Raw genomic sequence first — 56,624 nt, 5'->3', positions numbered from 1 at the left:
CATCCGCCAGATCTGGCAGCGCGCCCCAGCCTGAACGCGGATTGGAACTCTCCTGCGAGCCCCCCGTTGGTTCGCAGGAGATTTGCCATGCCCGATCCAAGACCTGATATCGATCCCGTCTCACCCGACGAGATCGTGCCGCAGCCCGAGCCGGCCCAGCCGCAACCCGCGGACCCCGTCCCGCAGCCACCACGGGAAACCCCGCCCGACCAGCCGGGCGAAGATCCAGCGCCGTCGTTCCCGGAAGAGTTTCCGCACGATCCAGGCTACCAGCCGACACGCGGCCACCGGCCAGAACCGGTACCGCCCATGCCCGCCGGCCTGCCGACATCGGATGCGGAGCATCCACACACCAGTCCGATGCGCAATGATGATGAAGAAGAGCTGGATTACAGCCTGCCCCCGGAGCCCCTCAACGACTGGAACCCGTGACCAAGCTGAATTGGCGGCCTATTCGATGCCGAGCTTGCTCTTCATCAGGTCGTTGAGGGCCTGCGGATTGGCCTTACCGCCAGAAGCCTTCATCGCCTGGCCGACGAACCAGCCGATCATGGTCGGCTTGGCTTTGACCTTTTCCACCTGATCCGGGTTGGCGGCAATGATGTCGTCGACGATCTTCTCGATGGCGCCCAGATCGGTCACCTGCTTGAGGCCGCGACGCTCGACGATCTCTGCCGGTTCACCCTCAGGCTCCTCGGCGATCATGATCTGCAGCACGTCCTTGCCACCCTTGGACGAAATCGTGCCACCTGCGATCAGGTCGACCAGACCGGCAATCTGCGCCGGCTTCAAATGGGTTTCCCAGACAGCCAGGCCCTGGCTATTGGCAAAGGCGGCCACGTCACCATTGAGAATATTGGCTACGGCCTTGCCATCGCGCTTTGTGCCGCCATGGGCAACACAAGCCTCATAATAATCAGCGGTTTCGCGGTCGAGCGTCAGCACCATGGCGTCATAGGCGGTCACACCGTAGTCGCTGATGAAGCGGGCCTGCTTTTCGTCCGGCAGTTCCGGCAGGCCTTCCGCCAACTTCGCCACGAAGGCGTCATCAAATTCGAGCGGCAGCAGGTCCGGGTCAGGGAAATAGCGATAGTCGTGCGCTTCTTCCTTGGAGCGCATCGACCGCGTTTCGCCGGTTTTGGGGTCGTAAAGCCGCGTCTCCTGGTCGATGGAGCCACCATCTTCCAGAATATCGATCTGACGCCGCGCTTCATATTCAATCGCCTGGCCGGCAAACCGGATGGAGTTGACGTTTTTGATCTCGCAGCGCGTGCCGAATTCACCGCCCGGGCGACGCACCGACACATTGACGTCGGCGCGCATGGAGCCCTGCTCCATATTGCCGTCGCAAGTGCCCAGATAGCGCAGAATGGTGCGCAGCTTGCTCAGATAAGTCTTGGCCTCTTCCGACGAGCGCAGGTCTGGCTTGGAGACAATTTCCATCAGCGCCACGCCGGAGCGGTTGAGGTCGACATAGCTCATGTTCGGGTGCTGGTCGTGGATCGACTTGCCGGCGTCCTGCTCCAGATGCAGGCGCTCCACGCCGATCTCGATTCGCTCCCCATCAACATCGAGCAACACCACGCCTTCGCCCACGATGGGGTCCTTGAACTGGCTGATCTGATAGCCCTGCGGCAGGTCGGGGTAGAAGTAGTTCTTCCGGTCGAACACCGAGCGCTTGTTGATTTTCGCCTTGAGCCCCAGGCCGGTGCGCACGGCCTGGCGCACGCATTCTTCGTTGATGGTGGGCAACATGCCGGGCATGGCCGCATCCACAAAGCTCACATTGGCATTGGGCGGGTTGCCGAAGGCGGTGGACGAGCCGGAGAACAGCTTGCTCTCGCTGGTCACCTGCGCATGAACCTCCATGCCGATGATCACTTCCCAATCGCCGGTCGAACCGGAAATCAGGCGCTTCTTGTCGGGGGTGCGGGTATCAACGAGGGTCACTGGGCAGTCCTGAAAACCAAGGCAAATATGGCCTTCTGCTTAGCCGTGTTGACCCGGTGTTGCAACAGCTTCAGCGCGCATCAATCGTCGTCGATTTCACCATCATAGGGGCGCAGGCGCTTCTCCAGATGCACGCTCACAAATGGATCATGGCCATCCCGCCCATCTGGGCGCAAAGCGAGGATGCGATAGCCCTGCCGTTCGTAAAACCGAACCGCGCGCACATGATCGGCCGGGGTTTCCAGATGCACCCGCTCGGCCCCCTGCAACTCGAGTATCGTTTCCATCCGATCGAGCAGCATGGAGCCGATCCGGTGTCCCTGCATTTCGGGAATGACGAAAAGATAGGGAATGTAGCTGCGCCCCGCCACGCGCGAACACCAGCCGACCACTACGCTGTCAATTTCGGCCACGATGGTGTTGCGCCAGCCATGGCCAACCGCATGCGATAGCCGACGGCGCTCGGCGTCGCGCAGTCCGGGTTTGTCGGTCAGGATCGGCAAAATGCCGGTTTCCCACGCGCGAAAAGCAATATCTGCTAATCGTGGGGCATCCGTGATTTCCGCCTTGCGTATCCGAATGCCGGGCATATGCGCCTCCTACCTTGCGCGTTTGCGCGCTGCGATGATGCCCTTCTCGTAGTTGATGTTCCAGCTGATCAGGGTCCGCCAGATAAGTTCGGCCTGATCCTCGTCCAGATCAAGCTCCAAACTGAGCCTCCGCACCTTCGTGATGACAGCCTCGATCCGCACCGGGTCGAAAGCCTCGTGCGGGTCCGTCTTGATCTCAGCCATCCGCGTTACATAGCCATGGCGCTCTGCAAACAGAGTCAGCAGCGCCTGGTCGATCCGATCGATCTCGACCCGCACGTCGTCCTTGCTTTGGCATTCTGCTGGCAGTTTGGCTGCGGTCACGTCTGGCCCCCGGCATGGTCTGTTGGTGTTGCTGGTTTGCACCGGCAGGGCGATGATTTCAACCCGCCATGCACGTGCAATCTGGCACATCCCGAGCCTGGGGCGTATGCAGAAATCATGTCTAGCCAGTCTGAGATTGCCTGAGACCCCGTCCCAAAGCGGCGGGGCATGAATGAACCGGACGTCGCCGCCCTGAGTGGGTCGGCGCGGCCAAGTTTGTTCGCGGGTCGAATTGACCCGCCAATTCAGGCTTCAGACATTTCCATGGATATATCCCGGAACGAACAGCGGGTGCTGCACGCACTCGCGCAGGGCGGCTGTATTGCCGCCATCAAGGACGAGCGCGGGCGCATTGTCGATTTCGAGTTCTTCAGCCGCGACGGCTGGTTGATGAGTGGCCTTACCCCGCTCGTCTTCAACAAGCTCAAGGCCAAGAAAGCCATCCGCTCCCAGGGCGGTCACCCCTACCGGATCACCAGGCGCGGTCTGGAACTGGTCCGCAGTCAGGTCGACAATCGATAGCCCTTCACCTCTCCCTTGGGGGAGAGGTCGACCCTCTTGGGTCGGGTGAGGGAGCCTTTGGTTCGGATGGAGAACAAGGTCCCCTCAACCGTCGGCTACGCCGCCAACCCCTCCCCCGACGGAGAGGTGAACAATCTCAGTGCTTCGTCACTTCACTCAGGGCCGCCGCCATGTGTTCCCACTCCTGGGATACGCTGGCGGTGGCGCGGCGCTTGCCGGCGCGGCGATACCAGTAATCGGCGTTGCCCATGTCGGCTTCAATCCAGTGCATCAGCGCATGCACCCAGTCAAAAGCCTGCACGCCCTCCATGGACTGGACGATGGTGTGGGCGCGCTCCCACTCGGGGCCAATGCGCAATTCACCCTTCTTCAGCCACCACAGTGCCTGAAGCGGCTTGCTCATGTCCTTGGGTGGCTCGGACCAGTCGAGCGTCGTGAAGATATCAACGGCCATCGGCACTATTCCTGTTGGCCCGGACGCGGATAGGGGCCGCGTCTCCACCAGTTTCAACTTCTGCATTGGCCGCAAATAGTGCGGAACGGCGGCGCAATCAAGCACCTGCCGTTGCGTAACAGGTTACGTCTTACCACCATTGCCTGGGTGCAAAGTCCTCACCGGCACTTTTTTCAATGACGCGAGCAGCCGCAAAAAGCGTCTCTTCATCGAATGGCTTGCCGATCAGCTGCAGCCCCAGCGGCAGCCCATTCCCATCCTTGCCGGCCGGCACGGCGATGCCGGGCAGCCCGGCCATGTTGACGGTCACGGTGAAGATGTCATTGAGATACATCGCAACCGGATCGCTGGCCAAGGCCTCGTCGCCGATACCGAACGCGGCCGACGGCGTGGCCGGCGTCAGGATCGCGTCAACGCCGGCGTGGAACGCGTCTTCGAAGTCCTTCTTGATCAGCGTCCGCACTTTCTGCGCCTTGACGTAATAGGCGTCGAAATAGCCTGCGGACAGCACATAAGTGCCAATCATGATGCGGCGCTTCACTTCGCGGCCAAAGCCGGCAGCGCGCGTCAATTCATACTGGTCGGTGATGTCCTTGCCCGAAATGCGCAGGCCGTATTTCACGCCGTCATAGCGCGCCAGGTTCGAGGACGCCTCGGCGGGGGCCACAATGTAATAGGCCGGCAGGGCATATTTGGTGTGTGGCAGCGAGATGTCCTTGACCGTCGCGCCCTCGGCCTTGAGCCACTCAAGACCCTGCGACCACAGCTTTTCGATCTCGGCGGGCATACCGTCCATGCGGTATTCCTTGGGCACGCCAATGGTGAGCCCTTTGACGCCGCGTTCCACCGCCGCAGCAAAATCCGGCACTGGCAGATCAACGCTGGTCGAATCCTTTGGATCGAACCCGGCCATCGAGGTCATCATGATCGCCGCGTCTTCCACGGTGCGGGCAATCGGCCCGGCCTGGTCGAGCGAGGAGGCGAACGCCACCACGCCCCAGCGCGAGCAGCGGCCATAGGTCGGCTTGATGCCAACCGTGCCGGTGAATGCTGCCGGCTGGCGGATCGAGCCACCGGTATCGGTCGCCGTCGCCGCGGCGCAGAGCCAGGCCGAAACCGCCGCCGCCGAGCCACCGGAAGAGCCACCCGGCACCAGATTGGCATTGCTGCCCTCGGCCCGGAACGGGCTGACGACCGGACCATAATAGCTGGTCTCGTTGGACGACCCCATGGCGAACTCGTCCATGTTGAGCTTGCCCAGCATCACGGCGCCATCGCGCCAGAGATTGCTGGTCACGGTCGATTCGTATTCTGGCTTGAAGCCATCCAGAATATGGCTGGCGGCCTGCGTGTGCACACCCTTGGTGCCAAACAGGTCCTTGATGCCTAGCGGTATGCCCTCGAGCGTGCCGCCCTGCCCCTGCGCCAGCTTTGCGTCGCTGGACTTGGCCATATCGCGCGCCTGTTCAGGCGTCGTCGCAACATAGGCGTTAAGGCTCGGATTGGCCTTTTCGATGGCGCCGATATAGGCGTCCGTCAGCTCAAGCGCGGTAAAGCTCTTGTCCTTGAGGCCCTTGCGGGCGTCGGCGAGGCTCAGCTTGGTCAGGTCAGTCAAAGCAATTCTCTTTCATTCGTCACGTCAGCCGTCGCAACTAATGCAGGCGACGTCAAATCCATTTCAAAAAAGGCCGACCATTCACTGTCAGGATAGTCGAGAAACGGCCCGCGCGGCACAAACCCGTAACGGGTATAGAGCCGATGCGCCTCGGCCATACCGTCACCCGTGCCGGTTTCCAGCATCACCACCGGCAAACCGCGTTCCCGCGCCAGATCAACGATGCGCTCCAGCAATTGCCGGCCAACCCGCTGCCCCCGCACCTCGGGCACGGTATACATGCGCTTGACCTCGCCAAGATCCGGGCCGTGCATTTTGAGTGCGCCCATGCCAATGGCCCGGCCGGCGGCATCACGCGCCACGAACAGCGTCGTGGCACTATCCGCCATCTGCTCGACCGTCATCTTGAACTGATATTCCAGCGGCGACAGCGGTAGCAGATGGTCGTTCAGCCGGACAACCAGCGCCCGCACGTCATCCTGAAGAGGCGTTTCGACAGCAATCGAAACGCTCATCTATTCGACCACCTTGGGGACCATGAAGAAATTGTCTTCGGTGAGCGGCGCATTGCTGACGATCTTTTCGGCATAACCGCCATCGCTCACCACGTCGTCGCGGCGGCGCAAGGTCATCGGCGTCACCGAGGTCATCGCCTCGACGCCGTCAACATTGATCTCGGCCAATTGCTCCACAAAACCCAGAATCGCATTGAGCTCGTTCTGATAGCCAGCAACTTCGTCTTCTTCGATGCGAATACGGGCGAGGCGCCCGATGCGCTTGACGGTGGCGGCGTCGACAGACATGCAAAACTCCTGCAGCAAAGGCGTGTTGCCGCGTTATTAGCAATGCCCCGCAGCAAATGACAATGAAAATGCCTTATGCGGCGGATCAGACTTCCACGGCCAGGCCCGGCTCCAGCGCGACGAGCCCCGTGCCATCGAGCTTATCCCTTACAATCGCAAGCGCTGCGTCGATCTCACTCTCGTTTCCCGCAAGGCCGATCAACCGCGGCAAAGCCTCCCCGACCAGCCCCTCGGCCCGCGCCGCCAGGTCCGGCCCGGCCAGCACCACCACGGCCCGCTCGACCCACCGGCCCAGAGCCGGCACTGCACCACCGAGCACCAGCAACGGCATGTCGTCATCAGCATCAATCAACAGCGCGCCCGCACCCAGTGACCAGATATCGGCAGCCCTGCCCGTGTCGCCGGCATCGAGGAGCCGTTGCGCAGATCGCGGGCGCCATGTCCGGCCATCGGCAAGCGGGAGTTTGCCAGCCAGGGACACGACATAGTCCGCTCCACTCACCAATTCATTGCGATCCACTCCCTCGGCAGCCGCGTCGGCGTCGATCACCAAGATCTGCCCGCCGATGTGAACTCGCAGGGCTGTATTCTCGAACCAGGTCATCTTCATGCAGGATCTCTTGGCTTGAACATCAGATGGATTTCGCTGGCCCCTTCTATGAAGCGTCTCGTCGAGGGCCGGTTGAGCATCCACCGTCCCGCCAAGCCGATCAGTCCGCTCGGGACCAGACGGATAAACGGCGCCATGCGCTGCATCCGCAGCAGTTGCGCGCCCGACTGATTCTGCTCGGACTGAATTTTTTCCACTTCGCGGCGACGCTCGGCCTCGAAGTCCACGGCAGCAGCATCGAGTGCCGCACCATCCGCATGCTCCAAAAGCAGCGGCCCGAGGTGATTGGCCAGCACGACTGCGTCGCGCAACGCGATATTGATGCCCTGCGCCCCCACCGGGGACATCGCATGAGCCGCATCACCCATCAAAACCAGCCCCGGAACCGACCATTTCGGCGCCATTCCACAGACCACATCGAGTAGCGTCGGATCGCTTGCCGCATCGCGCCCGGTGGCGAAGGCCTTGGCGAGCGGCGGCGGCAATACACTTGCCAGATGGTCCTTCCAGTCCTCCGCGTCGTCACCCCGGAACGCTCGATAACTGCCCTTGGCGATAATCCGTCCAATCTGGACATGGTCATTCTCTGCCGGAAAGGCGAGCCCGAAGAAATCATCCAGCAGGAACCCATAGGCTTCCCCCGGCAAGACCGGATCGCTGCGCGGCACGCGGCACCAGACCACGTCGAACTCCTGCCGATTGCCCTCGAGCTCGATCCTCAGCCGCTTGCGGGCCAGCGAATAGCGCCCATCGGCAGCGATGACATAGTCGCAGGCCAGGCTGCGCTCGCCGCCCTCGCCACCCAAGTGCAGCCCGCCTACCCGTCCATCCCCGATCACCAGGTCGCGAACGACTGTGCCGCGCAACAAGGTGAAATTGGAAAAGGTCGCGCATTTCGCGGCAAGCATCTCAAGCAAATGCGGTTGCGCCAACAGGCGAATGAAATCGACGCCCTCTGGCAGGATTGTCTCCATGTCGATGCGCAGAAAGCGCCGTCCGCGGGCAAAAAGCTGCATGGTGCGGATCGGCTCGGACGGCAAAGCCAGAAACGCATCCCAGAGCCCTGCCTCGCGAATGGCCGCCATGCCGCCCGGCGTCATGCCCTCACCCCGGAATTCGCGAGCAAAATCGCTATGCCGCTCAACGAGGGTTACCTTGATCCCCATGCGCACCAGCAGCCACGCCGTCAGCGCCCCCGCCGGCCCGGCCCCGATGATCGCGACATGCGCAGCCTGCTGCCCTTTGCTCGACATCGATGACTCCTGCGCCTATTGAGACGAGCAACAGCTACACCCCGGACCTGCCCATGCCAACCGACCTCCCCGAAGACCCGCTTGCCAGCATCCCTGACCGGGGCAAGATTCTCGGGCTGGATCTGGGCACCAAGACCATTGGCATCGCCATATCCGATGGCATGCGCTATTCGGCCAGCCCGCTCGAAACCATCAAGCGTACCAAATTCACCCAGGATGCCGAGCGCATCATTCAGCTGATCGCCGAGAACCAGGTGGTCGCAATACTCCTCGGCCTGCCCCTCAACATGGATGGCTCCGAAGGCCCGCGCGTGCAGTCCACCCGCGCTTTCGCCCGCAGCCTCGCCCCCAAGGTCAACTTGCCCATCGCCTTCTGGGACGAGCGCCTGTCGACCTCCGCGGTTACCCGGATGATGATCGAGGCCGACCTGCGCCGCGACCGGCGTGCCGAGGTCGTCGACAAGCTGGCCGCCAGCTACATTTTGCAAGGCGCCCTCGACCGCCTGCGCAATCGCTAGCCTTCAAACGCGACCTGCCTCGACGCGGATAAATGCGCGAAACCGGACGGGGCACCTTGCCCCGACCACTTCACTCGGCTAGACCGCAGCAAATCGCAAGGGATGCGACATGCCGCAGCACAGCTCCAGCGCCGCCGGGTCTTCCGGTGACTTCCCCCCGTTCCGACAGCGTCACCTGATTTCCATTGCTGATCTCAAGCAGCATGAAATCATCGACCTGCTCGATCGCGCCGAACGGATGATCGATATTTCCCGGCAGGAGCGGAAATCTCACCCGACCCTGGCCGGCAAGACCCAGATCAATCTCTTCTTCGAGCCTTCCACCCGCACGCAATCGTCCTTCGAAATTGCGGGCAAGCGGCTCGGCGCGCTGGTGGTCAATATGTCGGTCAAGACCTCCTCGGTCTCCAAGGGCGAAACCCTGGTCGATACCGCCGCCACGCTCAACGCCATGCGCCCCGATGTGCTGGTGGTCCGCCACGGTGCTGCAGGTGCGGTCGAACTGCTCAGCCAGAAGGTGGGCTGCTCGGTGGTCAATGCCGGTGACGGCGCCCATGAGCACCCCACCCAGGCCCTCCTCGATGCGCTGACCATCCGTAACCACAAGGGCATGCTTGCTGGGCTGACCGTCGCCATCTGCGGCGACATTGCCAATTCCCGCGTCGCCCGCTCCAACTTGCTGCTCCTCGGCGCTCTCAATGTCCGCACGCGCGTCATTGCCCCACGCACTCTGCTGCCCGCCGGCATCGAGAATCTCGCCACCGAGGTGTTCACCGACATGGAAGAAGGCCTCAAGGGCGCCGATGTGGTGATGATGCTGCGCCTTCAGCACGAGCGCGCCAGCGGCAAGATGATCCCATCGGTGCGCGAATATTATCGCTTCTACGGCCTCGACGCGCAAAAGCTCGGCTGGGCCAAGCCCGACGCCATCGTCATGCACCCTGGCCCGATGAACCGCGGCGTCGAAATCGACCCCGCTATTGCCGACAGCGAACGCAGCGTCATCACCGACCAGGTGGAAATGGGCGTGGCCGTCCGCATGGCTGTTCTCGATGCCCTGCTTCCGGCGAGGAACCAAGCATGACCAGCCCTCTGATCATCGATAACGCCCGCATTGTCGACCCCGCCTCCAATACCGACCAGCTCGGCGCCGTCCTTATTGAAAATGGCCTGATCACCGATCTCGCCATTGGTGGCCCGGCAGGCGTCCCAGATGGGGCAGAAGTCATCAACGCCGGCGGTCAGCTATTGGCCCCAGGCCTTATCGACATGCGCGTTTTTGTCGGCGAACCTGGCAAGGAATATCGCGAGACCCTCGCCTCCGCTGGCGCAGCCGCCGTGGCCGGTGGCATCACCAGTTTCGTCATGATGCCCGACACCACCCCGACAGTGGACGATGGTGCCCTGGTCGATTTCCTGATCCGCCGCGCGGAGGCACAGTCTCTGGCTCGCATCCTGCCTGCGGCCGCCATCACCAAGGGCCTCCTCGGCAAGGACATCACCGAATTCGGCCTTCTCAAGGAAGCCGGGGCCGTCTGCCTCACCGATGGCGCCCAATCGATCCAGTCGAGCGCCCTCCTCCGTAGCGCCATGGGCTATGCCGCCAATTTCGATATGCCTTTCGTTCATCACGTGTTCGACGCCGAGCTGGTTGGCGATGGAGTCATGACCGAGGGCCTTTTTGCCACCGTTCTTGGCTTGAAAGGCATGCCCCGCGAGGCCGAAACCATTCCGCTGGCCCGCGACCTGCAATTGGCTGCACTGACCAAAGTCCGCTACCACGCCGCACAGCTCTCCACCGCCGGCTCTGTCACTCTTCTCGAAGCGGCCAAGTCAGGTAACACCAAGGTTACCGCAGGCCTCTCGATCAACAATCTCTGCCTCAACGAAAACGACATCGGGCGCTACCGCACCTACTTCAAGCTCAATCCACCGTTGCGCAGCGAGGATGACCGGCAAGCGATGATCGAGGGCCTTCGCTCAGGCGCCATCGACACCATCCATTCCGACCATGACCCGCAGGATTCGGAGGTCAAGCGCCAGCCCTTTGCCGAGGCTTCCAACGGTGCCATCGGCCTTGAAACGCTGCTTTCGGCCGCCTTGCGCCTGGTCCATTCGGGTGATCTGAACGTGATGACCATTCTGCGCGCCATGACCGCGCGACCCGCCGAAATCCTCGGCCTCGACACGGGTCGCATCGCGCGCGGTGCGCCTGCCGACCTGATCCTGGTCGATCTCGACTACCCCTGGCAGGTCACCGAGAAGAATTTCCGCTCCCGCTCGCGCAACACCAGCTTCGAGAACGCCCGCATGCAGGGCAAGGTCATGCGCACCCTCGTAGGCGGCAAGACCGTATTCATGAACGAGGTTCAGGAGTGACCATTCCCTTCTTCGATGGTCACAACGACACCCTGCTGCGCCTCCTCGACCACGACCGCCGTGACAAGCTTGCCATGTTTATTGATGGCACCCAGGAGGGTCATATAGACCTCCCTCGCGCCCGCTCGTCCGGGATGGCTGGCGGTTTCTTTGCCATGTTCCCGCCCCCGGTGAAGACCAAGCTGGCTGCCGTCGCCGCGAGCCCTTTGGGCGATGGCAACCTGCCGCCGGACCTCGACATTGCCGAGGCTTTGCGCACCACGCACGGCATGGCAGCCCTGCTGCTTCAGCTCGAACGCGCAAATGCCCTCGCCATCTGCCGCTCGGGTAGCGACATCCGCGCGGCCATGGCCGGCGACAGGCTCGCCGCCATTTTCCATATCGAAGGCGCCGAAGCCATCGATACCGATTTCAACTCTTTTGAAGTGCTTTACGCCGCGGGCCTGCGCTCCATCGGCATCACCTGGAGCCGCGCCAACGCCTTCGGCACCGGTGTGCCCTTCAGGCACAATGCTGATCCCGATATCGGCCCCGGCCTTTCCGACGCTGGCAAGGAACTCGTGCGCCTCTGCGACCAGCGCGGCGTCATGATAGACCTGAGCCATCTCAATGCCGCTGGTTTCCGCGACGTGGCGGCGATTTCCACCAAGCCTCTGGTCGCCACCCATTCCAATGTCCACGCCATCTGCCCGCACGCACGCAACCTCGTGGATTGGCAGCTGGCGGCAATCCGCGACTCTGGCGGCGTCGTAGGGCTCAATTACGCAACGGGGTTCCTCCGCCCCGACGGACGTTTTGACGCCAACACCCCCATCGATCTGATGATCCGCCATGTCGACGCCCTGCTTGAAACCTTGGGCGAAGACGGCGTCGCACTGGGCAGCGATTTCGACGGCGCCATGATGCCTGCCGACATTGGCGACGTTACCGGCGTCCCAAAATTGCTCCAGGCGATGCTCGACAAGGGCTATGGCGAGCCCCTAGTCCGCAAGATCGCCCTGGAGAACTGGCTTGATCTCGTGGAACGCACCATCGGCTAGCACCGCTACCGCGTCAAACGCGATGCAGTCCCTCCCCCCAATCAGGGGGAGGCCAGGTGGGAGTGCCCCTCAAACAGGGATTGCGGGGGAATCCCCCTAGAACGGCACGTCTTCCGACTTGGCCACCTTCTTAGCCGCCGGCTTCTTGGCCGCAGTCGCCTTGGCTGCAGTCGTCTTGGCTGCAGTCGTCTTGGCGGGTGCCTTCTTCGCAGCGGGCTTCTTTGCTGCGGCCTTTTTCGCCGGCGCCTTCTTCTTGCCACCCGTCGCCTCGGCACGGGCAGCAATCAAGGCAATCGCCTGCTCAAGCGTTACGTCTTCAGGCTTCAAATCCTTGGGCAGCGTTGCGTTGATCTTGCCCTGATTGACATAGGGCCCATAGCGGCCGGCGCGCACGGTAATCGGCCCGCCATCATGCTCGAACGTCTGGATCGCGGCAACGGCAGCGCCCCGCCCGCCCCGGCCACCATTGGCGGCTTTCTGGGCAATCAGGTCCACGGCCCGGTTAAGACCAACGGTAAAGACCTCTTCGACATCGGGCAGATTGGCGTATTTGCCGTCATGCAGCAGGAATGGCCCATAGCGCCCAAGGCCCGCCGAAATCATCGCGCCGGTCTCTGGGTGCAATCCCACTTCGCGTGGCAAAGAAAGCAATTGCAGGGCCTTTTCCAGCGTCAGGCTGGAAGCTTCCCATCCCTTGGGCAGCGACGAGCGCTTGGGCTCCTTGCCGTCACCCAACTGCACATAAGGCCCGAACCGGCCCGTCTTCAGATGCACTTCCTCGCCGCTGGCGGGGTCGGTGCCGAGCACGCCGTCGCCAGCCGCCGCTTCCGATGACTGGCCAGAGGCCGCATCCGAGAGCTGCATCGTATGTTTGCATTCGGGATAATTCGAACAACCAATAAACGCGCCGAACTTGCCCAGTTTGAGCGAGAGCGTACCCGTGCCGCAGGTGGGGCATCGACGACGGTCGCCACCATCTTCCTTCACAGGGAAAATGTGATCCTCGAGCAGATCATTCAGCGCATCGAGAACCTCGGAAACACGCAGATCCTTGATCTCATCGGTGGCCGCGGTGAAATCCTTCCAGAAATCGCGCAGCAGCACCTTGTAGTCGAGTTCACCGGCGGAAACTTGGTCAAGCTGTTCTTCCAGGCCCGCCGTGAAACCGTACTCCACATAGCGCGTGAAAAAGCTCTGCAGGAACGAAGTCACGATGCGCCCGCGATCTTCGGGATGCAGCGCTTTGCCCTCAAGCCGAACATAGTCGCGGTCCTTGAGCGTCGACAGCGTCGCAGCATAGGTAGAAGGCCGGCCGATGCCGATTTCTTCCATCTTCTTGATCAGGCTGGCTTCGGTATATCGCGCCGGCGGCTGGGTGAAATGCTGCTCGATTTCAACCGCTTTGAGGTCCGGCTTGTCGCCAACCTTGAGCGGTGGCAACTCGCGTTCGTCCTCGTCTTCGGTGTCCTCGTCAGATTTGGCCTCGACACCGTAAAGCTTGAGGAACCCGGGGAATGTCACCACCGACCCCGTCGCGCGCAAGGTGACGGCACGACCCGGCACATTGACGGCAATGTCCACACTCGTGCGATCAATCTCGGCCGATTTCATCTGGCTGGCCAGCGTGCGGCGCCAGATCAGGCCATAAAGTTTGGCCTGGTCGGCATCCAGGCTCAACTGCTCTGGCCGCTTGAACATGTCGGTCGGTCGGATCGCCTCGTGCGCTTCCTGCGCGTTCTTGGCCTTGCTCTGGTAGATGCGCGCCTTTTCCGGCAGGAATTCCTCGCCGAAATATTTGCCGATCACCGAGCGGGCCATGGAAATGCCCTCCGGCGCCATCTGCACGGCGTCGGTTCGCATATAGGTGATCAACCCGTCCTCATAGAGGCGCTGGGCGATCTGCATGGTCCGGTTGGGCGACAGGCCAAGGCGCGACGACGCATCCTGCTGCAGGCTCGATGTCGTGAACGGCGCATAAGGATTGCGCTTGGTGGGCTTCTTTTCGACGTTGGAAACGTTGAACTGACCAGCCTCGATCAACTTCTTCAGTTCAGCAGCGTTTTCGCCGGTCTTGATATCGAGCTTGTCGGTCTTCTTGCCATCGACGGCCAGGAGCCGCGCCAGGAAGCTCTTTCCGGCATGCGCCAGTTGCGCCTCGACTGACCAGTATTCGTCCGCTTTGAATTTTTCGATCTCGCTCTCGCGATCCGAAACCAGCCGCAACGTCACCGACTGCACGCGACCGGCAGACCGAGAACCGGGCAATTTGCGCCAGAGAATGGGCGAGAGCGTAAAGCCCACGAGATAATCGAGGGCCCGGCGCGCCAGATAGGCATCGACCAGCGGCATGTCGATATCACGCGGATTGGCCATCGCCGTCGTCACCGCGTCCTTGGTGATGGCGTTGAACACCACACGCTGAACCGGCACGTCCTTTTTCAGCGCCTTCTTGGTGCGCAACACATCCAGAATGTGCCAGGAAATCGCTTCACCTTCGCGATCCGGGTCGGTGGCCAGGATCAGACCGTCAGCGCCCTTGAGGGCCGAAGCAATGTCCGCAATGCGCTTTTTTGCTGCCGTATCAACTTCCCAGGACATGGCAAAATCGTCATCAGGACGGACCGAACCATCCTTTGCCGGAAGGTCGCGGATATGGCCGAAGCTGGCCAGGACCTCATAGTCCTTGCCCAGATATTTGTTGATTGTCTTGGCTTTAGCCGGACTTTCAACGACGACGACCTTCATGCCGGATTCCGTTCCGCAAATGTACCTGAAAGAGCGCGCAACATGGTGAAGCGCAATGCCGGTGTCAACGGGGGGAGGCGAAGCATGGACTTGCCGAACCCGCCCCAACAATGATGTCTAGGCGTCAACATGACCGATTTCACCACCTTGCTGATTCCCGATTTTGACCTTTCGGCCCGCAATACGCTGGCCTTGCGGGCTCGCTCGCGCTTTGGCCTGCTGATCGATAATGCCGCCCTTTTGCCCGCATTGTTCGACCATGCGGCGCGGGAGAACCTGCCCATTCGCATCCTCGGCGGCGGCAGCAATGTGGTGCTCGCCGAATATTTTGATGGTATCACCGCCATCCTCTCGCAGTTCGGCCATCGCGTGATCGAGGAAACCGCCGAGCACGTCCTGATCGAAGCTGACGCGGGCGAGCCCTGGCACAACTTCGTCGCCTGGTCAGTTGACCAGGGTTTTGGCGGGCTCGAAAATCTGGCTCTCATTCCAGGCACGGCCGGCGCGGCCCCCGTACAGAACATCGGCGCTTACGGCGCGGAACTGGCCGATTTCTTCCATTCGCTGACCGCCTACGACCGGACAACCGGCGACACTTTGACCTTTGACCGCGCCGCCTGCGCCTTTGCGTATCGCGACAGCCTCTTCAAGCGGGAGCCGAACCGCTATGTGGTCCTGGCCATCCGCCTTGCCCTGCCCCGGCGCTGGCAACCCAACTTGCGCTTTGCCGGTCTGACCGACCTATCGGACGCCGCCGACCTCTCGCCGCGCCTTGTGATGGATCGCGTTATCGCCCTGCGCACAAGCAAGCTGCCGGACTGGCGGGTCCATCCCAACGCCGGCTCGTTCTTCCAAAATCCCATCGTTTCACTCGATGCCGCAGCGCCCGTTCTGGACGAGTTCACTCAAGCTCCCAATTATCCGCAGGCCGAAGGTCTGACCAAACTCTCCGCCGGCTGGCTGATTGAAAAGAGCGGGTTGAAGGGCTTCCGCATGGGGCCCGTGGGAATGTCTGAGCGCCACGCCCTGGTCGTCGTCAACCACGGTGGCGCTACTCAGGCAGATGTCGCGGCGCTCGCCGCCCACGTCAAGCGCACGGTTCACCACCGCTTCGGCGTGAACCTCCACGAAGAGCCCATCTTTCTGTAATTCCTATTGGTGCCGCAGTGCCACCAATTGCCCGCTCGACCATTCGATCTGCCCGCTAATATCGAGTTCGAGCAACAATACCTGCATCACACCAGGCACTATGCCGGTTTGGGCAATCAACTCGTCCACCTCCACCGGCGTCGAACTGAGCGCTTCAGTGAGCCGCCCGCGGTCATCCGCTGCTGGCTCGGCATCGCCGCTCCCGACCTCGCCAGGCTGCCATTCGGGGTCGAACAGAGCCTGCCGCGCCGGATCCGCACTGCCCAGCACCTCGACAATGTCCTCAGCATTGGTCACCAACCGCGCGCCCTGCTGGATAAGCAGATTGCCGCCCTCGGCTCGCGGATCGAGCGGCGAGCCGGGCACGGCAAAGACGTCCCGGTTCTGCTCCAGCGCCAGTCGCGCCGTGATCAGCGATCCGCTGCGCTTGGCCGCTTCGACAACCACGATGCCCAGCGACAAACCCGAAACCAGCCGGTTACGCCTCGGAAAATCCCGCGCTCGCGGTTCCCAGCCAAGCGGCATTTCTGTCAACAGCGCTCCACCATTGTCGAGAATGTCATGGGCCAGCGGAATGTTTCCGTCTGGATAAATGCGGTCAAAACCCCCGGCCAGCACGGCAATTGTGCCTGTGTCGATACTGGCCCGGTGCGCCGCGGCATCGATGCCCCGCGCCAGTCCCGATACGACCGTATAACCGCGCTCGCCAAGGTCAGCCGCCAGCAGCCTGGTCATCTTAACCCCCGCCGAGGAGGCATTGCGGGCGCCCACAATGCCAACCGTGCGTTGCCAGTCGAGACGCTCACCCCCGGCCATGGTCAACAGCGGCGGCGCGCCCGAGATATGCTGAAGATGCCGCGGATAGTCGGGATCGCATTGTGCCACCAGCCGCGCCCCATAGCGCGCCAGGCCCGCAATTTCATCTTCGGCGCGCGATTGGCTGATCGGCAGCATCGCCCGCCCCGCCTTGCGGCTCAGCTCTGGCAGCGCCTCAAGGGCCGCTTCTGCCGAACCGAAGCGATTGAGCAACTGGCGAAAGGTGACAGGGCCGACGTTCTCGGTGCGGATCAGCCGCAACCAGGCAGTGCGTTGGGCCGGCGTGAGCACCTTGGTCACCCCGGCCCTCTGCATCAGCTTTCTTTCTTGCTGCCGCCGATGGTCGGTTCGGTGCCCTTGAGCAATCGCCCAAGATTTTCGCGATGCTGGAAGAACAGAAGGAGCGAAAGCCCTGCCACCACCAGCGCCAACCGCTCCCCGGAGAACACATAGGCAAAAATTGGCGCCGTGGCCGCAGCGGTCAGCGCCGCCAGCGAAGACATTTTGCGCGAAAAGGCGATCAGCAACCACACGGCACAAAAGATCAGGCCCACCGGCCAGCTGAGCGCCAGGGTCGAACCAATCATCACTGCAACGCCCTTGCCGCCCTTGAAGCCGAGCCACACCGGAAAGCAGTGCCCCAGAAACGCGCCAAGCGCTGCAACCCGCGCGGCGTCTTCCCCCCAGAAGTACCGCGCAACCAGAATCGGCAGCACCGCCTTGAGCGCATCAAGCACCAGCGTTGCGGCTGCGACAGGCCGGTTGCCGGTGCGCAAAACATTGGTCGCCCCGATATTGCCCGAGCCGATGGTGCGGATATCACCCAGCCCGGCCGCCCGGGTCAGGATCAGCCCGAAGGGAATGGAGCCCGAGAGATAACCCAGCACCAGCGCAAAGATCAGTGGCAAAATGTCGGCAGGCATGAACGCAACCCCTCCTTGTGGCGTTGCGCCAAGGTCTAGCCCCTCGGTGGGCGATGTCACAAGAGGGTGCGCCGATTTCCGCACCGCGCAATCGCCGCTCGCGTTTGGCAAAACCGGACCAATCCCCTACATAGGGGCAGTTTTCAGAATAGAATATTCATGGCCAAGTCCCCAGCACCCAAATCCCAAAAGCCGAAAAACACCTCGGGTCCCAAGCGTCCGCGCCAGCCGGTCGCCGACCGGCTCCCCTCGCGCGAGCAATTGCTTGAGGCCCTGGCCCAGCAGGATGACATCAAGGGCAAGCGCGATCTGGCCAAGGTCTTTGGCATCCGCGGCGATTTGCGGAGGCCGTTTAAGGCCATGCTGGCCCAGCTTGAAGGCGACGGGGTCATCACCCGCACCCGCAAGGCGCTGCGCCGCACGGCCGCCCTGCCCCATGTCACCGTGCTTGATATTCCGAGCGACGCCGACCCCGAAAGCCTGCATGCCTTTCCGGCCCAGTGGAACCCGGAGGAAGGCGAAATCCCGCGCGTTCGCGTGCTGACTGGCCCCCATGCTCGTGTCGTTCCTGCCCCCGGCGACCGCATCCTTGCGCGCATTGATGCCGGCGAAGACGTCATCCCCGACTACACGGCGCGACCCATGAAGGTGCTCGACAAGCCCCGTCGCGCCCAGATCGGCATCGTCCGTCGCGACGAGGAAGGCGCTCGGCTTATCCCTGTCGACCGCAAGCAGAAGGAAATGCGCATCGCCCTTGGCGATCTCGGCACCGCCGACGACGGCGACCTCGTTGAAGTTGAGGTCAAGTTCGCCGGCCGCCTGATGATCCCGCAGGCCCGCGTCACCGCGGTCATCGGCAATCCGCACTCCGAAGGCGCGATCTCGCTGATCGCCATCCACAATCTCGAAATCCCCCATGTCTTCCCGGCCAGTGTCATTCGCGAAGCCGAAGAGGCCAAGGAAGCCACGCTCAAGGGTCGCGAGGACTGGCGCGATCTGCCGCTTATCACCATCGACCCTGCCGACGCCAAGGATCATGACGACGCTGTCCATGCCGCGCCCGACGATGACATGGCCAACAAGGGCGGCCATGTCGTTACCGTCGCCATCGCCGACGTGGCCGCCTACGTGCGCCCAGGTACCGCGCTTGACCGCGAGGCCTATATTCGGGGCAATTCAGTCTATTTTCCCGACCGCGTGGTTCCCATGCTGCCCGAGCGCATTTCCAACGAATTGTGCTCATTGAAAGAAGGCGTGCCCCGCGCTGCCCTCGCCGTGCGCATGGTCCTGGGTGCCGATGGCCGCAAAAAGAGCCACAGCTTCCACCGCATTCTCATGCGCTCCGCCGCCAAACTCTCTTATCAGCAGGCTCAGGCCGCCATTGACGGCAATCCCGACGACCAGACCGGCCCGCTGCTCGAACCCATCCTGAGGCCTCTCTGGGATGCCTATGAAGCCATGGCCAGTGCACGCGATCAACGTGGCCCGCTCGATCTCGACCTGCCCGAACGCAAGATCCTCCTCGACGACAACGGGCTGGTCAGGGATATCCATATTCCTGAACGCCTCGACGCCCACAGATTGATCGAGGAAATGATGATTGCCGCCAATGTGGCGGCCGCCGAAACCCTTGAGCAGAAGCGCAGCGAGCTACTCTACCGCGTCCACGACGAACCATCGTCCGAAAAGCTCCAGTCCTTGCGAGAATTCCTCGGCAGCCTCGACATTGCCGTAAAGAAATCTGACAGCGTCCGCGCGTCCGATTTCAACGGCATTCTTGGCCAGGCGCGCAAGGCGGGCAATATCGAGCAAGTCAGCGAAATGGTGCTGCGCAGCCAGGCGCAGGCCGAATATTCCGCCGACAACTATGGCCACTTCGGTCTCAACCTTGACCGCTACGCCCATTTCACCTCGCCCATCCGCCGCTACGCCGACCTCATTGTCCACCGGGCGCTTGTTCGCGCGCTCGGCCTTGGCGACGATGGTCTGTCCGACCAGGAGGCCCTGAAGCTCCCCGGCATCGCTCAGCACATTTCGGCCACCGAGCGCCGCGCCATGCTGGCCGAACGCGAGACCTCTGATCGACTGTTGGCCCAATTCCTGGCCGAGCGCATCGGCGCTCGCTTCATGGGCCGCGTTTCGGGCATCACCCGTTCGGGCCTCTTCATCCGACTGCTTGAAACCGGCGCTGACGGCTTCATCCCGGCCTCGACCCTGGGGCAGGACTATTATCGCTTTGTCGAAGAGCGCCAGGCCATGATTGGGGAGCGGACCGGTGAAACCTTCACTTTGGGCGACCGCGTGGAAGTGCGCCTCCTCGAAGCCGCACCCGTTGCCGGCGCGTTACGCTTCGAACTACTCTCCGAGGGCAAGCGCGGCAATCCGCCATCTGGCAAACGGCTGAGGAAGGGTCCACCTAAGAGTTTCGGCCCCAGGACTTCAAAAGGTTCGGGCCGGAGAAAGAGGTAACTGATGACCAATCAGACCCGGGCACTCGAAGACCGCAGCAAAGCCAGCGCTGTGTGGCGCGGCGCGCTCTGTCGCTGCCCGCACTGCGGCCAGGGCAAGATGTTCCGTGCCTATCTCAAGACTGCCGACCAGTGTGGCGTCTGCGGCGAAGAACTCAGCCACCATCGCGCCGATGACTTCCCGCCCTACATCGCCATCACCATCGTTGGCCATATCCTCATCTTCCTGATGGTGCATATGGAAATGGCGTATCACGTCCAGCCCATGACCCACGTGGTCACCATGATTCCGCTGGCCATCGTGTTGCCTCTGGCCATGTTGCCTTCCATCAAGGGCGCAATCGTCGGCCTTCAATGGGCCAATCGCATGTATGGCTTCGGTCCGTCCCAACGGGCAGATCGGTCTGGTGGACAGATCTGAGACCGAGGGCCATGAGAGCTGTGCTCGAATGGCCGGTGGATCAGGCGGACTGGCCCCCAAATTGCTCGCAATTGCGGCAACCACCCAATTCCGCCAAGGCGTTGTTATCGACTTGACATCCGGCGGCAAATCCTTAGGTTGCGGCCAAATTCCGGCGCTGCCCTGTTCGCGGCGCCTTTCGCTTTGTGAAGGACACAGAAATGGCCAAGGCCGCCACCATCAAGATCAAGCTCGTCTCGACGGCCGATACCGGCTTTTTCTACGTTGCCAAGAAGAACGCTCGCACCCAGACCGAGAAGCTCTCCTTCCGCAAGTACGACCCCGTCGTGCGCAAGCATGTTGAATTCAAGGAAGCCAAGATCAAGTAATCCGGCTGCTCCTGTTTAAAATGAACAAACCCCCGCAAGCGATTGTGGGGGTTTTGTTTTGGCTTACGTTCACTTGAGGCAGAGATGCAGAACGGACGTTCGCCGTCCCCACTCCTCATTCATGGCCCGAGGCCCATGCATAAGGAATGGGGCGTCACTGCGTCCACAGGTGACTAAGCAGAACTATCCCAGGTGAGGAGAGTGGCTGGTCCGGAGCGGCATGTCGAAGAGGCCACTCTGTCCGCGTCCGGACCAACCGCCCTACGGGAACTCAGGAGTTGCGGCGGACCTGAGATGGGCCGTAGGGACCCGATGACCATTGGGATATATCCCAAGGCCGTCTGAAAGGACCCTAGTCCCAACCCGTAAAAAGGCCAAGTGAATCCAGCGACTCGACGCGCTCAACCATTTGTTAATTATAACAAATAACCCTAATAGCCGGGTTTTTACGCAAAACCGCTCAGGCGGCGTCAAAGATGACGCGATTCCGACCTTCGCGCTTGGCCCGATAGAGCGCCACATCGGCCCGCTTGATCATGCTCTCGGGCGTATCGACCTGACCCTCCCGGATCGACACCCCTACCGAGACCGTCACCGACAACGGTCGGGCGGCTCCAACCTCAAAGCTCTTCTCGGCCATCGATTGGCGCACCCGCTCTGCAACCGCCTCGGCCTGGGTGATGTCTGTGTCGGGCATTAGCACCACGAACTCCTCGCCGCCGAACCGGCAGGCCAGGTCCACGCCCCGGATGTTGCGCTTCAGCCGCGCCGAAAACTCGCGCAGCACCGCGTCGCCGATATCGTGGCCATGATTATCATTGACCGCCTTGAAGTGATCCATGTCGATGATCATCAGCGCCATGTCGCGATCCTGCTCCTGCGCCTTACTCAGCATCACATTGAGGTGCCGGTCGAAATAGCGCCGATTGTAGAGCCCGGTGAGCTCGTCCGTAACCGCCAGCGCCATGGTGTTGTTGACGCTTTCGCGCAGTTCCATGGCATAGCGGTGTCGGCGAATCTGGGTGCGTACCCGCGCCATCAGTTCATTGCGCTCCACCGGCCGGCTGATAAAGTCATTGACGCCAAGGTCCAGCGCCCGCACCACGCGCGGCTTGTCGGCGGCATCCGCCATCAGGATGATTGGCAGATTGCGCGAATGATCCACGGTCCTCATTTGCGAGCACACCCGGAGCGGATCGAATCCGTCAAGCCCCATGCTCACCAGTGCCAGCTCATAGCTGGCCCCCGTCACCTGGAACACGGCCTCGGCCGGCTCGGTGAGGATGTCGACCCGGTGTTCCGCGCTCAAATAGCCCTTGATGCGCTCGGCATGGCGTTGGTCGGTATCAATGATCAGGATTGAACCGCCACTGGCCGAAATGCTGTCCATCGCCCGCAGCGCGTCTTCGATGGCGATCTGCTGCCCCGTCAGCGCCCGGGCCCGCAATTCATCGGTCAGCGACTTCAGGCGCACCAGGCTCTTTACGCGCGCCATTAGCTGCGTGTCGTCCACCGGCTTGCTGAGGAAATCGTCGGCGCCTGCATCCAGTCCCTGCACCCGGTCCGAAGTCTGGTCCAGCGCCGTGATCATCAGCACGGGCAAATGATGGGTCTTGGAATTGGCCTTGAGCCGCCGGCAAACCTCGAACCCGTCCATTTCCGGCATCATCACGTCGAGCAGGACGATATCGACATCCTGGGTCTGGCAGATTTCCAGCGCCTGCGCCCCGGAGCTGGCCGTCACTACCTCGTAATATTCCGCGGTCAAACGCGCTTCGAGCAGGCGAACATTGGTTGGAATGTCATCGACGATCAGAACGCGAGCGGTCACAACACTACCCCGGATACTCAGGCGCAATGCGCAGGGACGACACCCCCGGCGGACCACGCGAACAAAACTCTTCGGCTCCTGGCAAACGACGCGCCAGTGTCAGCCCTGCTGTAGCGGCGCGCGCACGCGCCGCCCCTCAGGCAGGCCCAATGTATTGTGCAATGGTTTCCAGAAAGTGAGACACCGAGATGGGCTTGGAAATATAACCCTCGCACCCACCCTGCAGGATGCGCTCCTCGTCCCCCTTCATGGCGAAAGCGGTGACAGCAACAACTGGAATATGCGCCAGTTGCTCGTCATCCTTGAGCCACTTGGTCACCACCAGCCCCGACACTTCGGGCAGTTGAATGTCCATCAGGATCAGGTCGGGCATATGCGCCCTGGCCAGATCCAGCGCTTCCATTCCACTACGGGTCTGGATGACATTATATCCCCGCGATTCCAGCAGATCGTTGAAGAGCTTCATGTTGAGCTCGTTGTCTTCCACGATCATTACACTCTTGGGCATTCTACCTCGCTTGGGCCCCTTGCGGGCGCCCTGCCCGAAAACTGGGATGCGCCAGTCTGCGCACCTTCGCTTTCCGTTCCATCTGGGCTAGCATTGAAACTCTAACAAAACACCAAATGAGGCCGCCACTTGCCCGCTTCCGACCGCACCGCGCCGGACGTTTCCGCCCTTGCCGATTCCTGCCTGGGCTACCTTGCGGAACACCCTGAGGAACTGCTGGCCTTCATGCAGCATGCAGGCATGGACCCACAATCTCTGCGCGCTTCGGTCGGCACGGTGCGTCTTCAGCACGGCCTCATCGACTATTTTGCCTCAAATGAAGCGATTCTACTCGCTCTCTGCGCAAATGCCGGCACGACGCCGGAAACCTTCATGCGGGTCTGGCATCGGCTGAACCGAGTGGAGTGAAATGGCGACCGATTGGTTCTGCCGCGATTGCCTCACCAGCGGGGCCGCCGAGCATCCGCCCGGCCGCTGCCCGAGCTGCGGTTCGCCGCGCCTCAGGAGCCATGACGAACTCTTCTCGCTCTCCATCGCCCATGTCGATTGCGATGCCTTCTACGCCTCGGTCGAAAAGCGCGATGACCCATCCCTCCAGGGCAAGCCACTGATCATCGGCGGCGGCCAGCGCGGTGTCGTCTCCACCTGCTGCTACATCGCCCGCCAGTCGGGTGTCCGCTCGGCCATGCCCATGTTCAAGGCCCGCGAACTCTGCCCCGAGGCGGTCATCATCAAGCCCAACATGGCCAAATATGTCGAGGTCAGCCGCCAGATCAGGCGCCACATGGATGCGCTGACCCCCTTGGTGGAGCCTATATCCATCGACGAGGCCTTCCTCGACATGACCGGCACCGAGCGCGTCCACAAGGCCCCGCCCGCCCTTAGCCTTGCGCGCTTTGCCCGCACCATCGAACAGGACATCGGCGTCACCATCTCCGTGGGCCTCAGCCACAACAAGTTTCTCGCCAAGGTCGCCTCCGACCTCGACAAGCCGCGGGGCTTTGCCGTCATCGGCGTTGCCGAAACCCTCGAATTTCTGGCCCCCAAGCCGATCAGCCTCATCTATGGCGTGGGCAAGGTCTTCTCCGAAACTCTCAAGAAGGATGGCTACCACACCATCGGCCAGCTCCAGCAGGAGGACCCAACCCGGCTCATGCGGCTTTATGGCGAATCAGGCGCCCGCCTCGCCCGCCTCTCGCAAGGGCAGGACAGCCGCCGGGTCTCCATCGACGGTGAAATGAAGACGGTTTCTTCCGAGACCACATTCTTCCGCGATCTCGCATCGCTGGACGAACTCTCCACCGAATTGCTCAAATGCTCCGAACGCCTGTCCGAGCGCCTCAAGGCCAAGGGTCTTGTCGGCGACACGGTGACTTTGAAGCTCAAGACCGCCGGATTTAAGTTGCGCACACGCGCCCGACACCTGATGATGCCGACGCAGCTTGCCAATGTGCTTTACGAAGCGGGTCTGAGCCTCTTGCAGCGCGAGATCGATGGCACGCCTTTTCGCCTTATTGGCATTGGCGTATCTGGTCTCGATGCCGCTGACGGCTCTGATCCAGGCGATCTGCTGGAGCCGCAGGTCGCCCGCAAGGCGGCCGCTGAACGAGCGATGGACAAGGTCCGCACCCGTTTTGGCCGCACCGCTGTGGTGCGCGGCAAGCTCTACACCGCCCGGCCCGACACGCCGTCGGCACCGGTATCCGAAGAAGAAGCAGACGACCTCGAAGGCAAGACCAGATGACCGACCCGATCGAAAAGCTCCGCGAATATGGCTATGAATTGCCCGCGCCCAAGGCGCCCGTGGCCAGCTATGTGCCGGTGAGCCGCAGCGGCAATCTCCTTTATATTTCCGGCCAGCTCTCCAGCAACGACCAGGGCGTCGTGCAGGGCCTGCTCGGCGATAACATGAACGTCGTGCAGGGCGGCAACGCTGCCGAACTGTGCGCCGTCAACATCCTCGCCCAGGTCGTGCACATGGCCGGCGTGCCGCTGCATGAGGTCAAGCGCATTGTCAAACTGACGGTGCTTGTCGCCTCCACCCCCGAATTCTTCGAGCACCATCTGGTCGCCAATGGCGCCTCCAACCTGTTGGTCGGCGTCTTGGGCGACAAGGGCAAGCATGCCCGCGCAGCCTTCGGTGTCGCGGCACTACCCTTCGGCGCAGCGGTCGAAATCGAAGCGGTTGTCGAAGTGTAGCACTGCCGGTCCCGGTTGAACCCGGGACCGCACATCCCCATATCGGCCAGACCCAAGTTCAGGGATTTTCGTCCCAGTGTCTGCAAGCAATTACACCGCCAATATCCACCCCACCACGGCCTCCATCCCGGCAGCGGTGTGGAACAGTCTCGTGCCATCCACCGACGGCCGCGCGGATAACCCTTTCCTTGACCACGCCTTTTTCCTGGCTCTTGAAGAATCAGGCTGCGCCACCGGCCAGACTGGCTGGCAAGCGCAACACATCCTGCTCAAGGACCAGACCGACACACCCATCGGCCTCCTCCCGCTGTTCCTCAAGTCCCATTCCATGGGCGAATATGTCTTTGACCATGGCTGGGCCAATGCGCTGGAACGAGCCGGCGGCCACTACTATCCGAAGCTCCAGGGCTCCGTGCCCTTCACGCCAGCCACCGCGCCAAAGCTTTTGGTGCCATCAGGCAACCTCGAAGCACAGTCCGCCCTGCTCTCCACGGCGCAGCAACTGGCTGGCCGGCACGACGCCTCATCCGTCCACCTGACCTTTGTGCCCGAGGCGGAAGCCAGCCTCGCCGGCTCACTCGACTGGCTCCGCCGGGTCGATACCCAGTTTCACTGGCACAACCACGATTATTCCAGCTTTGAGGAATTTCTCGACACGCTCTCCTCGCGCAAGCGCAAGACCATCCGCCGCGAACGTCGCGACGCCCTGGCTGATGGCATCACCATCCGCTGGCTCACCGGCGCCGAAATCGAAGAACAGCACTGGGATGCCTTTTACGATTTCTACGAGGATACCGGCGCCCGCAAATGGGGCCGCCCCTATCTCAATCGCACGTTCTTTTCCCTGCTCGGGCAATATATGGCCGACCGCGTCGTGCTGATGCTGGCCTATGAGGGCGACACGCCCATCGCGGGCGCCATCAATTTCCGCGGCAAAGACCGCCTTTTCGGCCGCAACTGGGGCGCCACCCGCGATGTGCCCTTCCTTCACTTTGAAGTCTGCTACTACCAGGCCATCGACTACGCCATTGCCCACAAGCTGACGGTGGTCGAAGCCGGCGCCCAGGGCGAACACAAGCTGGCACGCGGCTACGAGCCGGTCCTGACGCACTCCGTCCACTGGATAGCGCACCCCGGCCTTCGCCGCGCCGTCGCCGATTACCTCGAAGACGAACGTCCTGCCGTCGAACAGCAGCAGGAGATGCTGGAAAGTTTCACCCCGTTTCGCAAGGGCGAACGGCAGGAGCGCTAGACCAACACCCCGGCAATTACCCTTTCCCGCAACGGGGAGGGCAGCGACCGTCCACCGGCGTGCCTCCCAACGGCACAATCTGGCGCACAACGCCCGGCGGGACTTCCGGGCCTGAAATTGCTCGGCTACGGTGGCCGAAAATGCACGAGGCCCGCATGACCTACGATCCCACCAATATCTTCGCGAAAATCCTCAACGGCGACCTGCCCTGCCACAAGGTGCACGAGGATGACATTGCATTGGTGATGATGGACATCTTCCCCCAATCAAAAGGCCATACGCTCGTCGTGCCCAAGGCTGCGTCCCGCAACCTTCTGGATGCCAATCCTGCCGACCTGTCAGCGGTGATGCCGCTGGTGCAGCGGGTGGCGCAGGCGGTCAAGGCTGCCACAAGGGCCGATGGCTTACGGGTCATGCAGTTCAACGAAGCGCCGGCGGGACAGACGGTGTTCCACCTCCATTTCCACATCATCCCCATTTATGAAGGGGTCGCACTGGGCGCCCATTCGGGCGGCAAGGCCGACGATGCCGAATTGGCGGCATTGGCTCGCGATATCGCCTCCGAACTATAGGCGCGCCATGACCCCAACTCGCCATCTCGCACTTGGTACGGTCCTGACGGCCTCGGCCGGTCTGATCGACGCGGTCGGCTTTATCGAACTGGGCGGCTATTTCACCTCGTTCATGAGTGGCAATACCACTCAGGGTGGCGCCGCCCTTGTCGATGGTGCCTGGCCGGTGGTGCTGCTGACAGCATCGCTCATCGTGCTCTTCTTCATCGGCAGCGTGTTGGGCGCTCTCGCTGCCTTTTCCAGCACCCGCTGGGGCCCCGCCGCCGTAAGCGCCGCCGTATCAGCCGGCGTGGCACTCACCCTTGCCCTGACGATGAACGGCTTCCCGCCCAACAAGACCATGCTGGTCTTGGCGGCGAGCGCCGGTGCACAAAACGCCATCCTGCCCATGCGCGGCGCCGTGCGCCTGGGCGCTACATTTGTCACCGGCACGCTGTACACCGCTGGCCAGGATCTGGCACTGGCACTGCGCGGAGCCGCGCCACCGCAGCGCTGGCTCCAGCATCTCGCGGTGTGGTCAGGCCTATACGCCGGGGCCGCCATAGGCGCCCTGCTCTACCGGTTCGTCGGCATCTACACACTTTGTCTGCCAGCGGCGGTCTATGTGGCTTTTACCTTTGGCCACCTCTGGGCCGGCCGTCGTTCGGCCATTTGACAGGCCCGGCCATGGCCGGGCCCCGCCGCACGATCAATGCCCGACCAGCAGGTCCCCATTGGCTTTGTGATGGACGCCCAGATTATCGACGATAGTGGCGCTGGCCTTGTTCAGACCTGAGAGCGAGACATCGACCCCGGCCTTTCTGAACTTGATGACGGCCTTGTCGACCCCGGCAACGCTGGAAATATCCCAGATATGCGCATGGGTGAGGTCGATCACCACCCGTTCGACTTTTTCGTCAAAGTCGAACGCCGCCATGAACTGCTCCGCCGAGGCAAAGAACAACTGCCCCTGCACGTGATAGACCCGGGTCTTGCCGTCCTCGCTCATTTCCTTGCGCACTTCAAATATCTGCGAAATCTTCCAGGCAAAGAACACGCCGGACAGCAACACGCCCACCAGAACGCCAATCGCCAGATTGTGGGTGAACACCACAAAGGCGACAGTGGACAGCATCACCATCGAGGACGATCGCGGGTGATCGCGCAGATTGCGTAGCGAACGCCAGTCGAACGTGCCGATGGAAACCATGATCATGATCGCCACCAGCGCTGGCATGGGAATATTGCGCAGCAGGTCGCCCAGCACCACCAGCAGCACCAGCAGATAAGCCCCCGCCAGGAAGGTCGACAGCCGCCCGCGCCCGCCGGAGCGGACATTGATCCCAGACTGGCCAATCATGGCGCAACCCGCCATGCCACCGAAGAAGCCCGAGACAATATTGGCGATGCCCTGCCCCACGCTTTCCTGCTGCTTGTCGCTGCCCGTGTCGGTGAACTCGTCGATGATCTGTGCCGTCATCAGCGATTCCAGCAGCCCCACGGCGGCCACGCCCACTGAGTAGGGCAGGATGATCCAGAGCATGTCCAGCGTCAGCGGCACATTGGGAATGAAGAAGAACGGCAAGGTCGTGGGCAATTCGCCCATGTCACCAACCAGATGCACATCCAGCCCCCCAAAGAACACAATGAGGCCGACCACGATGATCGCCACCAAAGGCGAAGGCACCAAGGTCGTCAGGCGCGGAAACAGGTAGATGATCGCCAATGCCAGGGCCAGCATGGGATACGTCATCCAAGGAACCCCGATCAACTCGGGCAACTGCGCCATGAAAATCAGGATGGCGAGTGCATTGACGAAGCCGGTCATCACCGAACGCGACACAAACCGCATCACCGTATGAAGCTTCAGATAGCCCGCGGCCACTTGCAGCAACCCCGCCAGAATGGTGGCCGCAAGCAAGTAATCCAGCCCATGCTCACGCACCAAGGAACCCATCAGCACTGCTGTCGCCGCGGTCGCCGCCGAAATCATCGCCGGTCGCCCGCCAAAGATCGAAATGACGATGGCGATCACCACGGAGGCATAAAGACCCACCTTGGGGTCCACTCCCGCAATAATCGAGAAGGCAATGGCCTCCGGCACCAACGCCAGAGCCACGACGAGACCGGAGAGCAGGTCTCCCCGCACGTTCCGCACCCATTCGGCGCGGTAGTTATCGAAATTGAACATGAACAAGACCTAGGGCGCGGTGGGCACGGGCGTGCCGATGTTTAAAGCGCGATGATACTTGTGACCGGGGGATCGGCGCCCGGAGAAGCCACCCGGGAAGAAATCCCGAGTCCGACGAATGCAACGCTTATAGGTGTCGCCGCCCTATCGGGCAACTGCAGCCACAAACGAAAAGGCCGGGATCGCTCCCGGCCTCTGTCATTCTCGCTCGAACTGGTTCTCAGCTCTTGTCAGCCGTCGCCTTTGGCTTCTTGGGCTTGGGCAACGCCTTGGGCTTTGCCGGGCGCGGTGGCACGGCCACCAGTTCCAGCTTGGCCTCGTTGCCCTCGCCCACCACGGCAACCGTCACGGAGCCGCCATTTACCAGTTCACCGAACAGCACCTGATCAGCCAGTGGCTTCTTGATGTGCTCCTGGATCACGCGTCCAAGCGGACGCGCGCCCATGCGTTCGTCATAGCCACGTTCCGCCAACCAGTCGGCCGCCTCGGGCGTCAGGTTGATGGTAACGCCGCGCTCGGCCAATTGGCCTTCGAGCTGCAGCACGAACTTCTCGACCACCCGGCGCACCACTTCGCGCGGCAGGGGCGCGAACGAGATGATCGCGTCGAGCCGGTTGCGGAACTCGGGGCTGAAGGTGCGATTGATCGCATCCTCGTCGTCCCCCTGCTCGCGCTTGCGCCCAAAGCCGATGGGTGCCCGCGCCAGGTCGGCTGCGCCGACATTGGAGGTCATGATCAGGATGACATTGCGGAAATCGACCGCCTTGCCGTTGTGATCGGTCAGCTTGCCGTGGTCCATCACCTGCAGCAGCACATTGTACAGGTCCGGGTGGGCCTTTTCGATTTCGTCCAGCAACACCACGCAATGCGGATGTTGATCGACGCCATCGGTCAACAGACCACCCTGATCGAACCCGACATAGCCCGGAGGGGCGCCGAGCAAGCGGCTGATCGTGTGGCGCTCCATATATTCGGACATGTCGAAGCGCAGCAGTTCGACGCCGAGCGTATCGGCCAGCTGCTTGGCGACTTCGGTCTTGCCCACGCCGGTCGGACCCGTAAACAGATACGAGCCAATCGGCTTTTCCGGCTCGCGAAGGCCGGCGCGTGCCAGCTTGATCGCCGACGACAGCGCCGTGATCGCCGAATCCTGGCCGAACACCACCGTCTGGAGGCTCTGCTGCAGCCCGGAGAGCAGTTCGGCATCCGACTTGGACACCGACTTGGGCGGGATGCGGGCAATGGTCGCGACGGTCGCTTCGATGTCCTCGACGTCGATCACCTTCTTGCGCTGATCTTCGGGCAGCAGCTTCTGGCTGGCGCCGGTCTCATCGATCACATCGATTGCCTTGTCCGGCAACTTGCGGTCGGTGATATAGCGCGCGCTCAGCTCCACGGCAGCCTTGAGAGCGTCATCCGTGTAGGTGATCTTGTGAAATTCCTCGAAATAGGGCCGCAGTCCCTTCACGATCTCGATGGCGTCAGGAACCGTCGGCTCATTGACGTCGATCTTCTGGAAACGACGCACTAGCGCCCGATCCTTTTCGAAGAACTGGCGATATTCCTTGTACGTGGTCGAGCCGATGCAGCGGATCGCCCCGCTTGCCAAAGCGGGCTTGAGGAGGTTCGAAGCATCGAGCGCCCCGCCCGACGTCGCGCCGGCACCGATCATGGTGTGGATTTCGTCGATGAAGAGCACCGCATTGGGCATCTTCTCGAGTTCCTTCATCACCGCCTTCAGGCGCTCTTCGAAGTCACCGCGATAGCGCGTACCGGCCAGCAGCGCACCCATGTCGAGCGCATAGATGACCGCTTCCTGAAGCACCTCAGGCACATCATTCTCGATGATCTTGCGCGCGAGGCCTTCGGCGATGGCGGTCTTGCCGACGCCAGCGTCACCCACATAGAGCGGATTGTTCTTCGAGCGGCGGCACAGCACCTGGATGGTGCGGCGCAATTCGGCATCGCGCCCGATCAGCGGGTCGATCTTGCCCAGCCGGGCTTTCTCATTGAGATTGACGCAGAAATCCGCCAGCGCCGAGCTTTTCTTGCTTTCGGCGCCACCCTCGGCCGCACCTTCACCATCCTCGGCGCCGCGCACCTTGCGCTCCTCGCTGGGGCCGGACTTGGTAATGCCGTGGGAAATGAAATTGACCGCGTCGAGCCGGCTCATGTCCTGCTGCTCGAGGAAATAGGCGGCATGGCTTTCGCGTTCGGCAAAGATCGCGACCAGCACATTGGCGCCGGTCACTTCCTCGCGACCCGACGATTGCACATGGATTACCGCGCGCTGGATCACGCGCTGGAACGCCGCGGTCGGCCGCGCATCCTGGCCGTTCTGCACGACGAGGCTGTCCAGCTCTTCATTGATAAAATCTTCAAGGTCGCTTTTGAGCGCGTCGATATCGACATCGCATCCGGTCAGCACCGCGACAGTATCGCGATCATCCGTCAGTGCCAGAAGCAGGTGCTCGAGGGTGGCAAACTCGTGGTTGCGCTCACGCGCCAGGTTCATCGCCTGATGCAGGGCCTTCTCGAGTCCGCGCGAAAATGAGGGCATATGATGTTCCTACTGTTTTTCCATCACGCATTGCAGCGGATGCTGGTTCTTGCGTGCCGTATCCATCACGCGGGTGACCTTGGTCTCGGCCACCTCGTAAGGATATACGCCGCACTCACCCACCCCCTTTTGGTGCACGTGCAGCATGATCTGCATGGCGTCTTCGCGTGACTTGTTGAAGACGTCCTGCAGGACCAGAACGACGAATTCCATCGGCGTGTAGTCGTCGTTGAGCAGCAGCACCCGATAAAGGTTCGGGCGCTTGGTTTTGGGACGCGTCTTGGTCACCGTCCCGGTTTCGAAATCAGCGTCGTTTCCGCCCCGGCGGCCGCCATCGTCGTCCTTTGGCCCGCCGGTCACGCGCAAGGGCGCAGGCAGGTGCAAGGACGTCTGGCGGGGAGCGGATAGTGAGGTAGACATGGTCATGGCTTTCGGCCGCCTGGAGAAAACGAAGCAGCAGGTTGGTCCCATTATGTAGGCAAAATCGGGCCGGTGTTAAGGGCCAACCCATCCCGAAAATGTGAGTGGCCCTAACCTGCTCCTACTGCGGACGATTTTATGCCGCGTGACCCACTGAAATGTGGGGTTAGAGGCGCTCCCGACACAACCATCCGAAAATCGACGGCATTTTACGGATTCGTAACGGCGTCAGGCTAACCTCCTGAAAGGCTGGACTTTCGGGGTTTGGGGACACTCGAAATCCGGCAGCGTCAAACGAGTTGCGTACGGGCCTGTTGCCCGATTGAGTAATTGGAGTACCGGGTGATTTCCCTGGCAAAGACCCCCTGGCGCGTTGCGTTTTTGCGCGCCGCCGCTGCTGTCCTTGTGACTTTTGCCCTCAGCCTTTCTGCTGCGGCACCGGTTCAGGCCATCGAAAACCTGCGCAAATATGCGGGCATCGTCGTCGACGCAAAATCCGGCAAGGTCCTCTACGAAGACCAGGCAGATTCCAGGCGCTATCCCGCGTCCGTCGCCAAGGTGATGACGCTTTACGTCCTGTTCCAGGAATTACAAGCCGGCAATCTCAGCCTCTCGACCAAAATGACGGTCTCGCGCCATGCGGCGGCCGCCGTTCCCACCAAGCTGGGCCTGCGCGCCGGCTCCACCATTTCGGTGGAAGACGCCATCAAATCGCTGGTGACCCTTTCCGCCAATGACATGGCCCGCGTCATCGCCGAGCACATCTCGGGCACCGAAACCAAATTCGCCGAACGCATGACAACCACGGCCCGCGCCATGGGCATGCGCAACACCACCTATCGCAACGCCTCGGGCCTGCCCGACGGTGGCCAGGTGACCACGGTGCGCGACCAGGCCATCCTGGGTATCGCCATCTACCAGCACTTCCCGACCTATTACGATTATTTCCAGACCACGGCCTTCCGCTTTGGCGGCAAGACCTATGGCAACCACAACCGCGTGCTTGGCTATATGGGCGCCGTCGATGGCATCAAGACCGGCTACATCAATGCCGCCGGCTCCAACTTGCTGACTGCCGCCCGCAAGGACAATCGTCACATTGTCGTCGTTGCCTTCGGCTTCAACTCCGCCGCCTCGCGCGACGAAAAGGTCCGTCAGCTGGTCAATAACTACCTTTCCAAGGGCCGTCGCGGCGACTACCTGCAGACGGCCATGGTGCCACTGCCCGGCCGCCAGGGCGGCACGCAGTTCGCGCTGGCCCAGCCGCGCAAACCCACCTTCGCCATGCCCACGCCCATGCCCGACTTCCGGCTTGCTGCACTGGTCTCCGGCAATGGCGCCCAGCCGCAGGCACAGATTGCCGTTGCTTCGGCCGCCCCGGTGACCTTGCCGGTGCCCGCCCCTGCCGACCTCGGCCTGTCGCCCGCTGTTCAGGCCGCCAACGTGCTGGCCGCCCCGTCCCAGGCCGAGCCGCTTTACCCCAGCCAGGACGTTATCGGTGCTTGGCTAAGCGAAACCTATAACCTGGGCGCGCCGCCGGCTGCCCTCGGCCAGACCGCCCCCTCCTCGCCCCTGTTGCCACCCGGTGCGGTTGGTACCGATGGTGGTGGCGCGGCACAGCCCGTCGACCTGATGCACTCCGGCTCGGTCGCCGATGCCGCCCCAGTCACTGGCTGGATGGTGCAGATCGGCGCCGGCCCGTCCGAGGACAGCGCCCGCTCCCTGCTTTCCGACGCCGCCAGCAAGGTCGGCTCACTCGGTGACTTCCGCTCCTATGTCGAGCGCTTCGAGAAGAACGGTCAGGTTTTCTACCGGGCACGCTTCGTCGGCTTCGGTGACCGCGATGCCGCGACCAATATGTGCAATCGCCTCAAGGACCAGGATCTGGCCTGCCTGGCGATGCAGGGCTGACATAAGCATCGGACCGAAAAGTGCTCAGCGGTTTTCGGTCCGATGCGTGACTGAACAAGTACAGCACGGCGGATCAACCGCTGGCTGAAACGAATGGGGCGGCGCGTATTGCCGCCTTGGGGAATGCAGTTGGTGCTTGTGTATGGAGTAGCCCAATGAGTGACCGCAATGCTCTTGTCGAACTGGCCAATTTTGTTGGTCGCTCGCCACTCGCCTCACCGGACATGCGGGTCCGCAACAAGGCCCTCAAGGGCGTGACGGAACGTATTCTGCCGCGTCAGAAGCGCTCGGTGGGCGATCTGCTCGGCGTAGTCATGGCCCTCTCGGCCCGAACCCGGCGCATGGCGCAGGACCCTGTTCATGTCGAGGTGGACGTCTTCGCTCCCGGTGGCAAGCGCGCCCTGCGCATGATTCTCGGCGAAAGTTGATTGCCCACACCGATACTCTATCTGCCCGGAGCCGGCGGCAGCGCCGGCTTCTGGAAGCCAGTCGCGGACCAGGTCGGCGGCCGCTTTGAACTTCTCTCCTGGCCCGGTCTCGGGCAGGAACCAGCCGATCCCGATATTTCCTCCATCCAAGATCTGGTCACGCGTACGCTCGCGCGCATCGACGCGCCGGTCGATCTCGTGGCGCAGTCCATGGGCGGCTACGTAACCCTCAGGACAGCGCTCGCCGCGCCCGGCATGGTGCGCCGCCTGGTTCTGGCGGTGACTTCAGGCGGGGTGCCGATGCTGGATCTGGGTGGCGCCGACTGGCGCGGCGACTATTTCGCCAGTTACCTCACAGCAGCACCATGGATTGCCGAGCCGACACGGGACCTCTCGGGAGAAATCAGCACACTGGACGTGCCGACCCTGCTGCTTTGGGGTGATGCCGATCCCATCAGCCCGGTGGCCGTCGGGCAGCGGCTCATGGAGCTGCTACCCGATGCCAGCATGCATGTCATCCCGGGTGGCGGCCACGACCTGGCGCAGACCCACCCCCACACCGTCGCCGCGCTTATCGCCGCACACCTGGGTTAGTCGCGGCGCCCTAGACGAGCGCCACGATATCCTTGCGCTTCCACACGAACTGATACCAGCTCGCCTGTAGCACCAGCATCATCGTGAAGCTCGCCGCATAGGCAACCCAGATTCCCGTCAGCCCCAGGCTGGTCTGGCTGAGCCACACCGCGCCAGGCAGTTCGATCAAGAGGATACAGGCGAGCGAGAGCACCATCGGCGCATAAACCGTGCCGCTGGCACGCATGATGCCCGAGAAAATGACGCTCCATCCGAAGCACAAAATACTCCACAGCACCACGTGCAGCAGCGTCTCCGTCAACGCCACCACAGCCGGATCGGTAATGAACAGCGCCACCAGATGCTGGCTGAACAGGTAGGCCAGCACGATCAGCCCGCCGGTGATGATAAGGTTCAGCACCAGTGCCGTACGGGTTATCGCCGCTAACTGCCCGTTCTGCCGCGCACCAATCGCCTGCGCCGCAAAGATCGACGCAGCGATGCCAATGGACATGGCCGGAAACTGCACATAGCTCATCACCTGCCCCAGCGCTCCATAGGCTGCGGTAGCATCTGAGCCGAAGCGGTTGACGAGGCCGACCACGACAATGCCGGCGATGGACGAGATGACCATCTGCATGCCAGCCGGCACGCCCAGCTTGAGGATCAGCCCAAGCAGTTTGAAGTCCGGGCGCAGCATCGCCCCCAGCAACACCCCGTCTGGCGCCAGCGGCATGTTGCGCACGCGCATATAGACAAACAGGAACACCAGCACCGTCGTGAACCCGGCAATCATGGCAACGGCCGCAGCGTTGACGCCCAGTTGCGGCAAGCCGAACCAGCCCTGGATCAATGCTGGCGTGACCACAAGGCTCACCACCATCGAAAGAATCAGCGAAAACAGCGGCGTGATCGTGTCGCCCACGCCGCGCAGCACTGAGGTCACGACGAGGAACATGAAAAAGCTTGGCATGCCGATGAGAACGATGCGCGCATAGCCAACCGCCAGTTGCCGGATATTGTCGGGCGCGCCCAGCACGGTCATGATCTGCTCGGTCCAGATGCCCCCAACCACGGCCACGACCAGGCCCAGCACAATTGCCGCAGCCAGCGTAGTGCCGGTCACCTGCTTGACCTTGTCGAGATTACGCGCGCCCCATGCCTGTCCGATCAGGATGGTCGAACCCGCTGAAAGCCCAATGAGGAAACTCATCAGGAAAAACATGATCGGGAAGAACGTGGCGGTCGCTGCCAGGGCTTCGACGCCAATCATCTGGCCGACATAGATTGAATTCACAGTTCCCGACAGCGCCTGCAGGATATTCGAGGCCATCAGCGGGATGAGGAAAAAGGCAAACCGCTGCCACAGCGGACGAGGAGATGCGGCGTTCATCAGAGCGCTCCAAATTTGATCAAGTCTTTACGTCACGGCTCTGGACCCCAAATCCGGCTGGAGGCTGAAAAATGTTCAGGCTGCCGGGGGGACCTATTCACACCGCGCAAAATGCGGTGCCGGCTGGACGGGCGCTGGAGGCTGGGCAATGACGGCGCCTCTCTACGCCTCCGTTCAGAGACCGTCAATGCAGCCCTTTCTGCCATTCCCAGGCGCGATGGATGGCATCAATGCTTGTCATCACCGGCCACCTCCCAGTGTGCTAGACAGGGCCCATGTCGCACACCACCCCACCACCCCAGCCTTCCATGGAACAGTTTCTCGCCGGCGCCCGCGCCTGCATCCCCGTCGCCATATCGGTGGCGGCCTATGGCATGGTCTGGGGCATGTTGGCGCGCAGCGCCGGTCTGAGCCTGATCGAGGTCATGATGATGAGCGGCCTGGTCTTCGCCGGTTCCGCCCAATTCGTTGCCCTTGACCTGTGGACGGCGACGCCCGCCACCCTGCCAATCGGCCCGCTGGTGCTGGCCGCCCTGATCGTCAACCTGCGCTACCTGCTGCTCACCGCAACTCTCCGCCCGCTCTACCCGCCTGGCAAACTCGGACGCGGCGCATTGAGCATGTATCTGGTCACCGACGAGAACTGGGTCATGACCGTGGCCGCTATGGCGCGCGGCGGGGGCAGTGTGGCCTTTCTCATGGGCGGTGGTGTCCTCGCCTGGATATCCTGGATGAGCACCAATCTCATCGGCTACGGCCTCGGCTCAACCATCGACGACCCAGCCCGCTGGGGCCTCGATTTTGCCTTCACTGCCACCTTCCTCGCTCTTCTGCTGGGCATGTGGAAGGGCCGTGGCGATATCCTGCCCTGGCTGGTGGCAGCCCTCGCCGCCATCCTGACCGCCCAACATGTCGATGGCAGCTGGCATATCCTGGTTGGTGGCATCGCCGGCAGCCTCGCTGGCGCCATTCTCGACACCCGCAAGGAGGCAACGGCCCGTGTTCACGTCTCCTGAGGCCGTTATCGCCATTTTTGGCATGGCAATGGTCACCATCGCCGTCAAGGCCGGCGGACTGCTTTTGGCCGATCGCCTGCCGCGCGAAGGTTTCGCTGCCGCCTGGCTGCGTCACATCCCCGGCGCCGTACTCGCCGCCCTGGTCGCCCCTGCGCTGGTCAAGGGCAGCCTTGCCGAAGTCATCGCGGCCCTCGCCACAGGCACCGTCTACATCCTGACGCGAAACCTCTTCGCTGCCATGGCCAGCGGCGTTCTCACGGTCTATCTCATGCGCCTGCTATTGGGCGCATAGAATGCCTGCATAGCGATGTGAGGAAAATGGTGCCCCCCGCCGGACTCGAACCGGCACGCCTCGCAGCGGAGGATTTTGAGTCCTCTGCGTCTACCATTCCGCCAGAGGGGCACGGGCTCGGTTCCTAACCGAGAAGTCCGCGCCGCGCAACTGGGCGCAGCGCAATCTCACCAGCTACAGCAGGCTCTCGGGTTGACTTAGGCTCGGGTCAAGGAAAGTGCCATTGCCACTGGGCTGCGTGGTCGTGAACCCGCTGCCGTAGTTCTGCTGCATCATCTGCTCGCGCTGGATGGCATCGAACGCCTGAACGTCGAGCCCGATCACTGACGTCATCAGATTCGGACCGGTCCCCGGCTTGAACGCCTCGGCAATTGCCGCCTCGCCCTCGAAGGCCTTCACGCCGGTGCTCGGGTTGATCCAGGCCGTCGTCATGCCAGTGGGCACGTTGAACGGCGTCGCCGGCCTGCCCTGCATGGCCCGGCTCATGAATTCGGTAAAGATCGGCACGGCCATGCCGCCGCCGGTCGACGCCGACCCCATCGAGCGCGGCTGGTCATAGCCCACATAGATCCCCACGGCCATTTCGGGCGTGAAGCCGACAAACCAGGCATCCTTGTAGTCATTGGTTGTGCCGGTCTTGCCCGCGACCGGGCGATTGAGCGACCGCGCGGCCGTCCCGGTGCCACGCTGCACGACGCCTTCCATCATCGAGGTGATTTGATAGGCCGTCATCGGATCGAGCACTTGCGGACGATTGTCGAGAATGCGCGGCTCCCCCTGCCCGTGCCAGTCCTCTGCCTGGCAGCCATCGCATACCCGCTGGTCGTGCCGGAACACCGTACTTCCGTAACGATCCTGTATCCGGTCGATCAGCGTCGGCACAATCTTGCGCCCGCCATTGGCAATGGTCGCATAGGCCGCGGTCATGCGCATGGCCGTGGTTTCACCAGCGCCCAGGGCCATGGCCAGCACCGGCTGCATGTTGTCATAGATGCCGAACAGCTGCGCATAATCGGCAATCAGCGGCATGCCGATGTCGCGCGCCAACCGCACGGTCATCACGTTGCGGCTCCGCTCGATCCCGCGCCGCAGCGTCTGCGGGCCATAAAACTCCTGAGAATAGTTCTCCGGCCGCCAGACCGATCCATCGCTCATCCGCACTTCCACTGGCGCGTCGAGCACCACCGAAGCCGGCGTATAGCCATTGTCGAGCGCTGCCGCATACACGATGGGCTTGAACGAGGACCCCGGCTGGCGCAGCGCCTGCGTCGCCCGGTTGAACTCGCTTTCGGCAAAGGAGAAACCGCCAACCATGGCCAGCACGCGCCCGGTGCGCGGGTCCATCGCCACCAGCGCGCCCTCGATCTCGGGCACCTGCTCGAGCGTATAGGCGCCATCCTTGCCCGCCACCGGCGACACATAGACCACGTCTCCGACCTTGAGGAGATCTTCGACAGGCTTTGAAACCCACTTGATATCGGGCCCCGACAATGTGCCCTCGACCCGGCTTGTGGCCACCGCGCCATCGACATCGTCTTCCGGCCGCAGCCCGATCCGCGCCTGGTTACCGCCCACCTCCAGCACCACGGCGAGCTGCCATTCCGGCACGTCGCTCAGGGGCACAATGGCCGAAACCGCAAGGCCCCAGTCCTCGCCCAGCTCGATGCTCGCCACCGGCCCGCGAAACCCCTTGCCATGGTCGAATGCGATCAGCCCGTCCATCAAGGCGCGCCGCGCATATTCCTGCAGACGCGGCTCGAGCGTCGTGCGCACCGACAGCCCGCCGCCATAGAGCTGGTCCTCGCCATAAAGCTTGGCCAGTTCGCGCCGCACTTCCTCGGTGAAATATTCTGCCGAATAGAGCTGGCTGCCTGCCGCGCGCGGAATGACATTGAGCGGCGCCTGCTTGGCGCTTTCCGCTTCCTCATAGGTGACATAGCCATTCTCGACCATGCGATCGATCACCCAGTTGCGGCGCTCGATGGCCGCCTCGGCGCGCCGGAACGGGTGGTAATTGTTAGGCCCCTTGGGCAATGCCGCGATATAGGCCGCCTCGGGCAGCGTCAGCTGATAAAGCGCCTTGTCGAAATAATTGAGCGCCGCCGCGGCAACCCCATAGGAGTTCAGCCCCAGGAAAATCTCGTTGAGATAAAGCTCGAGAATCTTGTTCTTGGAAAAGGTCGATTCGATCCGCAGCGCCAGCACGGCTTCCTGGATCTTGCGGTCCCAGGTCTGCTCGGATGTCAGCAGGAAGTTCTTGGCCACCTGTTGGGTAATCGAGGACCCGCCACCCTGGATGGAATTATTGCCATCCATCCGCGCAACCAGATTGTCGCGCAACGCGCGGATCACACCGTCCACCGCAATGCCGCTATGGCTGTAAAAATCCTTGTCCTCGGCCGAAAGGAACGCCTCGACCACCAGCGGCGGCACCGTTTCGATGGGCTGGAACAGCCGCCGCTCACGCGCATATTCGGCCAGCAGCGTACCATCGGCGGCGTGCACGCGCGTCGTCACCGGCGGCTGGTAGTCCTGCAACACGGTGTAGTCGGGCAGTTGGGAGGTCACCGCGACGAGATAGACAGCCGCCGCCGCCACCCCGCCCAGGGCGAGAAACATGCCGAAACCGAACAACCAGCCAAGCAGACGGAACATGTGGTCAGTATCTCCGGGCGGCAAGCGCAGTCAGAGTCGAACCATAGCAGAACAGCGCCGCGATTGTGATCACAACACCCCCACTCATGGCTCTTCCTCAAGACTGTCAAAATAGGTGGAAATGCCGCGCGCAATCGCCTCGGCAGTGCGATCCTGCCAGTCTGACTGCATCAGATTGGCCATGTCGCTGGCGTTGGACAGGAACCCCAGTTCCACCAGCACCGATGGCACGTCTGGGGCCTGCAAAACGAAGAAATCGGCCTGTCGCACTGGAAAGCGCCGCAGCGCCACGCTGGGCTCCAGCTGGTGCACAATCGATTGCGCGGCCATGAAGGACTGAACCCGCATTTCGCGCCGCATCAAGTCGAGCAATATGTCCACCACCTCCGGCGCCATTGTCTGCGGCATGGCGAAGCCCGCAATGACATCGCTGGCGTTCTCGCTGTCGGCCAGCACCTTGTCGAGCACATCGGTCGCGTTTTCGTCACGCGTATAAACACTGGCGCCACGGATTTCAGGCTGCTGGAAACTGTCAGCGTGTAGCGAAATGAACAGGTCCGCCTTGTTGGACCGTGCCAATTCCACTCGCTCTTCGAGCTTGAGATAGGAATCATCCTCGCGCGTCAGCGCCACATCGAACCGCCCAGCAGCGACCAGCAATTCCTGCAGGCGCAAGGCAAAAGCCAGCACGATGTCCTTTTCCTTGATCCCACCCAGCGCCTCGGCGCCACTGTCGATACCACCATGCCCTGGGTCGATCACCACCAGCGGCCGACTTGCGATTGGCAGCTCCGATCCACCGGCGGGCGTTGAAACAGCCGGCGCCACGGTTTCCGAGGCCAACTTGTCGCGCTCGACATTGGCGGCAAATTCCTCGGCAGTCGCCGCAATGATATCCACCACCAGCCGCGCCGGCTGGTCCTCGAAGGCGTCGAGCACATAGGCCTGCTGCACCTGCGCTGGGCCGGCCAGCGTCAATGTTGTGCGCACCCGGTCGGCGGCGGCCTGTTCTATGGCATAGGCCGAGACCAGCCCAGCGTCGCCCGGCGCGCCTTCCGGCTCCGGCACCGAGAACGTTCCAGCCCGCACGTCCACCGCCAGCCGCTGCGGCTCATCGAGCGACACAAAGGAGAATTCGGTGCGCTCGGCCAGATCAATGACCAGCCGCGCCCGTTCGGCGGTCCCGGTCACCCGCGCGTCGATCACATTGGGCAGTGGAGGCAATGGCGCAGCGTCCTGCGCGTGCAGTGTCGCGGACAGGGCCATGAGCGCAAGCAGGCCCGTCAAAAGGCGTATCAGAACGTGTTTGGTCAAGACGTCGACCGGCTCCCAAAAATCTGGACTGCTGGATGGCGCCGGGATGCGGCGATTCTTCGGCAGGTCTGGCCTTATGCGATGATTTGCGTCACCGGCCAAGGAAGGTCGCGGTAAAACCCGCGTGCCGTGGCTGTTTTGACTTTCCTGTTGCCAATCCGGCGCAACTTTCCTACACGCTAGTAATGCAGGTGCGTGTGTTTCGTGGCCGTTTTCGGGGTTTTCAATTTGCCCCCTATGGCCCGGAGCGGAAGTTGCGGTTTCAACGCCCTGCGATGACGAATTTCGGCCCAACCGGGCCGGACGGTGCCAGGCTCTCGGCCTGACACCCAATAGGAAGAGGTCATATGGCCCGCTGGCGAACTGAGCGCGACGCGATCGAAAAGACCGATTGCCGCTTTGCTTCGCCTTCATTGCCGGCCATGACCGCAAACACCTTGGCGCTGAACGTGAGAGGTTCGCGCCTCCCAACATCAAACCTATTCGCCCCGCAATGCGCCACAACCAGGATGCCGGCCTTCCGGCGTCCCCTTGTCGGCGCGCGGGTGCGCGGAGTTCATTATGGCGACCAAGAGAATGCTGGTGGATGCCATCCACCCGGAAGAAACACGGATTGTCGTTACCGCCGGTAACCGGCTCGAGGAATTCGATTTCGAATCGGCGACCCGCCGCCAGTTGCGGGGCAATATCTACCTAGCGAAAGTCACGCGGGTTGAGCCCAGCCTGCAGGCTGCCTTTGTCGAATATGGCGGCAATCGCCACGGCTTCCTCGCTTTTAGCGAAATCCATCCTGACTACTACCAGATCCCCGTTGCCGACCGCGAAGCCCTGCTGCGCGACGAAGAGCACGAGGATGATCACCACGACGAGGCCGACGAATCCATCTCGCTGCCCGAGGGCGTGACCGAGCCGGACGCCGATGCCGATCCCCAGGAACCCGGCGACGCCAGCCATATCGAACAGGCTCCGGCCAATTCCGAACCGGTGGAATCCATCGGTGGCGCTGACGCGCTCGAGGAAGTGCCGGAACGTCGCCGCTCCAGCCAGCAGCGCCGCCACCAGTACAAGATCCAGGAAGTCATCAAGCGCCGCCAGGTCATGCTGGTGCAGGTGGTCAAGGAAGAACGCGGCAACAAGGGCGCGGCTCTGACCACCTATCTCTCGCTCGCTGGCCGCTATTCGGTGCTGATGCCCAATACCGCCCGTGGCGGTGGCATTTCGCGCAAGATCACCAACGCTGCTGACCGCAAGCGCCTCAAGGAAATCACTTCCGATCTCGAGGTGCCGCAGGGCATGGGCGTCATTCTGCGTACCGCTGGCGCCTCGCGCACCAAGGCCGAGGTCAAGCGCGACTTCGAATACCTGATGCGGCTGTGGGAAAGCGTGCGCACGCTGACGCTGGAAAGCTCGGCGCCGTGCCTCGTGTATGAGGAAGGTTCGCTGATCAAGCGCACCATCCGCGATCTCTACAACAAGGACATCGAAGAAGTTCTGGTCGCCGGCGACAACGCCTATCGCGAGGCGAAGGACTTCATGAAGATGATCATGCCGTCCCACGCCAAGAACGTGAAACCCTATGCCGAGGACCAGCCGCTGTTCTCGAAATATGGCGTCGAAGCTCAGCTCGACTCCATGTTCTCGCCCACGGTCACCCTGCCCTCCGGCGGCTATATCGTCATCAACCCGACCGAAGCCCTTGTTTCCATTGACGTGAACTCGGGCCGCTCCACCAAGGAGCACAATATCGAGGACACCGCCCTCCAGACCAATCTGGAAGCGGCCGATGAAGTCGCCCGCCAACTGCGCCTGCGCGATCTGGCCGGTCTCATCGTCATCGACTTCATCGACATGATGGAGAACCGTTCCAACCGGGCCGTCGAGCGCAAGCTCAAGGATTGCCTCAAGGACGACCGCGCCCGCATCCAGGTCGGCCGCATCTCCCATTTCGGCCTCATGGAAATGAGCCGCCAGCGTATCCGCTTCGGCGTTGTGGAAAGCTCGACCCACAAGTGCCCGATCTGCGATGGCACCGGTCTGGTTCGCTCCACCGAAAGCCTGGCGCTGATGATCATGCGCCACATCGAGGATCACGTGCTGCGCCGCCAGGGCCAGTCGATCAATGTGCGCGTGCCGGTCGAGGTCGCGCTCTACATCCTCAACTTCAAGCGCGAGACCCTTTCGCAGCTTGAAATGCGCAACAATCTCTCGATCACCATCACCGCTGACAGCAAGATGACGGGCCACCAGTTCGCCATCGAAAAGGGCGAGACCCGCGTTTCGGCCTATGCCGATCAGCGCGCCGCAGCCCATGTCCGTGTCGACAGCGCCATCATCGAAGATGCCGACGAAGACGAGGATGAAGTCGAGGTCGAAGAGACCGAGGAGGCCGAAGCCCCCGCCGCCGCCGCAGCCGAAGCGGGTGAAGGCGATGGTAGTGGCCGCCGTCGCCGCCGTCGCCGCCGTCGCGGTGGTCGCAATGGCGATGCTCAGGCCCAACAGGCCTCCGAAGGCGCTGCCGCCGCTGACACCGAATCCGAAGGCGAGGACGACGAGTCCGAAGGCAATGAGGAAGCCACTGCTGCTGAAAGCGACACCGATGGTGAAAACCGCCGCCGCCGCCGTCGTGGCCGCCGTGGTGGCCGTCGCAATCGTCGTGACCAGAACGGCGAAACCGGCTCGGAGAGCCGCGAAGCTGCCGTGTCGGCACCGGAAGATGCCGTGGTCGATCACGTCGAGATCACCGCTGACGGCACTGTTGAGGCCGCTCCCGAGGCCGACGCCGCACCGGCTGAAAAGCCGCGCCGCAGCCGCCGCAAGAAGGTAAGCGAAACCGAGGAATCGGCACCTGCCGAAACCACGCCGGTTGAAGCTGAAGCAACCACCGACGCGCCGGTCGAAGCTGCCGCCGAGGAAAAGCCCAAGCGCAAGCCGCGCGCCCGCAAGCCCAAGGCAGAGGCCGCCGAGGCCGCTCCTGAAGCGAACGTGGCAGAAGCGGCCCCCGCCAAACCGGCCCGCGCACCCAAGACGGCCAAGGCCGAGGCGCCCGCCGCCGAAGTGCCTGCTGCTGCCGCACCGGCTGCCGAGGAAAAGCCCGCCCGCGCCCGTCGCGTGAAAAAGGAACTGCCGCCTGAAGGCGTGGTCGTTTCCTCGAGCGCTGCCCCCGCGGAGCCCGAAGCCGATCAGGCAGAAGGCGACGGCGACAAGAAGAAGAAAGTCGGCTGGTGGCAGCGCCGCCTCGGCCTCGGCTAAAACAACAAGGGCGGCCTCCGGGCCGCCCTTTTAGTTGTTTGGACTTTGAGCCCAGCTCCTGGGTCACCCTCCCCCTTGAGGGGAGGGCAAGTAGAGCTTAGGTCCGTCAGGACTTTAGCGACGCTCGGGTGGGGGTGTCAGCGCCTCCAGTAAACATCGACATTTGCAACACAATCCGACACCGCCACCCTGGTTGCGCTGGGCTGCTCGGCAGCCAGCTTCACAAATCTCCCCTCAAGGGAGAGGGTGAAAAGGGCCGATTGTCTCGCCCATGTCACGCGCGCTGCATGAACGGCCCTCCTGCCAGGCGGAGGCCGGGTGGGGTCTCGACACACTGGGAGTTAGTACGGCCTGTTATACCGAAACACCACGTCGCCCTCATCCTGGGGCTGCGCCGTATCATCCCGCACGCCACCCAGGCGCGCTGAAACCGCCATCGACCTGACATTGTCCGGGTCGAAATAGCTCACCAGCGTTTCCAGCCCCAGCGTTACGAACGCCCAGGCCTTCAGCGCTGCACCAGCTTCGGTGGCATAGCCAAATCCCTCAAAACCGTCATAGAGCATCCAGCCCAGTTCCTTTTCGGGGAACATGGGCCCGTGATTGATGCCCACCTGGCCGACACAAGTTCGCTCGCCCTTGAGATCGATCATCAGCGCGCCGTGGCCATACAACGCCCACATCGCGACATCGCTCGAAAACATGCCCCACGCCGCCCAGCGGACATGCGGCCCACCCATCATCCGAGAACGGTCCGACGCCATGAAGGCCGCATAGGCCGGATAATCGTCCACCGTCGGAGCCCGCAGGATCAGTCTTTCAGTCTCAAGTGTCGGGATAGACGTCATCTAGCCGCCTGCCCTGGTGAAGTCGCGCATCCGCTCTAGCGCCATCTCGATGCTGGTCTGTGTGCCGGCATAGCTGAACCGCACATAGCCATTGCCATCGGTGCGGTCAAAGTCGACACCCGGCGTCGCCGCGACCCCGGCCACATCGAGCAACCTCAGGCAGAAATCCATGGCGTCATTGGAGAACCTGCCGATCCCCGCATAAGCGTAGAACGCCCCGTCGCCCATGCTCGGCAGCTCAAAGCCCAGCTCCCGCAGCCCCTGCCCCAGCAACAGCCGGTTCTTTGCATAGGCCGCTTTCTGTTCTTCGGCATAATCCCGTTCTTCGAGCGCTACCGTCGCCCCGATCTGGCTCAGCGTTGGCGCCGAGATAAACAGGTTCTGCTGCAATATCTCGGCCCGTCGCACGAGGTTTTCCGGCATCACCATCCAGCCGATCCGCCAGCCGGTCATGCAGTAGTATTTTGAAAAGCTGTTGATCACGATGGCGTCGCGCGTCAGCTCCAGCGCACTCACAGACGGCCCTGAATAGTCCAGCCCGTGATAAATCTCGTCGGAAATGAACTGCACCCCCAGTCGCGCGCAGGTCGCAACGATTTCGGCCAATTGCGCCCGATCCACCGCAGCGCCAGTCGGATTGGCAGGGCTTGCAAACAACAATCCCTCGAATGGCTGCCGCGCATGGGCCGCCGCGATCTGCTCTCCGGTCAGCCGCCAGCCATTGGCCGCGCTCACCGGAATTTCGGCAACGCTAAAACCAAGGCCGAGTAGCGTGTTCACATAGGCGGGGTAGCCAGGGCGGGTGATTGCGATGCGCGCCCCCGGCTTGAACGCGGTATGAAACGCCAGGATGAACCCGGCCGACGACCCCATGGTCGCCAGTACCAGTTCAGGATCGATTTTGACCCCGTGCTGCCGTTCATAATAACCAGCCAGGCCGTCCCTCAGGCCCGTCAGGCCCTTGGCATTTGTGTAGCCCTGCGGCTCCGGCAAGGCCCTGGCCACGGCCTCAATCACCCGCGGCGCAGGCGGCGCCCCCGGTTCCCCGACCTCCAGATGACACACAACCCGCCCCCGCGCCTCCAACGCCTTGGCGCGCTTGAGAATATCCATGGCGAGAAAAGGCATCAGCCCATCGGCAGAAATGGTCATGAAAACTCCGCTGTTTCCTCGGGCGTAGCCCGAAGTTGCGGCCTTCTCAACAATAATTGAACTGCCCGCCAACCGCCCGCCCCGATACAGGTCCTCCTCCGCGCTTCCGTCTGCTAAAGAGAAGCCGCAAGACTCGCCTGGAGCGCCTGAATGAACCGCCTTTCTATTGCCTTGGTCGCCATCGCCGGAATTCTCGCGGGCGCTTTGGGATATTCCGTCATCAACCAGCCAAAGTCGGAAACCGACGCCGTGGCCGTTCGCGCAATTGTCGAACACGTGCTCAACGAGCAGGCCGCCCTCGCGGCCTCAGCGGCTCCCGCCGCCCCAGAGCCCGTCGCGCCCGAAACCGCCGCCATTGACCCGGCTGAACTCAATCCACTGATCGAGCAATATCTTCTCAGCGATCCCAAGGTGTTGCAGCGGGTTTCGACAGCGCTGGAAAATACCCTGCGCGCCGAAGAATCCGCTCGTTCCGAAACCGCCCTTGCGGCCTTCCACGACAAGATATTCAACGCCCCCGACCAGATTGTCCTCGGCAATCCTGATGGCGACGTCACCTTGGTCGAATTCTTCGACTACAACTGCGGTTATTGCCGCGCCGCCCTGCCGGATATGGCTGCGCTGCTGGCGGAGGACCCCAATCTCAAGGTTATCCTCAAGGAATTTCCAATCCTTTCCAACGAATCTATCGATGCCGCGCGCGTTGCCGTCCTCGTCGGACAATCCGAAGCAAGTTACTGGGATTTCCACCAGACCCTGTTCACCAGCCGTGGGAAGGTCGACAAGTCGGTGGCCCTGGCCGCGGCCCAGGATTTGGGTCTGTCGCCGGTCGATCTGGAACTGCAGATGGGCGACCAGACCGTCGCCAACACAATCCAGGCGTCTTACGAAATCGCCCAGGCACTGGGCATTACCGGCACCCCAACTTACATCATTGGTAACGAGATCATTCCCGGCGCCATCGGCGCGGATGAATTGCGTGCCCGTATTGCCGACATGCGCGCCTGCGGCAAGACCCAGTGCAGTTGAGCGCTCTTGAGCCAGCTCATCTAGCCTTTTCGGTGCATTTCGTGTAACCGCCCTTGCGCCGGTCAAAAGGGCCGGTGCAAAAGGCTTGGATCATGACAAAGCGCGTTCTCGTCCTCAATGGCCCGAACCTCAACCTGCTCGGCACCCGCGAGCCGGGAACCTATGGTGCGGAAACGCTCAAGGATGTCGAGGCACTGTGCAAAGCCGCGGCCGACGAACTGGGGCTAAGCCTCGATTTTCGGCAATCCAACCACGAGGGCGAGCTGGTCACCTGGATTCAGGACGCCCGCAAGACCGCGGACGGCATCCTGATCAATCCAGCCGCCTATTCTCACACTTCGGTTGCCATTCACGACGCCCTCAGGGCCGTGAGCCTGCCGGTTGCCGAAGTGCATCTCACCAATATCCATCAGCGCGAAACATTCCGGCATCATTCTTATGTGTCGTCGGTTGCTTTCGGTGTTATTTGCGGCTTTGGCTCGCTTGGATATAAACTGGCCCTCATGGCCTTGGCCGAAAAACTCAAATAACGCTTCGACGCGAGAAGCCGGGAGACCGACAGAATGACCAAGTCATCAGTGGATCAGGAACTGATCCGCGCCATTGCCGAATTGCTCAACAAGGAAAACCTTGCCGAGATCGAGATCGAGCAGGAAGATTTGCGGGTCCGCGTCACGCGCTCCTACCCCCACGAGGCGCCGGCCTATGCCCCGGCGCCCATGCAGTACATGCAGGCCCCGGCGGCCGCACCCGCCGCTCCGGCGCCTAGCGCCCCCGCGGGTTCGGTTCCAGCCGCTGCGCCAGCCAAGGCCGAAGACCTTGCATCCAACCCCGGCACCCTGACATCGCCCATGGTCGGCACCGCCTACCGCTCACCTGAACCCGGCAAGGCTGTGTTCGTCGATGTCGGCACCAAGGTCACGGAAGGTCAGACGGTCCTCATTATCGAGGCCATGAAAACCATGAACCAGATTCCGGCCCATCGCTCGGGCACTGTCACCCGCGTGCTCGTTGAAGATGCCCAGCCGGTCGAATATGGCGAGCCGCTCGTCGTCATCGAATAAGGGGACTTCCAGTGTTTCAGAAAGTCCTGATCGCCAATCGCGGCGAAATCGCCCTGCGCATCCTGCGTGCCTGTAAAGAAATGGGCATCGCCACCGTTGCCGTCCATTCCACTGCTGACGCTAACGCCATGCATGTGCGTCTGGCCGACGAAAGCGTCTGTATCGGTCCCAACCAGGCCCGCGACAGCTATCTCAACATTCCGTCCATCATGGCCGCCTGTGAGATCACCGGCGCCGATGCCGTGCATCCGGGCTATGGTTTCCTCTCGGAAAACGCCCGCTTCGCCAAGATCCTGACCGAGCACAACGTCACCTTCATCGGCCCTTCGGCGCACCATATCGAGATCATGGGCGACAAAATCACGGCCAAGAAAACCGCCGTTGAGCTGGGCATTCCCGTGGTTCCCGGTTCTGCAGGCGCCGTCGAAACTGAAGCTGACGCCAAGAAGACCGCCAAGGAAATCGGCTACCCGGTGCTGATCAAGGCAACTGCAGGTGGCGGTGGTCGCGGCATGAAGGTCGCCAAGACGGAAAAGGACCTGCTCGAAGCCTGGTCCACCGCCCGCACCGAAGCCAAGGCCGCTTTCGGCAATGACTCAGTCTACATGGAAAAATACCTCGGCAAGCCGCGCCACATCGAGGTGCAGGTGCTTGGCGACGGCCAGGGCAATGCCGTTCACCTTGGCGTGCGCGACTGCTCCTTGCAGCGCCGCCACCAAAAGGTCTGGGAAGAGGCCGGCGGCCCGACCATTTCGCCTTCCGAGCGCGATGAAATCGGCGAAATCTGCGCCGCCGCCATGCGCAAGCTGAAATATTCCGGCGCCGGCACCATTGAGTTCCTTTACGAGAACGGCGAGTTCTATTTCATTGAAATGAACACCCGCCTGCAGGTGGAGCACCCGGTTACCGAGCGCATCACCGGCATCGACATTGTCTACGAGCAGATCAAGGTTGCCTCGGGCGAAAAGCTCTCGATGACCCAGGATCAGGTGCAGTTCTATGGCCACGCCATCGAAGTGCGCATAAACGCCGAGGACCCGCAGACCTTTGCGCCCTCGCCGGGCACGATCACTTTCTACCACCCCGCCGGCGGCGTCGGCATCCGCGTCGATTCGGCGGTCTATCAGGGCTACAAGATCCCGCCCTATTACGACTCGCTCATCGGCAAGCTGATCGTCTATGGCCGTACCCGCGAGGAATGTTTGAAGCGCCTCAGCCGCGCGGTCGATGAGTTCGTCATCGATGGCGTCAAGACCACGCTGCCGCTGTTCCAGCGCCTCCTCAAGGAGCAGGACATCCTCACCGGCAATTATGACATCCATTGGCTGGAAAACTTCCTCGCCAATAACAAGGCTTAAGCACTGAGGGCTTCGGGCCGGTCCTGAAAGGCATATCGCTCCAGTGGAGCGGTATGCGATCCGAAGGTCATGAGAGCGATGCTCGAATGGCCGCCTGGTAACTTGACCAAGCCTTGAACCTCCTTAAGTCTCTTGCCATGGCCCGCCAGACAGACCCCTTCAGCGTTGAACTGACCCCCGAACTCATCGTCCGCGCCTATCGCGCCGGGATCTTTCCCATGGCCGAGGACGCCGCGGACAACGACGTATTTTGGGTCAGCCCCGACCTGCGCGGCATTCTGCCGCTCGACGGTTTCCATGCCTCAAAGAGCCTGCGCAAAACCATGCGCCACTCCGGCTGGACCATTCGCGTCGACAGCGATTGGGACGGCATCATCGAAGGCTGCGCCACTGTCGGCGCAGACCGCGACACCACCTGGATCAACACCACGATTCGCGCCGTCTACGGCGAGCTCTTCCGGCGCGGCATCGCCCACACCGTCGAGGTCTGGGACGACCAGGAGCTGATTGGCGGCCTCTATGGCCTCGCCATCGGCGCCGCCTTCTTCGGCGAATCCATGTTCCACCGTCGCACCGACGCCTCCAAGATGGCCATGGCGCATCTGGTCGAACGCCTGAACGCCGGCGGTTTTCAGCTGCTCGATACCCAATTCCTCACCGATCATCTCGAATCGCTGGGCGGGATCGAGATCACCCGCGCCGAATATGAAGACCGCCTCGGAGTCGCCACTGCGGGTGAAGCCAACTGGCACGCCTGGGACATAAAATGACACTTCACTCTGACCTGCCCGAAAGCATGTCGCCCCTGCGCGACCTCGCCTGGACGCCCATCACCATTGGCAAGTCTGGCGCCAGCGTCTGGCGCATTGCCCTCAACGACGACAATGCGGTTTTTCTCAAGACCGAGCCGCTTCATCCCTTAGCCGAACTCCCCGGGGAAATTGAGCGCCTCAATTGGCTGACCCGCATGGGCTTCAAGGCGCCGCGCGTCGTGGACGCCGAACAGGGCAGCAACCGTCTCTGGCTCCTTATGAGCGCCGTCCCCGGCGAAGACCTCACCCATTACATCGACCGGCCCGAGGTCTTCGTCCGAGCCTATGCGCAGGGCCTCAAGCGCATGCACGCACTCGACACAACTACCTGCCACTTCGATCACGGCCTGGACGCCCGCCTGGCCGACGCCGAGGCACGATTAGTTGCCGGTCTCGTCGATGAGAGCGACTTTGACACCCAACGCCTAGGCCAGACCGCCCAACAGGTCCTCGACTGGCTGAAAGCCAATCGCCCACCAATCGGTCAGCAGATCGTTACTCATGGCGACGCCTCGACCCCCAATGTGCTGGCGCTTGATGGCCGCTTTTCTGGCATGGTCGATTGTGGCCGCGTCGGCCTCGCCGATGTCTGGCAAGACCTCGCCCTTGCCTGCCGCAGCGTGGCTTTTAACATCGGCGAAGCGCATATCCCCGCCTTCCTCGCCGCCTATGGCGCCGAATGGGACGAGGTTAAGTACCGTTACTATTGCACGCTCGACGAGATGTTCTAGTCCCGTAGCTTGAACGCCAGCGTGGTCACCCAATCATCCATATTGGGCACTTCCGCCGGATCGCTTTCGTAGATCTCCAGCCGGCAAGCGAAGTGGTCGCCGTCGGCCCTTTCCTCTACGTCGAAATCCTGCCCGGTCAAGCGCGACCAGCCCACCAGCATGCCGGTGACCTGCTCGAGCTTGTCTGGATGTCCGTGCCATTCCAGGCCCATGAAATTTCCTGCTGGCAGCACGCCATTGCGCACATTGCCCTCGTCCGGCCCTGCGGTCTCGACGGCAATGCCCGCCTCGACATCCAGTGTCGCCCTCATGTTGATCCGCCGATAATTATAGAAGGCCGCACCCACCGGCTTCAGCCCATGCTTCTCCAGATAGGCAAACACCTGCGGAAACCCCTCGTTCGCCGGTTTTTGCATCTGCTGCATCGTCACCTCGAACGGCACATAGACATAAGGCTGCGCGACGCGCTTTTCGTTGTGTGGCAATGTCATCATGGCTCTATCCTCCTGTTCTGCTTCAATCGACCTGAGCGCCGCCGGTGGTATTGGCCAGCGTAGCCGTCATGCTCGACGCCAGATCGCTCGCGAGCAAGACTGCCGCATCGGCCACCTGCCCTAACGACGCAATGCGCCGCAGCGGCGTGTCCCTGGCTGCCTCCCGATGCATTTCCTCAAATGATATTCCGCGCTCACGCGCATGGATCATCCAGGCATCGCGCACGCCCGGTGCGTCAGGCGATCCTGGCGACCGCACCCAGCAGCAGCGAACACCGTTCGGCCCGTTCTCCGCCGCCAGATGCCGCAGGAAATGCTCCACTGCGGCGCAGGCAACGCCAAAGCCACCCATTTCGGTATAGGCCTCGCGCGCCGCATTGGCGGTAATTCCGAGAATGACACCGCCGCCATTCTCTCCCATGTGCCGGGCCATCAGCCCGCCCACGTTGAACCAGGATTTGAGCCCGCGCTCGACTGGCAAGATGAAGCGCTGATAACTCATCTCAGTCAGGTTCTGACCCTGCGAATCCCCCCAGTCCACAGCGCTGAAGACTATTTTGACGGGCCCGCTGGCGGCCAGAACGGCCTCGAGATGCGCGGCGACATCATCGGGCTTGAGTGCGTCGGCCTGCCCGACCTGAACCCTGCCACCTGCCTGGCGAATGTCGTCGGCAATGGCTTCCAGCGGCGCCAGCCTGCGTGCCACCAGATGCACAATCGCGCCATCGCGCGCAAATGCTCTCGCCACGGCGCCACCAACAGCACCGCTACCGCCATAAACCACCGCCACCTTGTCCTTGAGCAACATGCCTTTCCCTCCTGGTCGCACCGATGCACCCCGCCTTCACGACGAAGGAAGGGCCCTGGCTTGAACATGGGTCAGGAAAAAACTAGCGCTCGCTCGGCGGCGGCACATTGGTGGATGTTTTGCACTCGATCAGCCACACGTCATAAACGGCGTGGTCGACGGCATTGAGCGCCGGGCTGTCGGCGAACATCCACCCGGTAAAGATGCGTTCGGCCGAGCCATCAAGGCTGCGCTGGTCCACTTCGAGAAATGCCGAGGTGCGTTGCAGCGTGTCGCTGCTCGGCCGGTCGTAGCAGGCGCGCGGCGTCAATTCGAGGGCCCCGAACAGCACCGTCTCGTCGATATAAACGTCAAACCGGGTAATCCGGCCGGTAATCTTGTCGAGCCCGGCAAAGGTCGCAACCGGATTGGCCACCGGCTGCGCCTGCGCGGGAAAGAGACCCGCAAAGGTCAAAACGGCCGCTGTCAGCAGCGGCCGGCGCAATTGTTGAAAGGTCGTCCGCAAATCCGGTCTGCCCTTATTCGGGCGACCAGGCCTGGTAGTCGCCAGTGACGCGCGGACGCTCACCCTTGTTGAGCAGGCTGCCATCAGGGCGGTAGGCAGCGGCCGTGCCAGTCAGGTTCGGCTGATGGGGCTTTTCCCAGGCATGCGGCTCATACTTGGCCTCTGCGGGAACAGCGTCGGAACGATGATGCATCCATCCATGCCAGCCGGGCGGAATGGCAGAGGCGTCAGCAAAGCCGCCGGCATAGGTCACATAGCGCCGATTGGCCCTGCGATCCTGATAATAGCGATTTCCGAACTCGTCGGAGCCGACATAGTCGCCAAAGCGACGGATCCACAGGCGCGTGCCCCATGTGTTTCCACCCCACCACGAGAAGATTTCAGTGAGGAACTGCTTGATACCGGATTTGGCCAATTTTCGATTCCGCCGTCGAGATATGCGCGTTTGGCCGGGTGTAACATGGGCCGCGACAGGAGCCTAGACCGAATTGCCGCCTGTCTCGACATAGAAGCAGCGCTGGCTGAGCTGGGCCGGACGCAGTGCGCTGACGCACTGAGTCTTCCATGTGCAGCGGCGCGGGCTGTGCGTGATCGACTAGATATTGTGTCCCCAACTGTCATGCGATTGACAAAAATTCTGCGCTTGACACCTGTCTGCCCGATCCGATTCTAGACATTTTCCTTATGGATAACGCCCGGTAAACGACCTTGGTGCGATCCCGATCAGCGAGGAATTCCGGCCTCTTAGCGGTGGAAATTCGCGTCGCTCATGGACACCTTCAATGGCCTCGAACCGGCCTCCAGAACGCCCACCAAGTCACCTGATTTGCTTGCTATTTGTCCCCGTAATCCACATATTACCCATACTAGCCCTTGTTCCTGCACATGGCTGCAACACTAGGTCTTGTGATTTCTGACGTTGACGCGCCCCCTGAATCGACTAACTCTGAACATCGTTCGGGGCCTTGGGAAATACCGGACAGGTCCTTGGGTAAAAAGCGGCGGCAGGACGATCGCCGTAAACCCAGGGCACGGGGCAATTTTCTGGGGTCCGCGCCTCCCGCGGGCTTTGGTTGGTTTAGCGTCAACACAGATTTGGATGAGAAGCCGGGTTTCGGCTGGTGGGCACTGTTGTGCCCGACACTTGGGGATTACGACGACAATGCGCATTGAACGCCGCTTTACCACTGCCAACGCGGATCGCTACGGCTCGCTCGAGTTCCGTTCGGCGACCAGCGAGATCAAAAACCCCGATGGCTCGGTGGTTTTCAAGCTCGACAATATTGCCGTGCCTGCCACCTGGTCGCAGGTCGCCACCGACATCATTGCGCAGAAGTATTTCCGCAAGGCCGGCGTCGCAAAGGTCCTCAAGAAGGTCGAAGAGAACTCCGTCCCCTCCTGGCTATGGCGCTCCGTCCCCGACGAAGCAGCGCTCGCCAAGCTCCCCGAGGACGAGCGCTTTGGCCCCGAAATGGATTCGCGCCAGGTTTTTGACCGCCTCGCCGGCACCTGGACCTACTGGGGCTGGAAGGGTGGCTATTTCGACAGCGAAGAAGACGCGCGCACCTTCTTTGACGAACTGGCGTTCATGCTTGCGTCGCAACGCGTAGCTCCCAATTCCCCGCAGTGGTTCAACACGGGCCTGCACTGGGCCTATGGCATCGACGGCCCCGGTCAGGGCCATTTCTACGTCGACCCCTTCACCCACAAGCTCGTTCAGTCCAAATCGGCCTACGAGCATCCCCAGCCGCACGCCTGTTTCATCCAGTCGGTCGACGATGACCTCGTCAACGAGAACGGCATCATGGACCTTTGGGTTCGCGAAGCCCGCCTGTTCAAATACGGCTCCGGCACCGGCACCAATTTCTCCAAGCTGCGCGGCGAAGGCGAACGCCTCTCGGGCGGCGGCAAGTCCTCGGGCCTGATGAGCTTCCTGAAGATCGGTGATCGCGCTGCGGGCGCCATCAAGTCGGGGGGCACCACCCGCCGCGCCGCCAAAATGGTCGTCATCGACATCGATCACCCCGATATCGAGGCCTATATCAATTGGAAGGTGAAGGAAGAGCAGAAGGTTGCGGCCCTCGTCACCGGCTCCAAGATTGTTTCCAAGCATTTGAAGGCCATCATGAAGGCCGCCGTGAACTGCGAAGGCGGTTCGGGCGATGACTGCTTTGATGTGGCCCGGAACCCTGCACTCAAGCGCGAAGTCCGCGCCGCCAAAAAGGCGCTGGTGCCGGAAAACTATATCTACCGCGTCATCCAGTTCGCCCGCCAAGGCTATACCGATCTCGAATTCCCCATCTACGATACCGATTGGGATAGCGAAGCCTATCTGACCGTGTCCGGCCAGAACTCGAACAATTCCGTCCGCGTCACCGACGACTTCCTCAACGCCGTCGAGAACGATGGCGACTGGAACCTGACCGCCCGCAGCAACGGCAAGACCATCAAGACCCTCAAGGCCAATGACCTTTGGGAACAGATCGGTTACGCCGCCTGGGCCTCCGCCGATCCCGGCATCCAGTATCACAC

At 62.1% G+C, this 56,624-nt stretch carries 56 protein-coding genes, 1 tRNA gene and 1 other annotated feature (2 of these 58 running past the window's edge); of the genes, 30 read left to right on the top strand and 27 right to left on the bottom strand.

Annotated elements, in window-relative coordinates:
- Positions 1-34, top strand: partial view of a DMT family transporter gene (locus NIM87_RS01710; RefSeq protein ID WP_254672899.1) — the 3' end only. It extends 857 nt beyond the left edge of the window; 34 of the gene's 891 nt are visible here — the last part of the coding sequence; its start codon lies off the left edge, out of view; its stop codon occupies positions 32-34.
- A gap of 53 nt (positions 35-87) precedes the next feature.
- Positions 88-432: a hypothetical protein gene (locus tag NIM87_RS01705; RefSeq protein WP_254673320.1), complete on the top strand. Its 345-nt coding sequence runs from the start codon at positions 88-90 to the stop codon at positions 430-432.
- A gap of 18 nt (positions 433-450) precedes the next feature.
- On the opposite strand, the gene gatB is transcribed toward NIM87_RS01705, so the two are convergent.
- From gatB to NIM87_RS01690, 3 genes are all read right to left on the bottom strand, one after another.
- Positions 451-1,950: an Asp-tRNA(Asn)/Glu-tRNA(Gln) amidotransferase subunit GatB gene (gene gatB / locus NIM87_RS01700; protein WP_254672898.1), complete on the bottom strand. Its 1,500-nt coding sequence runs from the start codon at positions 1,948-1,950 to the stop codon at positions 451-453.
- 80 nt (positions 1,951-2,030) lie between these two features.
- Positions 2,031-2,540 (bottom strand): GNAT family N-acetyltransferase, encoded by a 510-nt coding sequence (locus NIM87_RS01695; RefSeq protein ID WP_254672897.1) that lies wholly within the window; start codon positions 2,538-2,540, stop codon positions 2,031-2,033.
- A gap of 9 nt (positions 2,541-2,549) precedes the next feature.
- The gene (locus tag NIM87_RS01690) at positions 2,550-2,864 is read right to left on the bottom strand and encodes a chorismate mutase (protein ID WP_254672896.1); all 315 of its coding nucleotides are present in this window, start codon (positions 2,862-2,864) and stop codon (positions 2,550-2,552) included.
- Positions 2,865-3,128: 264 nt separating this feature from the next.
- Between NIM87_RS01690 and NIM87_RS01685 the strand changes: the two genes are divergently transcribed.
- Positions 3,129-3,386 (top strand): YjhX family toxin, encoded by a 258-nt coding sequence (locus tag NIM87_RS01685; RefSeq protein WP_254672895.1) that lies wholly within the window; start codon positions 3,129-3,131, stop codon positions 3,384-3,386.
- Between the two features lie 136 nt (positions 3,387-3,522).
- Here NIM87_RS01685 and NIM87_RS01680 read toward each other — a convergent pair whose 3' ends face one another.
- The 6 genes from NIM87_RS01680 to NIM87_RS01655 all read right to left on the bottom strand — a co-directional run bounded on the left by NIM87_RS01680 (position 3,523) and on the right by NIM87_RS01655 (position 8,121).
- Positions 3,523-3,840 carry a hypothetical protein gene (locus tag NIM87_RS01680; RefSeq protein ID WP_254672894.1) on the bottom strand — a complete coding sequence of 106 codons (318 nt, stop codon included), beginning with the start codon at positions 3,838-3,840 and terminating at the stop codon, positions 3,523-3,525.
- 130 nt (positions 3,841-3,970) lie between these two features.
- The gene (gene gatA, locus NIM87_RS01675) at positions 3,971-5,455 is read right to left on the bottom strand and encodes an Asp-tRNA(Asn)/Glu-tRNA(Gln) amidotransferase subunit GatA (RefSeq protein ID WP_254672893.1); all 1,485 of its coding nucleotides are present in this window, start codon (positions 5,453-5,455) and stop codon (positions 3,971-3,973) included.
- Positions 5,452-5,970, bottom strand: coding sequence for a GNAT family N-acetyltransferase (locus NIM87_RS01670; protein ID WP_254672892.1), 519 nt, complete (start codon positions 5,968-5,970; stop codon positions 5,452-5,454). The genes gatA and NIM87_RS01670 overlap by 4 nt, the downstream gene beginning before the upstream one ends.
- Entirely contained in the window at positions 5,971-6,258 is a 288-nt protein-coding gene (gatC, locus tag NIM87_RS01665) for an Asp-tRNA(Asn)/Glu-tRNA(Gln) amidotransferase subunit GatC (RefSeq protein ID WP_254672891.1), read from the bottom strand.
- An 85-nt stretch (positions 6,259-6,343) separates the two neighbouring features.
- Complete coding sequence (locus NIM87_RS01660; RefSeq protein ID WP_254672890.1) at positions 6,344-6,868, bottom strand: hypothetical protein; 525 nt, start codon at positions 6,866-6,868, stop codon at positions 6,344-6,346.
- A complete protein-coding gene (locus tag NIM87_RS01655) occupies positions 6,865-8,121 on the bottom strand; it encodes an FAD-dependent oxidoreductase (protein WP_254672889.1) in 1,257 nt (418 codons plus the stop codon). Before NIM87_RS01655 ends, NIM87_RS01660 begins: the two co-directional genes overlap by 4 nt.
- 53 nt (positions 8,122-8,174) lie before the next feature.
- Here NIM87_RS01655 and ruvX point away from each other — a divergent pair, with 53 nt between their 5' ends.
- The 4 genes from ruvX to NIM87_RS01635 all read left to right on the top strand — a co-directional run bounded on the left by ruvX (position 8,175) and on the right by NIM87_RS01635 (position 12,058).
- Positions 8,175-8,639 (top strand): Holliday junction resolvase RuvX, encoded by a 465-nt coding sequence (gene ruvX, locus NIM87_RS01650; protein WP_254672888.1) that lies wholly within the window; start codon positions 8,175-8,177, stop codon positions 8,637-8,639.
- 109 nt (positions 8,640-8,748) lie between these two features.
- Positions 8,749-9,723, top strand: coding sequence for an aspartate carbamoyltransferase catalytic subunit (locus NIM87_RS01645; RefSeq protein ID WP_254672887.1), 975 nt, complete (start codon positions 8,749-8,751; stop codon positions 9,721-9,723).
- Positions 9,720-11,018 carry a dihydroorotase gene (gene pyrC, locus NIM87_RS01640; RefSeq protein WP_254672886.1) on the top strand — a complete coding sequence of 433 codons (1,299 nt, stop codon included), beginning with the start codon at positions 9,720-9,722 and terminating at the stop codon, positions 11,016-11,018. The genes NIM87_RS01645 and pyrC overlap by 4 nt, the downstream gene beginning before the upstream one ends.
- Complete coding sequence (locus tag NIM87_RS01635; RefSeq protein ID WP_254672885.1) at positions 11,015-12,058, top strand: dipeptidase; 1,044 nt, start codon at positions 11,015-11,017, stop codon at positions 12,056-12,058. The genes pyrC and NIM87_RS01635 overlap by 4 nt, the downstream gene beginning before the upstream one ends.
- Before the next feature lie 96 nt (positions 12,059-12,154).
- On the opposite strand, the gene topA is transcribed toward NIM87_RS01635, so the two are convergent.
- On the bottom strand, positions 12,155-14,803 hold the full coding sequence (topA, locus tag NIM87_RS01630; RefSeq protein ID WP_254672884.1) for a type I DNA topoisomerase: 2,649 nt from the start codon (positions 14,801-14,803) through the stop codon (positions 12,155-12,157).
- Between the two features lie 129 nt (positions 14,804-14,932).
- Here topA and murB point away from each other — a divergent pair, with 129 nt between their 5' ends.
- Positions 14,933-15,952: a UDP-N-acetylmuramate dehydrogenase gene (gene murB / locus NIM87_RS01625; RefSeq protein ID WP_254672883.1), complete on the top strand. Its 1,020-nt coding sequence runs from the start codon at positions 14,933-14,935 to the stop codon at positions 15,950-15,952.
- Positions 15,953-15,955: 3 nt separating this feature from the next.
- On the opposite strand, the gene dprA is transcribed toward murB, so the two are convergent.
- Complete coding sequence (gene dprA, locus NIM87_RS01620; RefSeq protein ID WP_254672882.1) at positions 15,956-17,083, bottom strand: DNA-processing protein DprA; 1,128 nt, start codon at positions 17,081-17,083, stop codon at positions 15,956-15,958.
- Entirely contained in the window at positions 17,083-17,691 is a 609-nt protein-coding gene (gene plsY / locus NIM87_RS01615; protein ID WP_254672881.1) for a glycerol-3-phosphate 1-O-acyltransferase PlsY, read from the bottom strand. Before plsY ends, dprA begins: the two co-directional genes overlap by 1 nt.
- A 159-nt stretch (positions 17,692-17,850) precedes the next feature.
- On the opposite strand from plsY, the gene rnr reads away from it, so the two are divergent.
- The 3 genes from rnr (at position 17,851) to rpmG (ending at position 20,948) form a co-directional block, all read left to right on the top strand.
- Positions 17,851-20,160: a ribonuclease R gene (gene rnr, locus NIM87_RS01610; protein WP_254672880.1), complete on the top strand. Its 2,310-nt coding sequence runs from the start codon at positions 17,851-17,853 to the stop codon at positions 20,158-20,160.
- A 3-nt stretch (positions 20,161-20,163) separates the two neighbouring features.
- Complete coding sequence (locus tag NIM87_RS01605; RefSeq protein ID WP_254672879.1) at positions 20,164-20,580, top strand: DUF983 domain-containing protein; 417 nt, start codon at positions 20,164-20,166, stop codon at positions 20,578-20,580.
- Between the two features lie 200 nt (positions 20,581-20,780).
- Positions 20,781-20,948, top strand: a complete 168-nt coding sequence (gene rpmG, locus NIM87_RS01600) for a 50S ribosomal protein L33 (protein WP_254672878.1) — start codon at positions 20,781-20,783, stop codon at positions 20,946-20,948.
- Between the two features lie 460 nt (positions 20,949-21,408).
- On the opposite strand, the gene NIM87_RS01595 is transcribed toward rpmG, so the two are convergent.
- Together NIM87_RS01595 and NIM87_RS01590 are read right to left on the bottom strand one after the other, a co-directional pair.
- Positions 21,409-22,779 (bottom strand): PleD family two-component system response regulator, encoded by a 1,371-nt coding sequence (locus NIM87_RS01595; protein ID WP_254672877.1) that lies wholly within the window; start codon positions 22,777-22,779, stop codon positions 21,409-21,411.
- A 136-nt stretch (positions 22,780-22,915) separates the two neighbouring features.
- Positions 22,916-23,287: a response regulator gene (locus tag NIM87_RS01590; RefSeq protein ID WP_254672876.1), complete on the bottom strand. Its 372-nt coding sequence runs from the start codon at positions 23,285-23,287 to the stop codon at positions 22,916-22,918.
- 129 nt (positions 23,288-23,416) lie between these two features.
- Here NIM87_RS01590 and NIM87_RS01585 point away from each other — a divergent pair, with 129 nt between their 5' ends.
- The 6 genes from NIM87_RS01585 (at position 23,417) to NIM87_RS01560 (ending at position 27,965) form a co-directional block, all read left to right on the top strand.
- Positions 23,417-23,695 (top strand): DUF3572 family protein, encoded by a 279-nt coding sequence (locus NIM87_RS01585; RefSeq protein ID WP_254672875.1) that lies wholly within the window; start codon positions 23,417-23,419, stop codon positions 23,693-23,695.
- A 1-nt stretch (position 23,696) separates the two neighbouring features.
- Positions 23,697-25,031: a DNA polymerase IV gene (locus NIM87_RS01580; RefSeq protein WP_254672874.1), complete on the top strand. Its 1,335-nt coding sequence runs from the start codon at positions 23,697-23,699 to the stop codon at positions 25,029-25,031.
- On the top strand, positions 25,028-25,486 hold the full coding sequence (locus tag NIM87_RS01575; protein WP_254672873.1) for a RidA family protein: 459 nt from the start codon (positions 25,028-25,030) through the stop codon (positions 25,484-25,486). Before NIM87_RS01580 ends, NIM87_RS01575 begins: the two co-directional genes overlap by 4 nt.
- A gap of 76 nt (positions 25,487-25,562) precedes the next feature.
- Entirely contained in the window at positions 25,563-26,738 is a 1,176-nt protein-coding gene (locus NIM87_RS01570; protein WP_254672872.1) for a GNAT family N-acetyltransferase, read from the top strand.
- Positions 26,739-26,893: 155 nt separating this feature from the next.
- Entirely contained in the window at positions 26,894-27,310 is a 417-nt protein-coding gene (locus NIM87_RS01565) for an HIT family protein (protein ID WP_254672871.1), read from the top strand.
- A 7-nt stretch (positions 27,311-27,317) separates the two neighbouring features.
- Positions 27,318-27,965, top strand: coding sequence for a YoaK family protein (locus NIM87_RS01560; protein WP_254672870.1), 648 nt, complete (start codon positions 27,318-27,320; stop codon positions 27,963-27,965).
- Positions 27,966-27,998: 33 nt separating this feature from the next.
- Here NIM87_RS01560 and NIM87_RS01555 read toward each other — a convergent pair whose 3' ends face one another.
- The 3 genes from NIM87_RS01555 to clpS all read right to left on the bottom strand — a co-directional run bounded on the left by NIM87_RS01555 (position 27,999) and on the right by clpS (position 32,466).
- On the bottom strand, positions 27,999-29,480 hold the full coding sequence (locus tag NIM87_RS01555; protein WP_254672869.1) for a SulP family inorganic anion transporter: 1,482 nt from the start codon (positions 29,478-29,480) through the stop codon (positions 27,999-28,001).
- A gap of 58 nt (positions 29,481-29,538) precedes the next feature.
- Positions 29,539-29,596, bottom strand: a sequence feature (sul1 is cis-regulatory element that is thought to sense ions involved in sulfur or methionine metabolism; They are found in Alphaproteobacteria).
- Positions 29,597-29,700: 104 nt separating this feature from the next.
- Positions 29,701-32,040 carry an ATP-dependent Clp protease ATP-binding subunit ClpA gene (gene clpA, locus NIM87_RS01550; RefSeq protein WP_254672868.1) on the bottom strand — a complete coding sequence of 780 codons (2,340 nt, stop codon included), beginning with the start codon at positions 32,038-32,040 and terminating at the stop codon, positions 29,701-29,703.
- Between the two features lie 9 nt (positions 32,041-32,049).
- Positions 32,050-32,466 carry an ATP-dependent Clp protease adapter ClpS gene (gene clpS / locus NIM87_RS01545; protein ID WP_254672867.1) on the bottom strand — a complete coding sequence of 139 codons (417 nt, stop codon included), beginning with the start codon at positions 32,464-32,466 and terminating at the stop codon, positions 32,050-32,052.
- Between the two features lie 336 nt (positions 32,467-32,802).
- Between clpS and NIM87_RS01540 the strand changes: the two genes are divergently transcribed.
- The 3 genes from NIM87_RS01540 (at position 32,803) to NIM87_RS01530 (ending at position 35,393) form a co-directional block, all read left to right on the top strand.
- Positions 32,803-34,371, top strand: a complete 1,569-nt coding sequence (locus NIM87_RS01540) for a serine hydrolase (protein WP_254672866.1) — start codon at positions 32,803-32,805, stop codon at positions 34,369-34,371.
- Positions 34,372-34,526: 155 nt separating this feature from the next.
- On the top strand, positions 34,527-34,799 hold the full coding sequence (locus tag NIM87_RS01535; RefSeq protein WP_254672865.1) for a hypothetical protein: 273 nt from the start codon (positions 34,527-34,529) through the stop codon (positions 34,797-34,799).
- Positions 34,800-35,393, top strand: coding sequence for an alpha/beta fold hydrolase (locus tag NIM87_RS01530; RefSeq protein WP_254672864.1), 594 nt, complete (start codon positions 34,800-34,802; stop codon positions 35,391-35,393). It begins immediately after the preceding gene.
- A 10-nt stretch (positions 35,394-35,403) separates the two neighbouring features.
- Here the strand turns inward: NIM87_RS01530 and NIM87_RS01525 are convergent, their stop codons facing one another.
- Positions 35,404-36,765, bottom strand: a complete 1,362-nt coding sequence (locus NIM87_RS01525; RefSeq protein ID WP_254672863.1) for an MATE family efflux transporter — start codon at positions 36,763-36,765, stop codon at positions 35,404-35,406.
- Positions 36,766-37,040: 275 nt separating this feature from the next.
- On the opposite strand from NIM87_RS01525, the gene NIM87_RS01520 reads away from it, so the two are divergent.
- Positions 37,041-37,781: an AzlC family ABC transporter permease gene (locus tag NIM87_RS01520; RefSeq protein ID WP_254672862.1), complete on the top strand. Its 741-nt coding sequence runs from the start codon at positions 37,041-37,043 to the stop codon at positions 37,779-37,781.
- The gene (locus NIM87_RS01515) at positions 37,765-38,073 is read left to right on the top strand and encodes an AzlD domain-containing protein (protein ID WP_254672861.1); all 309 of its coding nucleotides are present in this window, start codon (positions 37,765-37,767) and stop codon (positions 38,071-38,073) included. Before NIM87_RS01520 ends, NIM87_RS01515 begins: the two co-directional genes overlap by 17 nt.
- A gap of 27 nt (positions 38,074-38,100) precedes the next feature.
- Here the strand turns inward: NIM87_RS01515 and NIM87_RS01510 are convergent.
- The 3 genes from NIM87_RS01510 to NIM87_RS01500 form a co-directional block, all read right to left on the bottom strand.
- A tRNA-Leu gene (locus tag NIM87_RS01510) sits at positions 38,101-38,184 on the bottom strand.
- 63 nt (positions 38,185-38,247) lie between these two features.
- Positions 38,248-40,728 (bottom strand): penicillin-binding protein 1A, encoded by a 2,481-nt coding sequence (locus NIM87_RS01505; protein ID WP_332017494.1) that lies wholly within the window; start codon positions 40,726-40,728, stop codon positions 38,248-38,250.
- Positions 40,729-40,812: 84 nt separating this feature from the next.
- The gene (locus NIM87_RS01500; protein WP_254672860.1) at positions 40,813-42,042 is read right to left on the bottom strand and encodes an N-acetylmuramoyl-L-alanine amidase; all 1,230 of its coding nucleotides are present in this window, start codon (positions 42,040-42,042) and stop codon (positions 40,813-40,815) included.
- A gap of 561 nt (positions 42,043-42,603) precedes the next feature.
- Between NIM87_RS01500 and NIM87_RS01495 the strand changes: the two genes are divergently transcribed.
- On the top strand, positions 42,604-45,291 hold the full coding sequence (locus tag NIM87_RS01495; protein ID WP_254672859.1) for an Rne/Rng family ribonuclease: 2,688 nt from the start codon (positions 42,604-42,606) through the stop codon (positions 45,289-45,291).
- Between the two features lie 341 nt (positions 45,292-45,632).
- On the opposite strand, the gene NIM87_RS01490 is transcribed toward NIM87_RS01495, so the two are convergent.
- Positions 45,633-46,139, bottom strand: coding sequence for a GNAT family N-acetyltransferase (locus tag NIM87_RS01490; protein WP_254672858.1), 507 nt, complete (start codon positions 46,137-46,139; stop codon positions 45,633-45,635).
- Positions 46,140-47,291 (bottom strand): pyridoxal phosphate-dependent aminotransferase, encoded by a 1,152-nt coding sequence (locus tag NIM87_RS01485; RefSeq protein ID WP_254672857.1) that lies wholly within the window; start codon positions 47,289-47,291, stop codon positions 46,140-46,142.
- A 150-nt stretch (positions 47,292-47,441) separates the two neighbouring features.
- Between NIM87_RS01485 and NIM87_RS01480 the strand changes: the two genes are divergently transcribed.
- From NIM87_RS01480 to NIM87_RS01455, 6 genes are all read left to right on the top strand, one after another.
- Positions 47,442-48,320 (top strand): DsbA family protein, encoded by an 879-nt coding sequence (locus NIM87_RS01480; protein WP_254672856.1) that lies wholly within the window; start codon positions 47,442-47,444, stop codon positions 48,318-48,320.
- Between the two features lie 92 nt (positions 48,321-48,412).
- Entirely contained in the window at positions 48,413-48,850 is a 438-nt protein-coding gene (gene aroQ / locus NIM87_RS01475) for a type II 3-dehydroquinate dehydratase (RefSeq protein WP_254672855.1), read from the top strand.
- Between the two features lie 33 nt (positions 48,851-48,883).
- Complete coding sequence (gene accB / locus NIM87_RS01470; protein WP_254672854.1) at positions 48,884-49,384, top strand: acetyl-CoA carboxylase biotin carboxyl carrier protein; 501 nt, start codon at positions 48,884-48,886, stop codon at positions 49,382-49,384.
- Positions 49,385-49,395: 11 nt separating this feature from the next.
- The gene (gene accC / locus NIM87_RS01465) at positions 49,396-50,742 is read left to right on the top strand and encodes an acetyl-CoA carboxylase biotin carboxylase subunit (protein ID WP_254672853.1); all 1,347 of its coding nucleotides are present in this window, start codon (positions 49,396-49,398) and stop codon (positions 50,740-50,742) included.
- 137 nt (positions 50,743-50,879) lie between these two features.
- A complete protein-coding gene (aat, locus tag NIM87_RS01460; RefSeq protein WP_254672852.1) occupies positions 50,880-51,512 on the top strand; it encodes a leucyl/phenylalanyl-tRNA--protein transferase in 633 nt (210 codons plus the stop codon).
- Positions 51,509-52,285, top strand: a complete 777-nt coding sequence (locus NIM87_RS01455; protein ID WP_254672851.1) for an APH(3') family aminoglycoside O-phosphotransferase — start codon at positions 51,509-51,511, stop codon at positions 52,283-52,285. Before aat ends, NIM87_RS01455 begins: the two co-directional genes overlap by 4 nt.
- Here the strand turns inward: NIM87_RS01455 and NIM87_RS01450 are convergent.
- The 4 genes from NIM87_RS01450 to NIM87_RS01435 all read right to left on the bottom strand — a co-directional run bounded on the left by NIM87_RS01450 (position 52,282) and on the right by NIM87_RS01435 (position 54,492).
- On the bottom strand, positions 52,282-52,779 hold the full coding sequence (locus NIM87_RS01450; protein ID WP_254672850.1) for a GyrI-like domain-containing protein: 498 nt from the start codon (positions 52,777-52,779) through the stop codon (positions 52,282-52,284). The genes NIM87_RS01455 and NIM87_RS01450 overlap by 4 nt on opposite strands.
- 22 nt (positions 52,780-52,801) lie before the next feature.
- Positions 52,802-53,587 (bottom strand): SDR family NAD(P)-dependent oxidoreductase, encoded by a 786-nt coding sequence (locus NIM87_RS01445; protein WP_254672849.1) that lies wholly within the window; start codon positions 53,585-53,587, stop codon positions 52,802-52,804.
- A gap of 82 nt (positions 53,588-53,669) precedes the next feature.
- Complete coding sequence (locus NIM87_RS01440) at positions 53,670-54,092, bottom strand: DUF2155 domain-containing protein (protein WP_408640044.1); 423 nt, start codon at positions 54,090-54,092, stop codon at positions 53,670-53,672.
- A 13-nt stretch (positions 54,093-54,105) separates the two neighbouring features.
- Positions 54,106-54,492: an NADH:ubiquinone oxidoreductase subunit NDUFA12 gene (locus NIM87_RS01435; RefSeq protein ID WP_254673298.1), complete on the bottom strand. Its 387-nt coding sequence runs from the start codon at positions 54,490-54,492 to the stop codon at positions 54,106-54,108.
- 699 nt (positions 54,493-55,191) lie between these two features.
- On the opposite strand from NIM87_RS01435, the gene NIM87_RS01430 reads away from it, so the two are divergent.
- On the top strand, positions 55,192-56,624 hold the 5' end (the start) of the coding sequence (locus NIM87_RS01430; RefSeq protein WP_415061112.1) for a vitamin B12-dependent ribonucleotide reductase. Its footprint extends 2,332 nt past the window's final position; the window shows 1,433 of its 3,765 coding nt (coding positions 1-1,433); the start codon lies at positions 55,192-55,194; the stop codon falls past the right edge of the window.

The sequence above is a fragment of the Devosia ureilytica genome (genome assembly GCF_024273195.1).
Classification (GTDB): Bacteria; Pseudomonadota; Alphaproteobacteria; order Rhizobiales; family Devosiaceae; genus Devosia; species Devosia ureilytica.
Note: the sequence above shows the minus strand (reverse complement) of the source record. Positions and strands in the feature narration are given on the sequence as shown.

Excerpts from the sequence above, each read along its gene's own strand:
- NIM87_RS01705 (WP_254673320.1), top strand. The coding sequence starts at position 88 with ATGCCCGATCCAAGACCTGATATCGATCCCGTCTCACCCGACGAGATC.
- NIM87_RS01695 (WP_254672897.1), bottom strand. The coding sequence starts at position 2,540 with ATGCCCGGCATTCGGATACGCAAGGCGGAAATCACGGATGCCCCACGA.
- NIM87_RS01685 (WP_254672895.1), top strand. The coding sequence starts at position 3,129 with ATGGATATATCCCGGAACGAACAGCGGGTGCTGCACGCACTCGCGCAG.
- NIM87_RS01680 (WP_254672894.1), bottom strand. The coding sequence starts at position 3,840 with ATGGCCGTTGATATCTTCACGACGCTCGACTGGTCCGAGCCACCCAAG.
- NIM87_RS01670 (WP_254672892.1), bottom strand. The coding sequence starts at position 5,970 with ATGAGCGTTTCGATTGCTGTCGAAACGCCTCTTCAGGATGACGTGCGG.
- gatC (WP_254672891.1), bottom strand. The coding sequence starts at position 6,258 with ATGTCTGTCGACGCCGCCACCGTCAAGCGCATCGGGCGCCTCGCCCGT.
- NIM87_RS01660 (WP_254672890.1), bottom strand. The coding sequence starts at position 6,868 with ATGAAGATGACCTGGTTCGAGAATACAGCCCTGCGAGTTCACATCGGC.
- NIM87_RS01655 (WP_254672889.1), bottom strand. The coding sequence starts at position 8,121 with ATGTCGAGCAAAGGGCAGCAGGCTGCGCATGTCGCGATCATCGGGGCC.
- ruvX (WP_254672888.1), top strand. The coding sequence starts at position 8,175 with ATGCCAACCGACCTCCCCGAAGACCCGCTTGCCAGCATCCCTGACCGG.
- NIM87_RS01645 (WP_254672887.1), top strand. The coding sequence starts at position 8,749 with ATGCCGCAGCACAGCTCCAGCGCCGCCGGGTCTTCCGGTGACTTCCCC.
- pyrC (WP_254672886.1), top strand. The coding sequence starts at position 9,720 with ATGACCAGCCCTCTGATCATCGATAACGCCCGCATTGTCGACCCCGCC.
- topA (WP_254672884.1), bottom strand. The coding sequence starts at position 14,803 with ATGAAGGTCGTCGTCGTTGAAAGTCCGGCTAAAGCCAAGACAATCAAC.
- murB (WP_254672883.1), top strand. The coding sequence starts at position 14,933 with ATGACCGATTTCACCACCTTGCTGATTCCCGATTTTGACCTTTCGGCC.
- dprA (WP_254672882.1), bottom strand. The coding sequence starts at position 17,083 with ATGCAGAGGGCCGGGGTGACCAAGGTGCTCACGCCGGCCCAACGCACT.
- plsY (WP_254672881.1), bottom strand. The coding sequence starts at position 17,691 with ATGCCTGCCGACATTTTGCCACTGATCTTTGCGCTGGTGCTGGGTTAT.
- rnr (WP_254672880.1), top strand. The coding sequence starts at position 17,851 with ATGGCCAAGTCCCCAGCACCCAAATCCCAAAAGCCGAAAAACACCTCG.
- NIM87_RS01605 (WP_254672879.1), top strand. The coding sequence starts at position 20,164 with ATGACCAATCAGACCCGGGCACTCGAAGACCGCAGCAAAGCCAGCGCT.
- rpmG (WP_254672878.1), top strand. The coding sequence starts at position 20,781 with ATGGCCAAGGCCGCCACCATCAAGATCAAGCTCGTCTCGACGGCCGAT.
- NIM87_RS01590 (WP_254672876.1), bottom strand. The coding sequence starts at position 23,287 with ATGCCCAAGAGTGTAATGATCGTGGAAGACAACGAGCTCAACATGAAG.
- NIM87_RS01580 (WP_254672874.1), top strand. The coding sequence starts at position 23,697 with ATGGCGACCGATTGGTTCTGCCGCGATTGCCTCACCAGCGGGGCCGCC.
- NIM87_RS01575 (WP_254672873.1), top strand. The coding sequence starts at position 25,028 with ATGACCGACCCGATCGAAAAGCTCCGCGAATATGGCTATGAATTGCCC.
- NIM87_RS01565 (WP_254672871.1), top strand. The coding sequence starts at position 26,894 with ATGACCTACGATCCCACCAATATCTTCGCGAAAATCCTCAACGGCGAC.
- NIM87_RS01560 (WP_254672870.1), top strand. The coding sequence starts at position 27,318 with ATGACCCCAACTCGCCATCTCGCACTTGGTACGGTCCTGACGGCCTCG.
- NIM87_RS01555 (WP_254672869.1), bottom strand. The coding sequence starts at position 29,480 with ATGTTCAATTTCGATAACTACCGCGCCGAATGGGTGCGGAACGTGCGG.
- clpA (WP_254672868.1), bottom strand. The coding sequence starts at position 32,040 with ATGCCCTCATTTTCGCGCGGACTCGAGAAGGCCCTGCATCAGGCGATG.
- clpS (WP_254672867.1), bottom strand. The coding sequence starts at position 32,466 with ATGACCATGTCTACCTCACTATCCGCTCCCCGCCAGACGTCCTTGCAC.
- NIM87_RS01535 (WP_254672865.1), top strand. The coding sequence starts at position 34,527 with ATGAGTGACCGCAATGCTCTTGTCGAACTGGCCAATTTTGTTGGTCGC.
- NIM87_RS01525 (WP_254672863.1), bottom strand. The coding sequence starts at position 36,765 with ATGAACGCCGCATCTCCTCGTCCGCTGTGGCAGCGGTTTGCCTTTTTC.
- NIM87_RS01520 (WP_254672862.1), top strand. The coding sequence starts at position 37,041 with ATGTCGCACACCACCCCACCACCCCAGCCTTCCATGGAACAGTTTCTC.
- NIM87_RS01505 (WP_332017494.1), bottom strand. The coding sequence starts at position 40,728 with ATGTTCCGTCTGCTTGGCTGGTTGTTCGGTTTCGGCATGTTTCTCGCC.
- NIM87_RS01495 (WP_254672859.1), top strand. The coding sequence starts at position 42,604 with ATGGCGACCAAGAGAATGCTGGTGGATGCCATCCACCCGGAAGAAACA.
- NIM87_RS01490 (WP_254672858.1), bottom strand. The coding sequence starts at position 46,139 with ATGACGTCTATCCCGACACTTGAGACTGAAAGACTGATCCTGCGGGCT.
- NIM87_RS01485 (WP_254672857.1), bottom strand. The coding sequence starts at position 47,291 with ATGACCATTTCTGCCGATGGGCTGATGCCTTTTCTCGCCATGGATATT.
- NIM87_RS01480 (WP_254672856.1), top strand. The coding sequence starts at position 47,442 with ATGAACCGCCTTTCTATTGCCTTGGTCGCCATCGCCGGAATTCTCGCG.
- aroQ (WP_254672855.1), top strand. The coding sequence starts at position 48,413 with ATGACAAAGCGCGTTCTCGTCCTCAATGGCCCGAACCTCAACCTGCTC.
- accB (WP_254672854.1), top strand. The coding sequence starts at position 48,884 with ATGACCAAGTCATCAGTGGATCAGGAACTGATCCGCGCCATTGCCGAA.
- aat (WP_254672852.1), top strand. The coding sequence starts at position 50,880 with ATGGCCCGCCAGACAGACCCCTTCAGCGTTGAACTGACCCCCGAACTC.
- NIM87_RS01455 (WP_254672851.1), top strand. The coding sequence starts at position 51,509 with ATGACACTTCACTCTGACCTGCCCGAAAGCATGTCGCCCCTGCGCGAC.
- NIM87_RS01450 (WP_254672850.1), bottom strand. The coding sequence starts at position 52,779 with ATGATGACATTGCCACACAACGAAAAGCGCGTCGCGCAGCCTTATGTC.
- NIM87_RS01445 (WP_254672849.1), bottom strand. The coding sequence starts at position 53,587 with ATGTTGCTCAAGGACAAGGTGGCGGTGGTTTATGGCGGTAGCGGTGCT.